This window comes from Dysgonomonas sp. 520 (genome assembly GCF_010501095.1).
Lineage (GTDB): Bacteria > Bacteroidota > Bacteroidia > Bacteroidales > Dysgonomonadaceae > QVMP01.
Genome location: NZ_QVMP01000011.1, coordinates 124,228 through 181,898, shown reverse-complemented (window position 1 = coordinate 181,898; position 57,671 = coordinate 124,228). Strand labels below are relative to the sequence as shown.

General features: G+C 41.5%; 26 protein-coding genes and 4 pseudogenes (2 of these 30 only partly in view). 3 read left to right on the top strand and 27 right to left on the bottom strand.

Annotation, left to right across the window (positions count from 1 at the left end):
• From D0T56_RS08580 to D0T56_RS08455, 27 genes and pseudogenes are all read right to left on the bottom strand, one after another.
• Positions 1-2,374, bottom strand: partial view of a glycoside hydrolase family 2 TIM barrel-domain containing protein gene (locus tag D0T56_RS08580; protein WP_163319724.1) — the 5' portion only. It extends 497 nt beyond the left edge of the window; 2,374 of the gene's 2,871 nt are visible here — the first part of the coding sequence; the start codon lies at positions 2,372-2,374; its stop codon lies off the left edge, out of view.
• 134 nt (positions 2,375-2,508) lie between these two features.
• Positions 2,509-5,760: a glycoside hydrolase family 2 TIM barrel-domain containing protein gene (locus D0T56_RS08575; protein WP_255491120.1), complete on the bottom strand. Its 3,252-nt coding sequence runs from the start codon at positions 5,758-5,760 to the stop codon at positions 2,509-2,511.
• 180 nt (positions 5,761-5,940) lie between these two features.
• The gene (locus tag D0T56_RS08570) at positions 5,941-10,407 is read right to left on the bottom strand and encodes a malectin domain-containing carbohydrate-binding protein (protein ID WP_163319722.1); all 4,467 of its coding nucleotides are present in this window, start codon (positions 10,405-10,407) and stop codon (positions 5,941-5,943) included.
• Between the two features lie 112 nt (positions 10,408-10,519).
• Complete coding sequence (locus tag D0T56_RS08565; RefSeq protein ID WP_163319721.1) at positions 10,520-13,204, bottom strand: glycoside hydrolase family 20 zincin-like fold domain-containing protein; 2,685 nt, start codon at positions 13,202-13,204, stop codon at positions 10,520-10,522.
• Between the two features lie 290 nt (positions 13,205-13,494).
• On the bottom strand, positions 13,495-16,176 hold the full coding sequence (locus D0T56_RS08560; RefSeq protein WP_163319720.1) for a chitobiase/beta-hexosaminidase C-terminal domain-containing protein: 2,682 nt from the start codon (positions 16,174-16,176) through the stop codon (positions 13,495-13,497).
• Between the two features lie 69 nt (positions 16,177-16,245).
• Positions 16,246-18,363: an alpha-L-rhamnosidase C-terminal domain-containing protein gene (locus D0T56_RS08555; RefSeq protein WP_163319719.1), complete on the bottom strand. Its 2,118-nt coding sequence runs from the start codon at positions 18,361-18,363 to the stop codon at positions 16,246-16,248.
• Between the two features lie 74 nt (positions 18,364-18,437).
• A complete protein-coding gene (locus D0T56_RS08550) occupies positions 18,438-19,805 on the bottom strand; it encodes an MFS transporter (protein WP_163319718.1) in 1,368 nt (455 codons plus the stop codon).
• Between the two features lie 230 nt (positions 19,806-20,035).
• A complete protein-coding gene (locus D0T56_RS08545) occupies positions 20,036-21,874 on the bottom strand; it encodes a right-handed parallel beta-helix repeat-containing protein (RefSeq protein ID WP_163319717.1) in 1,839 nt (612 codons plus the stop codon).
• On the bottom strand, positions 21,874-22,581 hold the full coding sequence (locus D0T56_RS08540) for a vitamin B12 dependent-methionine synthase activation domain-containing protein (protein WP_163319716.1): 708 nt from the start codon (positions 22,579-22,581) through the stop codon (positions 21,874-21,876). The genes D0T56_RS08545 and D0T56_RS08540 overlap by 1 nt, the downstream gene beginning before the upstream one ends.
• A 5-nt stretch (positions 22,582-22,586) precedes the next feature.
• Positions 22,587-23,579 carry a uroporphyrinogen decarboxylase family protein gene (locus D0T56_RS08535; protein ID WP_163319715.1) on the bottom strand — a complete coding sequence of 331 codons (993 nt, stop codon included), beginning with the start codon at positions 23,577-23,579 and terminating at the stop codon, positions 22,587-22,589.
• Between the two features lie 239 nt (positions 23,580-23,818).
• On the bottom strand, positions 23,819-24,487 hold the full coding sequence (locus D0T56_RS08530) for a B12-binding domain-containing protein (RefSeq protein WP_163319714.1): 669 nt from the start codon (positions 24,485-24,487) through the stop codon (positions 23,819-23,821).
• A gap of 48 nt (positions 24,488-24,535) precedes the next feature.
• Entirely contained in the window at positions 24,536-26,095 is a 1,560-nt protein-coding gene (locus D0T56_RS08525; protein WP_163319713.1) for a sodium/solute symporter, read from the bottom strand.
• 209 nt (positions 26,096-26,304) lie between these two features.
• A pseudogene (locus D0T56_RS08520) lies at positions 26,305-27,366 on the bottom strand (cobalamin-binding protein); the annotation flags it as partial.
• A gap of 88 nt (positions 27,367-27,454) precedes the next feature.
• A complete protein-coding gene (locus tag D0T56_RS08515) occupies positions 27,455-29,701 on the bottom strand; it encodes an alpha-xylosidase (RefSeq protein WP_163319711.1) in 2,247 nt (748 codons plus the stop codon).
• Positions 29,702-29,840: 139 nt separating this feature from the next.
• Positions 29,841-30,545, bottom strand: coding sequence for an L-rhamnose mutarotase (locus D0T56_RS08510; RefSeq protein WP_163319710.1), 705 nt, complete (start codon positions 30,543-30,545; stop codon positions 29,841-29,843).
• A gap of 67 nt (positions 30,546-30,612) precedes the next feature.
• A pseudogene (locus D0T56_RS16740) lies at positions 30,613-31,359 on the bottom strand (sugar phosphate isomerase/epimerase family protein); the annotation flags it as partial.
• Between the two features lie 147 nt (positions 31,360-31,506).
• Positions 31,507-35,256, bottom strand: a pseudogene (locus D0T56_RS08505) (family 78 glycoside hydrolase catalytic domain); the annotation flags it as partial.
• Positions 35,257-35,319: 63 nt separating this feature from the next.
• The gene (locus D0T56_RS08500; RefSeq protein ID WP_163319708.1) at positions 35,320-36,750 is read right to left on the bottom strand and encodes a glycoside hydrolase family 140 protein; all 1,431 of its coding nucleotides are present in this window, start codon (positions 36,748-36,750) and stop codon (positions 35,320-35,322) included.
• A gap of 104 nt (positions 36,751-36,854) precedes the next feature.
• Positions 36,855-38,075, bottom strand: a complete 1,221-nt coding sequence (locus D0T56_RS08495; protein ID WP_163319707.1) for a glycoside hydrolase family 105 protein — start codon at positions 38,073-38,075, stop codon at positions 36,855-36,857.
• A gap of 7 nt (positions 38,076-38,082) precedes the next feature.
• The gene (locus D0T56_RS08490; protein WP_163319706.1) at positions 38,083-40,536 is read right to left on the bottom strand and encodes a glycoside hydrolase N-terminal domain-containing protein; all 2,454 of its coding nucleotides are present in this window, start codon (positions 40,534-40,536) and stop codon (positions 38,083-38,085) included.
• 15 nt (positions 40,537-40,551) lie between these two features.
• Positions 40,552-41,955 (bottom strand): acetylxylan esterase, encoded by a 1,404-nt coding sequence (locus D0T56_RS08485; RefSeq protein ID WP_163319705.1) that lies wholly within the window; start codon positions 41,953-41,955, stop codon positions 40,552-40,554.
• A gap of 284 nt (positions 41,956-42,239) precedes the next feature.
• Positions 42,240-43,538 (bottom strand): annotated as a pseudogene (locus D0T56_RS08480) (glycoside hydrolase family 28 protein); the annotation flags it as partial.
• Positions 43,539-43,744: 206 nt separating this feature from the next.
• Positions 43,745-44,662 (bottom strand): dihydrodipicolinate synthase family protein, encoded by a 918-nt coding sequence (locus D0T56_RS08475; RefSeq protein ID WP_163319703.1) that lies wholly within the window; start codon positions 44,660-44,662, stop codon positions 43,745-43,747.
• Between the two features lie 41 nt (positions 44,663-44,703).
• Positions 44,704-45,957, bottom strand: a complete 1,254-nt coding sequence (locus D0T56_RS08470; RefSeq protein WP_255491118.1) for an MFS transporter — start codon at positions 45,955-45,957, stop codon at positions 44,704-44,706.
• A gap of 20 nt (positions 45,958-45,977) precedes the next feature.
• Positions 45,978-47,756 (bottom strand): L-fucose isomerase, encoded by a 1,779-nt coding sequence (locus D0T56_RS08465; RefSeq protein ID WP_163319702.1) that lies wholly within the window; start codon positions 47,754-47,756, stop codon positions 45,978-45,980.
• Positions 47,757-47,794: 38 nt separating this feature from the next.
• Positions 47,795-50,407: a glycoside hydrolase family 2 TIM barrel-domain containing protein gene (locus D0T56_RS08460; protein WP_163319701.1), complete on the bottom strand. Its 2,613-nt coding sequence runs from the start codon at positions 50,405-50,407 to the stop codon at positions 47,795-47,797.
• Between the two features lie 32 nt (positions 50,408-50,439).
• Complete coding sequence (locus D0T56_RS08455; protein WP_163319700.1) at positions 50,440-51,423, bottom strand: GntR family transcriptional regulator; 984 nt, start codon at positions 51,421-51,423, stop codon at positions 50,440-50,442.
• 268 nt (positions 51,424-51,691) lie between these two features.
• Between D0T56_RS08455 and D0T56_RS08450 the strand changes: the two genes are divergently transcribed.
• The 3 genes from D0T56_RS08450 to D0T56_RS08440 all read left to right on the top strand — a co-directional run.
• The gene (locus tag D0T56_RS08450; protein ID WP_163319699.1) at positions 51,692-52,786 is read left to right on the top strand and encodes a T9SS type A sorting domain-containing protein; all 1,095 of its coding nucleotides are present in this window, start codon (positions 51,692-51,694) and stop codon (positions 52,784-52,786) included.
• 46 nt (positions 52,787-52,832) lie between these two features.
• Positions 52,833-54,419, top strand: coding sequence for a hypothetical protein (locus tag D0T56_RS08445; protein WP_163319698.1), 1,587 nt, complete (start codon positions 52,833-52,835; stop codon positions 54,417-54,419).
• A gap of 72 nt (positions 54,420-54,491) precedes the next feature.
• Positions 54,492-57,671: the 5' portion of a TonB-dependent receptor gene (locus D0T56_RS08440; RefSeq protein WP_163319697.1), read on the top strand. 108 nt of this gene lie beyond the right edge of the window; only the first 3,180 of its 3,288 coding nucleotides appear in the window; its start codon is at positions 54,492-54,494; its stop codon lies beyond the right edge, outside the window.

The following is a 57,671-nucleotide window of genomic DNA, read 5'->3' as shown; positions in this document are numbered from 1 at the left end:
TACTGCCATCCGATTTGATTACCCAATGCGCCTGACGCATATTTCCGAAATAATCGGCTGTTATCGTAATGCTGTCGGAAGATGTTTGATAATCAAAGTTTGTAAGTTTATTTTCTCCCGAAACATCGAGATAAACACGCTCTTTGCTGCGTGCTTCGGCATCATCATGATTATAGAACATATCCATAGATCGGTCGCCACGACGGGCAACAATGACACGAGGTCCGTTTCCGAACGAAATGTTTTTATTATTCTCTTTTACAGTCGACAATTCCCCCGATTCTTTATTGAAAGACAGTTCCGTAGAACCTGCTTTTACGATCAGCTTATCACCATCTTCTTTGGCTGATAAAGAAGTATTTTCTTTGACAAAAGGATAGAACTCGGCTGCTTTTTTCCATTGCCAATCCCATGTCCAAAGTGCTTCGCCTGATGGGTTGTAGGCAGTGACATACAAAGCATCTGCTTTTTTCCAGTCTGCAGGAAGATTGATTTTCAGTTCGCCTGCTGCATGAGGGGCAATATCAAGTTCTTTTATCTCGCCTGTTTTTACAATGGATTCTTTTTCAAGAGAGAAATTCTTTAAAGTCCACGTAAAACGACAATCTTTCAGGTTTGTGAAATCGTAACGATTTTCTACTTGCAATGTCCCGTCAAAATTGTCAGGCAACATGGTGTCTATTATCTGCACGGGCGACCATACTTGTTTCACCGTATAGAAACTTCCTTCTCTTTCGTGGTGAGGACCTACAATTCCGTCTGCCCCGTAATTTCCAACATTATCTATCCTGTTGTTTTGATCGGTACGAACCACACCTTCATCGGCAAACATCCAGATGAAACCACCGGCACAACGAGGGTGTTTACGCATCACTTCCCAATAGTCCCAAAGTCCTGCGCCTGCTCCACCGTCGTACAATGCGTGAAGGAATTCGGTAGGCATCCAGATTTCGGGTTTACGCATATACTCCTGACTTTCGCCGTAAGAGCGGTAGTGCATGGTTTCAAATCCTCCGAAGTTTTTTTGAGGATGAAGCAATGGACGTTTTTGCGGATCGAGCGGTGCAAATTCTTTATCAATTTCGTGATTATGACCGCCTTCGTTGCCATTTGCCCACCACGTTACGGATGGATGGTTTACGTCACGGGTCACCATTTCTTTTATCAGTTTTGCACCCACATTGCTGTCGTACATTCCGTGCCAGCCTGCGAGTTCAACCATTACGTACAATCCTAACTCGTCACAAGCATCCAGAAATTCAGGGTCGGAAGGGTAGTGCGACAGACGCACGGCGTTCATATTCATTTCCTTGATTAGTTTCACATCATCATAATTTGCCTGCTTGCTTAGCGTTCTTCCCGTTTCGGGGCGGAAGCTGTGACGATTAACACCTCTGACGGTAATTTTTTGCCCGTTCACATAAATGCCGTCGCTCGGCTTAACTTCAATGGTGCGGAACCCGAATCGTTCTTTTACTGTATGAAGAACCTTATCTCCATCCATTAAAGAAAATTTAACATAATACAGGTTTGGAGTTTCGGGTGTCCAATTTTTTATATTATCAAATTTTCCTCTTATTATTGCTTTATCAGAACCTCCGAGAATAGGTGTCTCGAGAGTTTTTCCGATTGTTTTCCCGTTGATGTCGGTCAATTCCGCTACTACTTTTGAGTTTGCTCCCATCGCAACACCCATAAATACATCTGCAAAGAAACTTCCGTCTGCATCTGCATCAATTGCAGTGCGGTCGATGAATTGAGCAGGAAGTGCTTCCACAAATACAGGGCGGAAGATTCCTCCGAAATTCCAATAATCGGCACGTCTTTCGGCAAGGTTTACACTAGGGTTTGATGATTCTTTGCTAACAGTTACTTCCAACACGTTTTCTTTGTCTCCGAAAAATATACGGTCGCTCACATCATTTTTGAAACGGTAGAATGCACCTTGGTGAGGATAACCGCAACGGCGACCATTGATTTGCGCTTCGTAATCGGTCATCACGCCATCGAAAACGATGCGCACCACACGTCCTTCCCATTCTTTAGGCAGTCTGAATTTATATTTATATTTTCCCTGCTCGTTGGCTATTCCGAGAGGATTGGCTTTGCCATAGAAAGGCATTCCGTATTGATACGTTCCAAATCCTTGCAGTTCCCAGCATGAAGGTACGGGAATGGTTGTCCATTTGCCGCTATTTCGCCCGTCGGTGCAGAAAAATTCCCAATCTACGGCATCATCAGATCCTTTGCCCGAAAGGTATTGTATGCCTGTTTCAACAGAGTTTGCTTGTGATTGCTTTTTCTTTTGTGCAAAAATATTTTGCGAAGCCGTAATTCCGCAAATAAGTAAAAAAATGAGTGCGCTTTTTTTCATTCTTATATATTTTCATTTATTTTTTTGATTGTCATTGAGTCGCCTTCGCTCCTCGAACGTTGTTTCTGAGTGAAACGAAGGATCTTTTTAGATGCTTCGCTCTGCTCAGCATGACAAAATATAGTAACAAAATTTCATTCTTCATTTCCTCTCAATGGTCTGATTTCAAAAGCTAAATTATAGGCTTTTTTCTCAATGGCATATTTTTTCAATACACCCGGTCCGCAACTGCTGTTACCCAACCCGAGCATAATGGCGTTGAGCGAAAGAACGACCTCTTTGCGAGGTTTCAACTGATAGGCATGCGTGGCAACATCCAGATCGTTTGCCGTGAAGTGAAGTGCCGAGCCGGACATATTGCCTTCGTAGCGTTGAATGGAAATACCTTTACCGTCTTTGTCTGTCAACTCTATCCACTCAATGCCTTCTTTGTTACCTGTTTCCTGCGGGTGAGGGTAGGGTACGTATTGATCTGTGACTGTGCTCGAATATATGCCTATCGGGCAACTTTCTTTCCTGTCGGAATAGTTTTCATGAGGTCCGTGCCCGTTCCATTTCATGTTTTCCAGATCGCCATTCAATGCCATAACCACCCCTAAACGAGGTAGTTCGGGTAAGTCGCCTTTGGGCGTGAAAGTATTATAAACATATACATCACCGTTACCATATATTTTCCAAACGGATTCGTGAACGAAATGCCCGTTTTTTGCATGGCTTTCTGCGATAGTTTTTATTTCAATTCGGGAATCATTCTCCTCAATTATTTCGACCGATTTCACAGTTCTCTTCAAACTATCCAAACCATGATTTTTCCAGTCTTTAGCCAACCAGTTTCCGAATCCTTTGTCATTATCAACAGGCGCCCGATAGCCTTGAAATACGAGCGGCGAAACAATCATTTCCCGACCGTCATATCTCAAAGAAGTGAGGCTTCCGATTTTTTTATCGAATGTTGCAGTGAAATTTTCACCACTAAGAGATATTTTATCATCCGATTTTGTTGTTCTTACAGGATATTGTTTTGTTATTTCAGGAGCAATAAAGGTTATTCCTGCGTTTATCTTTTCAAAAGCAATTTCGTGTCCTTTTTCTGCCCACAGAGTTTTTTCTTTCAGGTGAAAACTTACACGTAAATTGAAAATTGGCTTATTGTATGGAATTATGATTTCCTTTTTTTCTCCGGCAGCTATATCAAAATCCTTGATAATGCCGCTTTCAATGGTGTCTTCTTCATTGATAATCTTCCATCGCATTTCATATTCATTCAGGTTGATGTGGTGATTGCGATTGGTTACAGAAACAACGATTTGCTTTTTATCAGCATTTATAAGTTCCACCAACACAGGCTGGTAAATTTTCTTTACTTCCCGGTATTTAGGAGTGGTTTCTCTTTCGGCAAAAACAACACCATTGAAACAGAAAGCCTTTAGGTTGGGTTTGTCGCCAAAATCGCCACCATATGCCATGAAACGGGTTCCGTCTTCTGCTGTTTTGTACAATCCCTGATCTACCCAATCCCAGATGAATCCGCCCAACATCCGTTTGTTGGAATATATTTCGTCCCAATATTCCTTGAAATTCCCCATCGCATTTCCCATTGCGTGGGCATATTCACTGGTGAGGACAGGTCGGTTATCAACAGGGTTTTGAGCAATGCTGAGCAGACGCTCCCATCGGGCATTTTCGGCACGTTCCTTGTCTTCACCTTCAGCTATATTCGGGTTCAGGTATTCGTCTTGTGTGCGGGGATAGAATCGGCTTATTACATCCACCGTTTTAGGGTCGGTTGGCGTGCCCTGTGCCCCTTCGTAATGAATGAACCGTGTAGGATCAAAGTCTTTCAGCCAAGCAGATATTGCCGCAAAATTGGGTCCGTATCCTGCCTCATTTCCCATCGACCAACAGATGATGGATGGGTGATTCTTATCTCTTTCTGCCATGCGAACCGCTCTGTCTAAGAATGCGGCATGCCATGCCGGATCGCTCGCTAACTGTCCTCTCAATCCATGCTCTTCAATATCGGCTTCGTCCATCACATACAAGCCATATTCGTTGCAAAGCTCATACCACAGAGGGTTGTTCGGATAATGAGCCGTACGCACGGCGTTGATGTTGGCCTGCTTCATCAGAACGATGTCTTGTATCATGCGCTCTTTGCTGATGGTACGCCCTGTTGCGGGGTCGTGTTCGTGACGGTTCACACCTCTCAACCGTATCGGGTTACCGTTGATAAGTACTTGTCCGTCTTTTATTTCCACACTACGGAAACCAACCTGACAGCGAACCGTCTCTATTGTTTCGTTCCTGTCGTTTTTCAGGCTCAAAACAAGAGTGTATAAATTAGGCGTTTCAGCAGTCCACTTCAACGGGTTTGAAACATTTGCCTCTAGCCATGCAAACTTAGCAGGGCCACGCTGAGGCGTGCGGTCGTTCATCACAGAGGCTTTATGGTCTGCATTGAGTACGGGAAAAGCATCCTGTGTCAAGGCATCAGCAAAGACAGGTTTTCCCTGAGCGTCATACAATTGAGCCTGTATGTTCCAGTTTTCAAGTTTATTTCCGTTATATGATTTCAGTTCGGGTTTGATCTGCAAACTAGCATCTTTATAGTCTTTGTCTAAAACGGTACGTACCGCAAAATCCGAAATGCGGACATCGCTTGTAGAGTATAAAAAGACGTCACGATGTATTCCGCTTGTGCGCCACATGTCCTGATCTTCAAGGTAACTGCCATCACACCAGCGATAAACTTCCACAGCCAGTTGATTTTTTCCTTCTTTCACGTAATTGGTTATATCAAATTCGGAAGGTTCCATACTTCCTTGGCTGTAACCTATTTTTACGCCGTTTATCCAAACATAAAATGCACTTTGCACCCCAGCAAAGTGAATGAAGACACGGCGGTTGTGCCAATTTTTAGGTAAATGGAACGAATGGCGGTATGATCCCACAGGATTACGCTCCGTAAAAGAAGTGTAGTCGGCTTTGGGTTCGCCCATCACACGGGGAGGGTCTATTTTGAACGGATAACCTGCACTCACATAAATGGGTGTTCCATATCCCTGCATCTCCCAATTGGATGGCACAGGAATTGTTTTCCAGCTATTATCATTATAGTTGGTTTGATAAAAATCTTTCGGACGCTCATCAGGGTGTTTTACCCAGTTAAATTTCCAATTACCATTCAAAAGCATGTAATACGGCGATTTTTCTTTATCGCCTTTTATTGCCTGCTCAACGGTGGCAAAAGGAATGAAATCGGCACGAGCCTCTTCCCTGTTTATTTCCAATACGGAAATATTCTCCCAATCGGGTTTTTCGTACTGAGCAAAACCCGAAAGGAAAAATACCGTGAAAAACGAAACAAATAATATCCTTTTTTTCATTTTATACTGAGTAATTTTAATATGCAAAATTCCCATATCGGGCGGAATAGAACCCCACCCCTACAATATACTCATAACTTATTACTCATAACTTATTACTCATAACTTATTACTCATAACTTATTACTCATAACTCATAACTCGTAACTCGTAACTCATAACTCGTAACTCGTAACTACATCACTGCATATCTAAAGCATCGAGCCACAAACCGTTAAGGCTATCTCCGCTGATTACCACTTTGTAATGTCCCGCATTAATGTAAGCTCCTGTTGTGGTGCTTACCATTCGCCACTTTTCGGGTGCGCTGGAGAACTGTATTTTGTCTTCACGCATCACCCTGTCGTCCGAAGATAACACTTTAATGTTTGCAATGATAGGCTCTTTGCTCACATTCATATATTTGAAACGAAGGGCGTAAACACCGGCAAGTCCCGGAGAGATAGTCCAAGAGATAGAGTGTTCCCCGTCTTTTTCTATTTTTACCCCGTCCTTTTTGCGGTGATTTTCCACTTTATTCCATCCGCTACCTGTTGTTACGGCTTCTTCTGCTTCGTAGCAGATTTCGGGGCGGAGGTTTGGTTCTTCAATCCAATTGATAACGGGAACGGCAACCACACATTTGCTTCCTTTTATGTTTACAGTTTGATTTTTAGTGTAGGAAGTTTTCACGAACCCTGTGTCTTCTTTCACATAGATATCGGCGTTATCAGTTACGATGAAACTAATCTTTTTAGCTTTTTTGTCGGGCAAGATCCATTCCGCACCATAGAGGATAGGAGGCAGTTTATTAAACTCTTTCCCCGTATCGAGCCATGTTTTCGCAGTTCCTCCTTTTACATTGCTTATCAGTGAAGGAGAAGCAGATGCACTAGTAATATTCTTGTTTGTAGATGCTATGGCAATAGCCGAAATCACGGCTTGTCCTGCTGTTGTGTTGGGAAATGATATTTCGAGCATTCCATTTTTTGCATAGCCTTTCACCGTTTTTTTCAAAAGGCGGTCGTGTCCGGCTTCTTTGAAAATGTCCAGATTCTTAATGACTGTATCGCCGCTTACGGCAACATCGAAAATACGGTATCCTTCGCAGTCCATGCTTCTGTCGGTTCCCCACCAGGGTTCGATGAAATAAAGTTCTACCAGATATTCGCCATCGGCTAACGGGAATTGATATTTCAACATGTCACGACCATAACGGAATGTCTGGAAAAGTTCCCAGTCTTTTGTGCCTGCAATCGGATCTTTTGTACGGCGTTGAGAAGCCAGGAAATTCGGAAGGTTTCCGAATTGGTCAGTCCAGGACAATGAACCCCAATAATTTCCTTCTTTTTTATGAACATCGGCAGACCAAATGTTTCCGTTTTCGTCCGTATATTCACCACTACCACAGTTTACACGATAGATGTAGTTATAGCCATTTTCGGGGGCTGTTTGGTTTTTAACATCCTGATATAGTTTGTTAAAGTTGGGTGTGGATGGTTTAGGTAAATTATCCATCACAATGTAATCTTCGGCAACGGCTTTGCCGTCAACATAACCAACTGCATACAGAACGTTATATTGAACATTTACATTATTCCAGATAAAATGTGTACCTATTCCTTTTCGTTTTTGTTTTCCTAAAGAACGGGTTTTTACATCGTTGAAAAGTTCCACTTCGTCACAATTGGAAAATACACGTATTCCGTCCTTCATCCCTGCCTCTGTCCAACGGTTATTCCATGTATGCGAAACAAGGTAAACCATCGGAGCCTCTTCTTTCGATACATAATTTGAACGGTACATATAATATACATCCAGAGGTTCTTCCCAAGGAGTTACCAAACCTTTATAGTTAAAAGGTCCGATGCGGTCTATATCACGGAAACCTTCTTCGTTCTGAATACGTCCCGGATTATCGTGCGAACTGTATATCCACTGAAACTGCCCGCAGACTTTGTCTTTAGCTTGTTCAGCCAAACGGATTTTCATCTCCATCAACAAGTTCATGCGGTCTTCGCTCCATACCCCGTTTTGCTCAAATTCTCCTTCCGTATGACTGTCGATACTTCTCCAAGCACCGTATTCCCCGTTCAGAAGTTGTTCGGGTTTACTCAGTTCTTCGGCATATTTAGATGGGTTGCCACCATAAGTGCCCGACCAGTTTTGAACCACGTTCCAGTCTGTGCCTGTTCCGCCATTGCAAGTGGTAACAAGGCGTTGCGATGGTGAAGTCGGGTCCATTTCACGAATAATTTCGGTACATTCTTTTGCAAAATCTTCGGGCAATGTGCTTTCGTTTTGCAATCCCCAAAGAACAACGGAAGGACAAGAGCGTCTTTCTTTTATCCATTCACGCAGATTGTTTTTGAAGTTTTCCCTGAATTCGGGAGTATCATACCACACATGAGCCGAAAGTTGTGTCCAGAAAAGCATTCCCAACTTATCCCACATTTGCTGATAAACAAGATTGTGAGGTTGATGGGCATCTCGGAAAGCATTGAATCCAGCCGCTTTCATCTGGCTGATGCGTGAAAGAATCTGGTCTTCGCTGAAAGCATGGCTGTTTCCCAACATGTGTTCGTATTCGCAAACCCCGTTCAGAAAAACAGGCTTGCCGTTCAGATAGAAACGCTGGTCGCCATCGTTGCGATAGATTGGCCACGAAATCCAACGGAAACCGTAATCGGTTCTTTCTTCGTCTATCACCTTGCCGTTTTCCTTAACCATCGTAATCAGCTTGTATAGGTAAGGATTTTCCGTATCCCACAAATAAGGGTCGACAATATCTTTACTTTTCTGGCTTATGATTTTTGTTTCGTTGGGTTTTAACGTAACGCTATCGGTGATGCGTTCAACCTGAATACCATCTTTATTCACAAGTTTTTGTATGACTTCGATACGGCGTTCGTGCGAAGTGTAATTCTTTACCTCCGTATTTGTGTTCAGGGTAAAGATTTTCTCATTGCCGTTTCCTTTTTTCGGCTCGTGGTTCCACGCATGAACACCGAAAGGTTCTACCCGAACGTCATTGCTAACAACCAGAGTAACAGGACGGAAAATTCCCATAGGTTGGGAACCTTCCGAGAAACCCCACTCGGATGAACAGCCGCCACACACCCAAGGCAAATCTGCAATCATGGGCGGATGATCGGCCTGAACAGCCAACGTATTGGAGCGATCAAAATTTAGAACATCTGTTACATCCAGCGTAAATGTGGTGCGTCCACCAGCATGATAACCAACCTTTTTACCGTTGACATATACCGTCGCATATGAGCCAACACCTTCGAAATATAAAAAATATCTTTTGCCTTCGCCTTGTTTCTCTACGTTGAATTCTTTTCTGTACCAAGCGTGACCGTGCTTGTTACCGTGTTTCAAACGGCGAACGCCTTCGTATTTATCCCAATTGTGAGGAACACTCACTTGTTGCCAATCTTTATCGTTATAATTTACGGCTTCAAAACCTTTGTGAGCATCTTTATCCGTGTCATTTGCAGTTGTTTTCCAACCATTGTTCAAGGATATTTCTTTGCGGAAAGTATCTTTTTCAGGCTTTGGGAAACGTATCAGGCTTTTACCCAAGTCCTTTGAAGTGGCTACTGCAATTGCTCGCTGATCGTGTTCGTTAACAGCGCAATAGAAATGATAAACAACGCCGTTCCATTTCACGACATACGATTTGTGAGCAAAAAGGTTATCGTATTTTTCAGTAGGGATAATCAAATCATCGCCATCCCAATCCGTCCAGTTTATCAAGTCGTAAGAACAGGCGAACGTATTGAAAGCCTTATACGGACGGTCGGCACGGAATGCACTGAAATAGAACATCACATACACATCGCCAATTTTCTGAATGACTCCATCGCCCGTTATTCCCTCCTCGTGGTTTACGATAGGATTGCCCTCGTAACGTTTCCAGTTCACCATATCGTCCGAAAGGGCAATGCCGATGCGTTCGGCTTTCACATTGTTGGCAGGGTTGATTCCTCCTGCATTGTAGTACATGACGAAAGGATAACCCAGCGTTTTTTTCTTATCCCAAATGACCGATGATTTATATTGTGTGATATTTTCCCACCAACCTTTATCGGGGTCGATAGGAGACAGGCGTGGTTTGTCGAATGTTTTCCATTCGTGAGGTTTGGTAATATCGCCCTCGGTGTAGGCAATACCCTCTTCAAGGCGTCCTTGCTCATATCCTTTTCCCGTTCCTCCGAAGTAAGACATCCAGTATTTGTTGTCAAACTTCTGAGCTTGGTAATTTCCTCCCCATTCATAATCAATGAGGGCGATGTAGCCTGCCCGTTGGTTTTCGTCCCATCTACCACTGCCTATTTTAGGAAAAGAGAGTATTCTCCCTAGAGTATTCCAACGGAGCAAATCGTCGCTTTCGGCAAGCCATGTTTCATATCCGCGACCATCCTTTCCCGATTTTCCATTGTATACCAAATAAGACATATACCATTTTCCGTTTTTACGAAAAATGGTAGGACAGTCTATTTTGTGGAAGTTGTCGGCAGGCGAGACTACCAAGCCATATTTGTATGGCGTTTTTACTTCCTCGTATATTTTATTCATAACATCTTTCGGCACGGTTTTCTGCGCCGAAAGAGATGTTATTGCTATGATTAGGAATGTTAATGATGATAATATCTTTTTCATGGATTATTTCATTTAAAACACAAAGATCATGAAGTTCTTGTCATGCTGAGAGTAACGAAGCATCTAAGAAACAGATCCTTCGCGTTGCTCAGGATGACAAATTTTTTTACAACTAATAAAATAGCCAGTCTATTCTACTTGAAGCGTCATCGCCTCCAAATCCTGCATTGTGAGGCTGTATTTTCTGATTTGCATCAATAAATCCGAATATCATCAATGCACCTTTTCCTAAGTTTAAGGTATGTTGCCCTACACCAAAATTGTATGTGTGAATGTTTACAGACCCTCTGTCGGGAATATCCAAAGCATTCGCAATCTTAACATCGCCCTGCCCGTAAAGATTTGCGCTGGCATCTGTTTCAAGGGTCGGTGCTTTTGCATATTCCTTGCGCTCAGTGTTCAGGTAGCCAATCAGTAGGCTTACAGGCTGTTTCGCCTCAAAAGTGAGGGTTGTGCCTTCTTCATACTGCTTGTCTTGGCTGAAACGATAAGGCTTCATTAATTTCAATTCTTCCGAAAAACCGTTAATTATGAATTGTTTATCAGAGAATACTTTTTCACCTTTTTTGATAGCGTAAGTTGGTACTGTTACGTTCTCGAATTTAATGTCAATAGGTTTCAGAATTTCCTGAGTTTGACTTGCACTACCGTGTTCTTTCAAGAATTTGATGTTTTTCTTGAAGTTTGCCAACTCGGCTTCGTAATGAGGGAGCAATTCTTCCCATGTTTTATTCTTCCCGTCATCACCACCAATCGGGATACGGCGTTGAGCGGTTTGCATGCTGTTGGCATAAAGGTATGTATCTTTTGTCTGGTTTACGAGTTCTTTATAGTATTCCAAACTTTTCTCTAAGTGAGGTACGGCTTTGTCCAGATCAGCCATATCGTTAGAGTGTGTATAGCGAAGTACCAGCATCGCAGCTTCTACCTTTTCGGCAAAACAATTGGCATAAGCCTGATAGCAATACACATCATTTTTCAGGCGGTTAAATTCTTCTTTGTTTTTAGATACTTTTCCGGCTGCTTTGTCAATTGCTTCAACAGCCGCTTTTCCGTGTGCAACAGCTTCGGCTATCAGTTGAGGAGGAGTTTCGCCCTCATGAGGTTGTTTGTTCCATTCTTTAGTCATATATTCGATAAGCATTTCGCCTTCAGGTCCGCACGATTCGTGGAATCCGGGGTAAACTTTCCATTTAGCAGGATTGGTCAACTGGCTCATAAACATGCCCAGTAGAAGCGTTTGACGGTTTCCTTCCGTGATTCCGAATTTGCGAAGAAGTTTGGGTGCAATTTCGCCCGATTGCTCGTATGCTTCAAGAATATTGCGTCCTTCGTCGCCGCAACCATACATATTGCCAAGCAGATTTGACCAATATTTTATTTCGTCGTTTTTGTCACGGTTTACATTCCAAGCATAACGTGCCCATGCCTGATACCAAATCCAATCCCTGTCCATTTCTCTTAAACGAGGATCTGTTTTATCGGCTGTGTAGGGCCAATCCCAATAAGAAGCCTGAGGGTACAAGTGGAGGGCATTAGCGCCTTGTATATTGTGCATTGCTTTTACTGCTTTCTGAATGAAATCAGGTGATCCGTAACGGAACGGTTCCAGATTGGCTAGGATATGAATATTTGCAATGTGTATAGAACCTAAGCTGCTCAAATCCTGATGGGTTTTTGTCCACGAACCTTTAGGATTAGGTTCGTATGTTGTCAATGATTCTCCATTATATTTGTTCATGGTGTACAAATTTTTGTAGAGTGGGAGAGAAGCATCCATCACCATTTTGCAATCGGTATCGTGTGCCCTTACCACCACAGGAGGTTCGTCTGTTCTGCCAAGAGCCTTCAATCCGTCTTTCACACCCGGAATGATTGTTTCGGTAAACCAAACCACATCGTCTTCGTAAGTGTCCATTGCTTCTCCCAAACAAACCAATAGTCCTACATTCGGATATTTTTCTATAAATGCAGCAACAGATTTGCGGGTGTAATCTGAAACCAGAGGAGTGATAGGGCGGCTTCTGTCTTGTGTGGCAATGCCATGATGTTCGGCAAAAGGCTTTGATACCAGTATGTTGTAGAACATCTGGATGACCCAAATACCACGCTTATCGGCTTCTTCCGTGAGGAATGCAAACATCTCTTCATTCTTTTTGAATGTTTCGTCGTCCACTTCCACTGCGTAAGGATAATCTTCCAGTTTCACCAGGGAGGCAAAAGGGTGTCCATTCCACAGATAAAGAGAGTTCATCTTGTTTTCGACAAGCATATCCAGATATTCAACCCAAAGCTCTTTGTCATAAAACCAAGGGAAAGTTTCGGGTGTATACGGATATTCGTAAACCGTTCTGCCGGGAAGATAGTAAGGCTTTTGTACGCCGACGCAAGTACCACGAAGCACCATTTCAGGTTTGTCCGTAATGTTTAAGCCTGTTGGAAGTTTTCCTTCTTCTTTCACTATTCTCACCAGCTCCATACAGCCGTACAGCGAACCCGAAGCATCGTTTCCTGTTACAGAAATCGTGTTGTTTTCTGTTTTTATTGTGTAACCCTCTTTGGCAAGAGAATCTGTTTTATTCTCGGTTACAATAATGATCGATTCGTCCTTAGCATCATCATTTGTAGTTATCTCAACAATGTATTTGGCTTCTTCCAGAGTCGATTTTAGTTTTTCTACCCCGAAAGCAAGCCTGTTTGACGGATTTTTTTCGGTGATTATTGTCACTTTTTTGTCAGAAGAGCATGATAAAAAAAGGAAGATACTAAGAATCGAAAATAAAAATTTGTACTTCATTTTATTGATATCTAGTTAGTTAATTGAAGAGAGGAAAGCATTGTTTGAAAAATCTATCCTGTCCTGTTCTGTGCTGACAAAGGTATGTATTTTAACAAAGATAAAGAAATGCTCTAAATATGCTGTACAACATATTTAGAGCATTTTCGAAAGCTATTGTCATGCTGAGTGAAACGAAGCATCTGGTATTGGTTTGCAGATAACAGTTTTCAATCAACTCAATAAATCAATGACTTATACCTTATTTAGATCCTTCCCGTTGGTCAGGATGACAAGAATTATCTATAATTCTATTTTACAAACTTACCTGAAACGATAGAATTATTATATACCATCTTGTAGATGTAAACACCTCTTGAGTAGTTGGTTAACTCAATGTGGTTTACTCCTGCAAATGCGTCGTTATTACTAATTCTTTGTACACATTTTCCTTCCGCTGAATATATTTCTATTGTAACATTTCCGTCGGATGGAAGAACATAATGAAGCATACCATTGTCATAATAGATATTTACAGCGTTCTCTTGTTCGGCAAGCATTCCGGATTGACCGCCATCTTTGAATGTTACTTCCGAGAGGGCAGACCATGTAGACCCATTTTTGGCTCTTGCTTTGATGGTTCCTTTCCCAACAACTTGTAGAGGCGAATTGTATAATAATCCGCCCGAAGAAACGTCTCCGCTATTAGCAACTCTGGGGTCTGTACCGTCTATTGTGTAGTAGATGCTACCGCTTGTTGCAGATATTGTCAGGTCGATGGGTTCTGTTATCGAGCCACCTTTAGAACTGAAAACAGGTGCGTCGATAGGCGTAGTTAATCCCAATGCTTTTAGTTGGTTGTATACTATCTCAGTTCTTGCCGGGAAATAGTCGTTACAAAGGGCGTCTTTCATCGGAATCCAGTGATCGTTGCGGGTATATGTGATGCGAACATTGTCGCGGGTAAGAACTTTTTTGCGGTAATCTCCCCAACGAGCCGATTCGAGAATGATGGGCAGGTCTATTTCATCCGCAAGTTTCAGGTAGCGTTCTGCTGTTTTTTCGGGAGTTAAAACCCCATCATTCAGAAAATGTTTTTGAACCCTGTCCATGAACAATAATTTGAACTCGGCATTCTGAGATAAGCCTCCGTTTGTAGCGTCTTTTGAGGCACCAAATAGCATTTCACGTAAAGGCCCTTCAAAGTTGAGTATTTTATTGTTGTTTACATTGCTAAGGGCATTTTCTGCGTCCCAACTGAAATATTGAAAGCCTTTGCCCGGATTCACACGGTTACGTGCAGTGTACCAGTTGTTTTTTCCCCAATCATCATTGCCGATATAAAAATTGAGCAACATATAATCTATGAAGTTCTCCATGTTCAGCAGTTTCTGAGATATCAACTCATTGTAATTCTTGCTTTTGGCTAAACTCAACATCTGATTGTATGCAGTCAATTGTCCTTCAACCAGTCCGTCATCGTCAATCACGTCGTAGTCTTCTTCTTTACCGCCCATATATTCGGACGTAAACTGATTTCTGACCCTTTCGGAGATGTCGTATAACCCCCAATACAAGCCATTGATGAATAGATGTGCAAAGCGGTCGTGAACGGCATGGTGTCCCATTTCCGATTGTGTTTTTTTGGCAAACGGGTCAACCATATACTGAGCTCTGAGCCTTTGATCTGCATTGTCTCCAGAGCCTCCCGTAATCCAACTGAAATTGTATCCGGCTCTGAAAACTAAGTGTCCGAACTTGTCGTTGGCCGTATCGTCGTCAAATAGATCGTAATGCAGGTTGCCTGCTCCGTATATTTTTTTGAAATGTACTCTGAATGAGTGTTTTCCACTGTTGTATGGTCTTCTGCTGTTTCCACCATGAAGTCTTAATCCGCAATTTATCTGGAACTGTTTTCCTGTTTTGGGTTCGAAGTATTCAATTGATGTGGGACGTTCCCATCCATCGCCTAAAGTGCCACCTCCCAGATTTTTAGGGTTGCCGGATTTTCCTGTATAGATGTATATACCACCTGTTTCGGGATCTCTCGAGTCGGAGAAAATATACCCGGGGGTTGTAACTATCGACAAGGTTGGAATGGCAAGGAAAGCATCTTCGAGCAAGTCTTTATAGGCAGCATTATTGCAAATTTCAGGGTCCATTTCATAATCGGCAGGAGCTTTTTCACCTGCGGCATAACCTCCTGTTCCATAGGCAAGATGCCCCCATTTTGCAGGATATCCTGCAGGATTTGCAGGCTGCTTTACGATATCTTTTACAAAAAAGTAGGTGTTGGTTGTCACTGCACTCGAAACACCATCTTTTACACCGATAGCACTTAGCGGCGTAGTTGTAGTAATGTTAATGGGAGCTGTGTATAATGTACTGCTTTCGGTTGGCCTTGTTCCATCTGTTGTATAGTAGATTTTTGTATCAGGGTCGCCCACACTTAAAGTAACTGAGAATGCTTCGTCGAAATATCCTCTGGTTTTGCTGAAAACAGGCGCTAAGGCTTGTCCCGTAAAGGTGTTTTCTGCACCGGGGGTTGGGGTTGCGAATATGGTATGTTGACCCATGTAGTGCCCATAAGAAATATCTGTTTGTTGAGCAGGGTAGTATGGGGCATATTCATCCGATACTATTTGTCCGGGTTCGAGGATGGCAAGATATTCACCACCTCCCGATAACTTAAAATTGGTATGTAAATTGCTTCCGCTGTTAGACTTGTCTTTTTCGGAGGCAAAAATAACCAGATACCCACCCGCATTGATCGTAACGGACGGAAATGTCCACTTATCAAGTTTTGAAGCATTGTCGGTGATGGTCCAACCTTTCAGGTTTATGGCTTCGCTGCCGGGATTGTACAGTTCTATCCAATCGGAGTTGTCGCCGTCTTCGTCTTTCATCCCATTCGAGTTTAAGGCTAAAAACTCGTTTATGAGAATCTTCTTTGTCCCTTCTGCATAACCGGAAAGTGTTACGCAGCCCATCATAAATGCCAAGAAGCATTTAAAAAAGGAAAATCGGTAATTATTAAGCATGTCTTTTTGGTATTAGTGAATTTATAATTTCATTTTCACAACATATTCACCTGCATTTGAGGTGATTCTCAGTTTATATTTATTTTCCTCCAATTTTTCAATTTGTCCCATATTCGTTTGAGGTTCCGATTTGCTATCGAAATACAAATAACCTTCGCCTTCGGTTGCCAATACTTTTATCTGTTCAGCATCCATGTATACTTTAATATCGCCGTTCGGAGTTGGTACAGTGCTTTCCATCCATTTCAGATCACCCAGAACGGGGCGTATACTAAACTCTGCGTACCCTTGTTTCTCTGGTTTCACTCCTATGTAATATTTTCCAAGAAGATAAATAGGACTTGCTCCCCATGCGTGGCAAAGGCTTTTCCCGTAAGGGCGGCCATACATAGCTAGGTGTTCCGTGTCCTTTTCATTCGGATTATATTTTTCCCAGAATGAAGTTGCTCCGAGATCAAGCATACCACCCCAGTAGTCACGTATTTCTTTCAACACATGATTGTGTTCACCCAATGCGCACAGAGCTTCGAGTTCGTAGAAACGCATGTATGGAGTCGTAATTTTCAGGGCATCGGGGTTTAAGAGGACATTGTTTTTCACCGCATCTGTTTTTTCTGTATCCAGATAATTGAACAACACGGCAAACATGTTGGTGTAAGGGGTTACCTGTTCGCTCTTCACACCGTTTTCACGATTGTGGATGAATGCACCTTTATCTTTCGACCAGAATGTCGTGAACAGTTTTCCTTTCAGATCGGAAGCTAATGCCGAATATTTCTCTTTGTTTTCCGTGTCGTTCATTATGCCGGCACAAAGCGCCATCGTTTCGAGGCTGCGGCAGAAAAGCAATTGCTCGAAGCTAACTTCTCCGTTTTTGCTCATTTCAAAATCTGCCCAATCTATAAAGACCCAATCGCCTGCAAGACCCTCCATCATGCCGTCCGTATTGCGGCGAGAAAGGCAGTAGTCTATAAGACTTTGCATACGAGGATAAAATTGCTCAACAAACTTAGTGTCGCCTGTGTATTGCAGATAGTCGTAAATACCCATGAACCAATAGAATGTATAGTCCATGATTGTGTTTGTATGGCTTGTTACAGGGTCTTTACCCCTCAGGTTGAGCATTGTGCGTGTAACCGATGGCGAATCGAAAAACAGGTAATAGTTCATCAGATAGCTTTGATAAGCATCGCCGCTCCAAATCCAACGGTCACGCTTGATTCCGTCAATAAAAAACTCACGGGATGTAAGGTGCATGGTGTATGCCGAAATATCCCAAATCTTATTGATCAGCTCGTCACTGCATCTGAAACTTCCACGATAATCTAATGGCAGATATTCGTAGAGCATAGAAACTTCGTCGTAAGACAGTCCCGAATCTTTTTCGATATAAATGTAGCGATATGCCTTAGAATCGGGTAGGGTGAAATCTTCTGCTGTCGAATTATCAATGTCGAAATAGTCTAATGTTTCGCAATATTCCGTATCTAATGCTTCTTCGCTAGATTCTCCGTAGAATATTGATAATTTGCCTTTTCCCTTCAAATTATGAAACTTCACAAAACCGAACGTCTCTTTCCCGAAATCGACCAGAACACCATTATTTTTTTGCTCTGTTTTTACGGCTTGCATAGGAGTTGTAGACAATTTGAATTTAGATGGAGGAGTGTCGGGTGAATCGAAATTCCATGCTCCGGCATCCAGATAAACAGTTCCCGATGATGTGTCGGACGCTTTGCCCGATTCGTCAATCCATTCTTTGTCTTCGAAAGTTACTTTCCATGTTTCGTCCGAACCAAATGTTTTGCCTTTTACATAAATGGAGGGAACGTTAGCCTGATTGTGAACTTTAATGTTCAGGCTGTGTTTTCCTGCCGGGATTGTCATTTTGCTGTACGCAGGAAGAATTTTCCCGTCTAGTTTTATGTTGTATCTTCCTTCTACGTATATTTCAACTTCTTCGGCGGTTGGTAAATCCAATTTTGTGGAAAATTCAACGGCAACATAGTGGCTGTCCATCTTCCAGAAAGGAGGGAAAAATCCGCCTCGTTCGGTTCTGCGGTTTTGCATTTCGTTGCCCAACCATATTTCATAATCGCCCGGATACCAGATCCATGTCGGGGAATTAGATTTTTTCATCTGTAAATATTTTTATAACATTGTTGTTTTTCGAATCATTAGCATATTGGCACATTAGTTAATTGGCTAATTTGCTAAATATCATCTCCGTATCTTTCGTCTGTTATTTGCTGCAAGGTTTTGCCACGGGTTTTAGGTGTCCATATTGTTCCTATTATCAATGCAATGAGCAACAAACCGACCATCAGGTAAGCAGCCAGAGTAAACCCTTCGCCATCAGAGCCGTAGATGTTGACGAATGCCAATCCCCACAATGCCGAAGCACCTCTTACAATGAAAAACATGACTCCCTGTGCAGCAGCACGATATTTGGCAGGGAAGAGTTCCGATGCCCAAAGCGCGTAAAACGCCTGCACGCTCATTCCGCCCTGAATACCCCAAAGAATTGTGAAAACCCACAAAGCAAAATGATCTTTTATTCCCACAAAAATGAGAATCAACCATGCCACTATACCTATTCCCGTACCAAAGAAATAGAGCCAACGCTGATTAACTTTATCAACCAGCATAGAGAAGCCGAAGTAGGTTACGGCAACAATGATCAACCATTGTATGGCAGACAACATGTTGGCTTGCCCGTTCGACAGACCGCCTGCCGTTTCGTAAATATGAGGCTGGAAGAATCCCATCACGCTAGCCACGAAGTTCCATGTCAGGTAAATGCCGGCAAGGAAAATCATTGTGCGAACATTCACCTTGTTGGTAAACAGTTTTCCGAAAGAAGCGAAAACACTTGGCTGCTTTTCTTTACTTTCTGCCAGTTTAGCAGCCTCCCAGTCTTTCGATTCGTCAAGTTTGCGTTGAAATAGCCATGCAACAAATGCCACGATGAACAGCGAGCCGAAAATAATACGGCTACTGAATACATTGACTGCTGCAACGCTTGCATTGTCGCCCAAAAATATTGCTGCTATTTTTTCAACAAATCCGAACAACACTCCAGCCGATTCGCCATCTTTGCCGGGGGCAAGTAACATTCCAAGAATCAGAATGATGGCGGGGCCAACTCCCCATGCAAATTGCGAGATTCCGATGTTACGACCACGATTGCCAACTTCCGAATTTTCGGAAATATAAGTCCACGAGGCAGGAACACCCGCACCTACCGAAATACCTGTGATCAGGAATCCGAGCAACAACATCGGGAAACTCACCGTAAACATAATTATTGCCACACCTAGCATATACACAAGCATGTTGTAGGTATAGATAGTTTTCCGACCGTATTTGTCGGCCAAAAAACCGCCAATGATTGCTCCGATAGCCGCCCCGAAACAATTGGCACTGATGGCATTGAGCCAGCCAAGATTTCCTGCGGTAAGTCCCAGATAATTTTGCCAAAGCGTTAACCCGCTGGCTCCGGCTACAATTGCACCGGCATCCAGATAATTGGTGAGCGATACGATGATCGTACTTTTTAAACTTCCTTTTTTATGTTCCATGTATTTTATTTTTTTTTTGAGTTACGAGTTATAAGTTACGAGTTACTTCGTCCTTCGGACAGTTACAAGTTACGAGTTACAAGTTACGAGTAAACGAGTGGCTTGCGCATAAAAGAACTTATAACTCGTCTACTTATAACTTATGACTTATAACTTATAACTTATGACTTATAACTTATGACTTATAACTTATGACTTATAACTTATAACTTATAACTCGTAACTCGTAACTATCTTAATATCCACTTATAATTTTCGTTTATTCCTGCATTATTCTTGATCGAATCCGAAACCATAGGTCCATTGTTCAACCACTCGTTGCCCGGACCATTCGCATTTTGAAGGAACTTTTCTTCCGGACACCAATTGTCTTTCACGGTGAAAAATGAACTTCCTTCGTCCGTATACAGATAAAACCAATGGTGAGGATCGTGAACGTAAGACGGACTATATATATGATCTACAACGTTTTCCGTAATGGATGATTTAGACTGAACCGAAAGTGTATAAACCCCTGCCACATCATACATGTGTTTGGCATAGTGATGGATATAGTTTGCATGTACACGGTTGTTACGCATACAGTTAACTGTTTTTGTCCATCCCCAACCGAGACTGATACCTGAGTAAGATATTTCGCTGATTTCGTTATGTTCTATATTGATATCTTTTACAAATCCCGCACAAATGGCTACGCATCCCCAATCGTCGTTGGTCACGTCTGTGATGTAGTTGTTCGAAATAGTTTGATGAGAACATATTTCACGTTCGTCCGATGGATCGTAGGGTAGGTGGGTTTCCATCGCTATATCCGACATTTTGCCTATTTGCATTCCGTTTCCTGCAATATCACGGAATACGCAAGCGTTAACCGTATCATATCGTGTACCATACAGGAAATCTAATCCACATGAGCCTAAGTGTTCGAAACGACATTCTTCAAACTTCGTGAATTGTGCAGCCTGAACCATCACCGCCGCAGGAGGACGACCAATCCAGCCCTGATTTTCAATGCCTTTGTTGAAGTTTCCCGGTACGCCCGGAGGACGGAGCTTGTAGCCGTCAACAAGATACATCCCTGCTTGAAGCGGAACATGCCCTTTTTCGGACGGACGAGTCCATGTCGTATAATTGAAGCCAATACCTTTAAACTGAATATGTTTCACAGGGCGGTCAAGAGTTCCTGTTATTTCCACAAGAGTTTCCAATACAGGCACAATGGCTTCGGCTGTTTTCATATCTTCATCGTTGCGAGGCAGATAATATAATTTATTTGTTTTCGTGTCGTGATACCATTCACCCGGTTGGTCGAGCAATTCTATGGCATTTGTGAAATAGAAAGCCGAATTAAGTCCCTCTTTCACCATCGGCTGAGGCCAAGGGTGTTCAAATTGTATACGTGCTTCGGGATTGTGAAACTTAATGCCTGCCGAATCTCCCTGAACTATTATAGACTTGACCCTCAGATTGGCAATTGCCCACATCTGATGAATTACCAGTTCAAGGTTTTCGGCTTTGGTTAATCCTTTCACGGCAGAAGCAGGAATCCAGAGTATTTCGTTTTTCTTGTCGTTGCTTCTTATCCTGTCCATTTTTTCAAAATCGGATACATTTCTCGCTCTGACGGCTTTCTTTCCGTTTATCCACAATTGGCGGAAAATAATCCTGTTTCCATTGAATGATGGAACATCGGCAGTCCAGAATTTGCCTTCCTTTTTCCAACCCGAAATTTGCATGCCTCCACTCAAAACAGGTCTTTCTCCCTTAACGGCTTCTATTATGGTAGGACTTGTTTCTGTTCCCGAATCTTCGGGGCGAATGAATACAGGTTCGTACAAATTGTAGACCCCTCCTTGCATGAGGATGCGGATAGGCTCGTCTTTTTCCACTTTCAGCAATCTGCGAAGTTCACGAGCTTCTCTTACGGCAGAGTGCAATGTTGCTTTAGGTTCCGATTTTGTACCCGAATTAGAATCATTGCCCTTTGGCGAAACGTATATTTCTGCCGAAAAGGAAAATGGAGCAAGGCTCAATATTAATGCTAATAAGTTAAGTCTTAATTTTCTCATTATCTTTTAGTTAATATTTTTCTGTAAATACATTCCGAATTGTTACAGATAACACAGCCATAGGCTTTTTTCTTAATATCCTCTCCAATGCCTATAATTCCGCTCACCGATTTGATGGGGTTCATCAGGCACGAATCTGTCAGGCATATATTTATCGGATTTTCTCCGATCAGGCTGAACAGCCTTCTTTGTCCCGATAATTCCCAATTGCAGTAACCGGGGCTGTAACGGTTGCTTATTCTTAAATTATTTATTTCGGATAAGATGGCTAAATCTTCCTGAATATTGTCCATTGCTTTTTCGACGGTCAATGAGCCGATGGCGTCAACCACAAAGGCCTCCAAATAGTCGCCATTGGCATTGTATCCGGTGGTGATTTTTGTGAAAATATCTCCTGCCGTACAAACAAAAAGTGCCAGGTGCGATGCTTTTTTCAGGTATCCGCAAATTTGTTTGCCTACTATTAAGTCTTTATTTTCAACTTTTATTATACCATCTTTCAACATCAGGGAATCAATGGGTTTGATGATATATCCTCCCGAAATATCTTGATAAGATTGTAGTTCGCAGAGTGTTTTTTTTATAATTATCCTGACAGGGTGATCCTCCTCACAACCCGATGATTGGAGAAATTCCAGGATACTGTCCACCGAAGGAGCAATATCTTGAAACGAGAATTTATATGTCAGAAAATGGTAAGGATACATATTTCCTATTGATTGTTAAATGCTTTTACTGTATCGAAAAATGCGTCGATGTTTTCTGTCGATACGTGAGGCGGCAAGTCGCAACCGCTTGATATGACAAAATTTTTATACCCTTTCGATATGTTCAGAAGTTCGTTGGTTGCCTTTGCTACTTCCTCTTTATCGGCTTGTTTGAAAATTCCGACAGGATCGAGATTGCCTGATACGACAATGTTTTCGGGACATACTCTCAATACTTCAGCCATATCTATTTTGTTGCCGAAATGCAGCGCATTAGCACCGCTTTGTATCATTGCGTCATTGCATTGACCTGTGTTTCCGCAATTGTGAAGAATGACAGCGAAAGTCTCATCCTGAACGGCATCAACTATCTGCTTTACATATTTGGTTGAGTATTCCATACAGTCTTCGTTCGACAGCAAGCCTGCTGCCGGTTCTGCCATGATGACTCCGGCCGTACCCGTTTGCTTCAATGCCTTGCAGTAGGAGATAAGAAAATCGGTACATTTCTGTAACAGGATGTTTATTGTATCGGGATCAATGTAAATTGCTACCATAATTTCCGACATGTCATACAATCGTCCTGCAAGCGAATAAGGACCAATACACCCCGAAAGGATGGGTTTGTTTTTTATGTTTTCAGCAGCCAGCTTGTTGGCTTTTATGTATTCGGGAATACGTCCTGCCGATAGGTTGGGTACGGCTAGAGCCTCTACCGACTCAAGGTCGGAAACCAATCTGCCAATCACGCTGGGAACCTCTTCGTCGGGCATATTTATCTTTGTGCCAAAGGCTTCTGCTTCCACGGTCAAATCCATGATTGCAGTTCCGGCAAAAGTGTCATACTTATCTACCAGATATTTGATGGCTTCGTAATGAATTTCACCGCTGCAAACGGCTTCCTTTACGATTTTGCCCAGAGCTTCAATACCGGGGTGAGTCATGATGGGAATTGCCAATCGTTTTTCAGACTCAAGTATTTCTTTAATAAAGTTCATTTCTAGTAATTTGTAGGGGTGCAAAATCTTGCACCCGAATGTCAATTATTATTGGGCGAAAGATTTTTCGCCCCTACTTTTTTATCTAATTAAAATAGAAACCGTCTAGACTTTTTCGTTTTATTCAATTTTGTCATCCTGAGAGTATCGAAGGATCTGTTTTTTAGATGTTTCACTACGTTCAACATGACAAAAACTCAAAAATTAAGTATAATTTAAAAAGTCTAGATGACTTCATATTAAGCAACAACCGAATCTAACCATTGAATACTCGCTTGCGGGTCTTTCCCGTATCCGTCTGCTCCGATTGAAGAAGCAAACTCTTGAGACAGCGGAGCACCGCCCACAATAACTTTTGTGGCAGGAGACATTTCTTTTATCGCCTTAATCACGGGTTCCATATTCACCATTGTGGTGGTCAGCAATGCCGAGATACCTACAATGGCATTCGGGTGTTGTTGCAGGGTTTCAACAAATTTCTCGGTTTTCACATCAATGCCAAGGTCTATCACCTCCCAGCCTGCGCCTTCAACCATCATGCCCACAAGGTTTTTGCCTATATCGTGCAAGTCTCCGAAAACAGTTCCAAGTATGAATGTGCCTTTACGTTTCACTTCTCCGCTTTTGAAAAAGGGTTTCAAGTGTTCCATTGCTGCATTCATTGCTTTTGCGGAAAGTAGCATCTGTGGTACAAATATTTTATTTTCCGTAAATTTCTGACCTACCTTGTTCATTGCAGGGATAAGTGCTTCATTCATAATGTCGGATGGTGTAATGCCACTGTCCAGAGCTTCTTTCGTGTATTCGTCTGCTCCGGGTTGCCCTTTCATTTGTGGAGGGAAATTGGCTGCCAGATTAATTTTTCCGAATTCGACACATTCGAATATTTTTTCTAAAATAGGATTCATATCTAATGGGTTTTAAGTTCTAAGTTACGAGTTACAAGTTATGAGTTTTCAATTTCCATTAAAAAATATGTACATGCCAATCATTACTACTACAAGTGCCGACCATGCTATTTTTACATTATTATTTATCTTGATAGGTTTATAATCGAGAGTTGAGGCTGATTCTGTTTTATCGAAAGATGAAAAAATGTAGATAAAGAGGGCAAGGGCAACAAATATGAAGAACGAAAGGTATAGGAAATGTAATCCTTTAAATATAAGTCCGGTATAGTAAAGTATGCCTGTGCCGATACTGAAAATAGTTCCTAAAGTCAATACCAGATTTATTGCTTTTGTTGATGTTTTTTTCCAGAATACGGCAAACAAGAAAGCTGCCGACATTGGCGGAGCAATGAAACTCAATACCGATTGAAATATATTGAAAAAGCTGAGTCCTTGAATAAAGGTAATGCTGATGGCTAAAAATACGGATACGATTGCCCCTATAAGAACAACGACCCTGCCGATGGTACGAATTTCACTTTTATCGGCTTTCGGCCTGAAATTTTTTACGTAAATATCCATCGTGAACACCGTGCTGAGTGAGTTCAGGGCAGATGCAATGGTGCTTATCAGGGCGGCAATCATTACTACAACAACCAAACCTATCAGTCCCGGAGGAAAAACATGTGTTACAAGTTGAAGATACGAGTCGGTAGAATTGCTTATGTTTGGTAACAAGATGAAACATAGTATACCCGGTAGAATGAACAGGGGAATATCAATGAGTTTCAGCCATCCGCAAAAGTTAGCTCCTAACTGCCCTTGTCTGAGGCTTTTCGCCCCCAATACCGATTGAACCATAGATTGGTCGGTACACCAAAACCATACACCCATAATAGGGTATCCGATCAAGATTGCAAGCCAGGGAAAATCTTTATTGTCAAGTGGTTGAAAAAGGTTCCAATAACTGGAGGGTGTTTCGGATATAATTTTTTCTATTCCTCCGATTTTATATATGGCCAGAATCACCAACAGCACTGAAACGCCAATCAGCAGAAGCATTTGATATACATTGGTATAGGCAATCGCTTTCAGTCCTCCCGCAATGGTGAAAGCGGCAGATACCGTCACTAAGATTGTAATGCACGCCCATAGTGGCAGATCGAGAATTTGCTCCATAAAAACACCTCCGGAAAAGAGTGTTAGTCCGAGCCAGGATATGAGTATGGTAAGTATTGTGTACCAGGCTATGTATTTGCGGGTGTTTTCGCCAAAACGCTTGCCCATATATTCGGGCAATGTCATCACTTTTGCACCCAGATAGCGAGGTGCAAAAACAAATGCCAACAAACAGATGAAAGGAAATGCGTACCAAGAAAAGTTACCTGCAACTATTCCGTTTTCGAATCCGCTGCTGGCATTGGCTATCAGCATGGAAGGACCTACGTTTGTCCCCCACATTGTTAGTCCGATAGCAAACCAGCCAAGAGATTTGTTTGCAAGAAAGAGGTCTTCGCCCTTTTTTTTATTGCTATGGCTTGCCCACCATGCCACTCCAATCAGAATGGCGATGTAGGATATTATTATTCCTAAATCTAAATTAGTAAGTTCTATAAGGTTTTTCATGGTGTATGTCTGAGTTACGAGTTACAAGTTACAAGTTACGAGTTACAAGTTATGAGTTACAAGTTATGAGTTACAAGTTACGAGTTACAAGTTATGAGTTACAAGTTACGAGTTACAAGTTACGAGTTACAAGTTACAAGTTATGAGTTCTAAGTTCTAAGTTTTAAGTTCTAAGTTTTAAGTTGTTGACTGCTAACTGCGAATCATCTGTATGATTCTATTATTTTTAAGGCTTCGTCAATTTCGTGTTCCGATTTAAAATCCATTTGTATGTTCAACCCCTGATTACCAACATTGTCGAGAAGAGGTTTCAATTCGTCCAGAGTTACCCAATTTGCCATAATGGATTTTCCTCCTGCAAGAATTTTTTTGTAAAGGTCATACCATTGAGGGTCACCTCCTTGCGGCTGTCCTACACCCGGAGTCCATTGCACGGCATTCAGCTTTTCAAGTTCTAGTATAGCATCCAAGTGGCGTATAGCGTCTACACCATCGAGGTGATAAAGCGTATAATCTATCTTTTCGGTTTGCTCTCGCAGAAATGGTTGAGCAAATGTTCTGAAATCATCTTCTGAAATCATAATGGAGATATCGCATTGCAACTTAGAAACCTTACCCGGTCCCCAGATAGAGAAGTAACAGAAAGCCATTTCTCCGTCCACATTGATAATGTCGTATATCTGGTCGAATGCTTTAAAGTAAGCATCGTTTACAGCTTGCAATTGTTGCAGTGTGGTTTCGGGGTCTATCATTGTATCTATCAATACCGAATCGGAACCTTTGAGGCTTGCAAGAGTATCCAGTCCTTCAATCAGATCGGGGCAACCTATCAGATAGTTGCCTTGTGCTTTTTCTTTGCACTTGCGGAGCAAATCGAGATGAAGTTGCCACCACTTATTGTTTTCGTCGAAAACTATATTTCCATCAAAATTTTCCGGTTCTCTAATCCAGATGGTATCCTTGTCACGACCTTCCAACTCTGCCCCCAAGATTGCGCCTAACGAACCCGGACCAAGTTGTGTATTGGCAACCGGAAGAATGTCGGCCTTGTACGAATAGCGAGACATCTTATAGTTCAGATAATCGGAACGCCAATCGGGGTCGAACCAAAACTGACTAATATCTTTTGCCTGTGGTGGTTCTGGTATGTCTGTGTAAGGCTCACCTTCTTTGTCGAGGTGTTCCCACATTGTCAGTACGATGCCTTTCCCATTCCACCAATCTATGTAATGTTTCTTCGATTCTCCGAAATTATATTTCCATGTTTTCATTTATATTGCTGTTATTCAGGTGTTTGTGTGTTTTTATTAACGGTTTTTAACCAAGATGTCTGTTTTTATTACCATTTTGATTTTTCCTTTAATATTTTTTAATCTTATCGAAAGAATAATCTTGATCAAAAGTTACTCTTACTACTTTCTCCATATCCATATCGTCCGTACTATCCACATTGAAAGGATATACAGGAATCTCAGCACCGTATTTTACAAACACAGGCATTTCTTCCAAAGGAACTACAACGTCTTTCAGCCATTGGTTTCCTTCAAAAACTTCTCCTGTGAAGAAGTTTATCCATTTGCCTTCGGGCAGATAGATATCCCGTCTGTTCTCCGGGTTCATAACAGGAGCCACAAGCATATCAGACCCAAAATAGTATTGGTCGTCAATATGACGGACAGTCTTATCTTGGGTGTGGTGCATCCACATTGCTCGGAGCACAGGATAGCCTGTATGAGTGGCTTTTTCGCTTTGCTCCAAGATGTATGGTATAAGCCGGTAGCGAAGATTCCACCAGTCTTTGATGACGCTAGCAATCTGAGGATAGTGCCAAGGTTCACGTTTGTGCGAACCATGATAGCGGATATGAGATGAGAATACCCCGAACTGAGTCCAGCGTACATAAATGTCGTCGGGAATGATGGAGTTCATAAAGTTAGGGACACTGTGGAATCCCGGAACATCGTGACTCCAGAATCCAAACCCTGAAAGTCCGAAATGCAACCCGCCTTTCAACGATCCTGCCAATCCATCCCACGAACAAGCCGAATCGCCACCCCAATGCAAGGGATAGCGTTGTGCTCCTGCCCATGCCGAGCGTGCCCAGATAATGCCGTCGCCCGTCACCTCTTTGGTTATTTCGTATGCGGCTTTCTGATAGAGCAGGGGATAGATGTTGTGCAGTTTATCAGGACTCATAGAGTGATACTCTGCATCGAGGTGAATGTCCTCGCCAAAATCGGCTTTGATGCAGACAACACCCATATCCAACAGGTTTTTCAGCAGTCCTTTATACCACTCGGTTGCCTTGTCGTAAGTGAAATCTATTGTGCCTGCATAATCCTGCACACTGAAATTGGATGCCCCTTGTATTTTCTTTTCACTTTTGCTGATGTAGTTATTTTCTGAGGCTTCCTTGTATTGTTCGGCTGTGTAGGCGATGTAAGGCAATTGCCACAGGCTGACTTTGTAACCGTTGTCCCTCAAATTACGGATGAATTTTTCGGGATCGGGGAAACGCTCCTTGTTGAATTTCCATTCGCAGAGCCAATCGGTCTCGAACCAACCTGTATCGAGATGAATTACATCGCAGGGATACTTTTCTTTTCTCATGCGATCGCAGATTTCATTCACCTCGTCTGCCGAGAAGTAGGTCATGCGGCTCATCCATACACCGAAGCTCCACAATGGAGGCATGGACGGAAAACCTGTCAATTGCCGATAACCGAAAAGTATTTCTTCGGGAGTATCACCACCAATCAGGAATGTGTCCAGAACAGTATCTTCTACCATCACTTGCGCCGAGCGTGTAGAGTGGTCGGCAAGTGAAAATTTGGCAAAAGATGTGGTATGCAAAAACAGTCCGTACATTTCGGTTGAAATATAGAACGGTATATTTTTATATGTGCGGCGATTGTTTACACCTTGTCCGTCCTGATTGCGCATTTGAAGGGTTTTACCCGATAAGTCCATTTTAGCGAAGCGTTCGCCTGTTCCCATAAAACACTCGTCAGGATTGGCATGAACGGAAAATGTAGCCCTGTTTGCTTTTCCGTCTTTTTCAACATAAGCCAGTGCAAAAGCATCGTGGCGTGCCGGAGAAAACATATCGTAAGCCGAGAGCCTTACTTCTTTTTTGCCGTCAGCATAGAAACGGATATCAATTGTTTCTTGTGGTGCAGGTTGCAAATCGCTCCACCAGTCGGTTTCAGGTTGACGGAAGTCTACAACGGCTTTTTTGTTGCCTTGGCTGTCTTTTATCAGCCACTCGTTTTCTGTTTTTTCGAAAGTCAAAGGAGTTACCTTCAACGATTCTGCCATTTCAAGCATTTCGGACGTTTCGCTGATCTGCCCGTCGAAAACAACAGAAACCCTGAGTATCTTTTCTCCGTAGGCTCTTAGCCTTAATTGATAACTCTTTCGAGGGGCGGAATTGTCAGGAGTTATTTCGTTCGAGTTGTTTTGTTTCTGAAAAGGAATGGTGATGAAAATATCACCGCTCTTTTCTTCTATATGAGTAGGGGGGCAAGCTCTCCAAAGCCTGTCTCCACCGTTTAAATCTGTATCGAAATCAAGAAAATCAAATAACTGATAATTTGTTTGTCTCATTAATGTCTATTCTAAGTTTTATGTTTTGTCATTGAGTCGCCTTCGCTCCTCGAACGTTGTTTCTGAGTGTAACGAAGGATCTGTTTGTCGAATAAAAGATTCTTCACTTTGTTCAGAATGACAACTATTTAAAGTTTGTTTATTTTATGTTATCAAAAACCACCCATGTGTTTCCGTCCGAACCTTCTATGCCTTCCTGATATTTTGCCATGATGGCATTCCATTCGTCTACACGGGGATTATCCTCTGTGGTTTTCGGGTTCAGGTCGTCCAGATTTTCCCCTTTCGGAATGCTTATGATTAACATCAGTTGCCTGCTGTTTCTGAACATCAAAAGCTGTTGAAAATCGGCTTTGCAAAATCCGTTGGCCACTTCCGGAAATTTCTCGGATTGGGTTGCATGGTAATCCATATATTCTTTCTGCATTGTTGTGTCGCTTACCAGATTGGCAGTCATGATAGTATGGCTCCATTCCGATGCAGTTTCTTTATTGTCGCAGTTTGCACGGTCGAAAATATAATAAGGACTATCATAATATTTGATCTCGGCATCGGGATAAGCCTCAGAAACTTGCTTTTGCAGATTCTTATTATCCTCCGTTTTGCTATATATTATCAAGTGATTTTTCCATTGATAAATGGAAGTTGTATCTATCCCGTTGGCTATACAAACCTCTTTCAGCTTTACGGAAGAAAGCGTATCCGTACCGGCAATAATTTCCAGAATGGAAGGATATTCGGTATTCGCTTCATCTTGTGTTGCGGTCTGTTTTACAGGATTTGAACAGGTTGCAAAAAACAAGACGGATATTACAGATAAAATATATAAGTTATTGATTTTCATGATTTAGTTTTTAATATAATTATTTTCCTAGGCAGGACAGAGCCCAGTCCCTACAATTTTGGTTATTTTACTTACCAAAGTCATAAAAAGGTCTGTGACCTTGGAATACTGACTTTAAATATTTTACATTAGCACCATAATTTTTTTTCACGTTATGAACATCTTTCACATCGCGAGAACGTTCAACCACAAGCCAACCGCTCCAACCCATTTTGTCGAGGGTTTTCTTTACTTCAGTCATATTGATAGCAGGATCGTTTTCGAGCCAAAAACCGTCCGTATTACTTGCATGAATCTGTATGATGCGGTCTTTACCCAAGGTTTTCAAGGCTTTCACTACATCCTCATTCCGTTTGATAACGGATGAAAAGTTCACATAACTTTTTATGGAGGGTGAGTTTATCTTGTCTATCAATTTCGCTTCTTCTTTGGTTGGCAGATTGGTTTCTATACCAATCACAACCCCTGCGGCTTCTGCTTTTTTAGCCACAACTTTCAGTCTTTCAAGCACTATCGGATAAAGTTCGGGTTCTTTTACCAAATCGCTTTGGTTACCCATCGGCAAGAAAGCAACTTTTACGCCTAAGGCTTTCATCGTGGCGATACATTCGTCAATCAGTTGTTCGTAATTATCACGTTTTGCGAAAGACTGCCCGTAGAAAGCCGACATCGCAATAGAACTAAACTCTATGCCCAAGCGGTTACATTCAGAAATGAATAATTCTTGGAAATGTTTTTCTGTAAATTTATTGTCAAAAGAAACTCGTTTGCCTAGTCCACCCATATCAAGTTCCAAACCATCTGCACTAAGTTCTTTGGCTAGTTCCATTGCGCCTACTTTCTGGCGTTTCAGCATCATCCAATCGCAAGCCGAAACTTTGTAGCGTTGGTTGTTAACGACCTGAATTTCTTTCGTTTCCATCAACGAAGGCCATTGCATATTTTCTATCTTAGATAATATCAGTTTGTTCGGGTCAATTACAGCATGTTTAATCCCTTTTCTGCGCCAAGTGTAAACAATATGCACCAATCCGTCTTTACTCTGAATAACAGACGGGTAGGAGTATTGGCTGATAGGAGAATCTTCAATAATTGTGGCTGCGTACCAAGTTTTTCCATCATCCGATATGGCTACGTTTAAAGGAGTGCGGAAACCTTTGCCGTTTTTCAAACTATCGTTGGGTAATACGTGGTTATAAACCAACAATTGACGACCATCCTGCAGCGTTACGGCATCCGTACCCGAATTGGTACTAGGCAGAGACGATTTTGTCATGGGCGACCACGTTTTACCATTGTCTGACGACCACGATTCGGCTAATGCACGTTCTTTGGTGCGGCATAATATCTGCAGTTTGCCATCTTTATGGAAAAGAACGGATGGTTGTATCGTGTGCAGCTCCTTGCCTTCGTTGATAGGACCTGTTTTCTTCCAGCTTTTGCCAAAATCTTTTGTTGTTTCGAAGTGTACTTTCCATCCGTCACCTTCGGTACTTGAAGGGCAAAGCAATGTGCCGTCTTTCAACAGAACAGGTTTGTTTTTGACAGGACCTAAGAAGTTTTCGGGCAGGTCACGAGGCTCAGACCATGTAACGCCACCGTCGTTCGATGTTATCATTTTTCCCACCCATCCGGCTACGTTCGGACCTACTTTGTAGTATAGTTGCAATTCGCCGTTCGGAACCTGATAAAGTACAGGATTCCATGTCGCATAGCGGAGTGTGTCGTTTACAATGCCGTTTGCTACGTTTTGTCCTGCCGTCCATTTTCCGTCTATGAAGCGGCTCACCCAGATGCAAACATCAGGATTACGTTCCTTTGTTCCTCCAAACCAAGAGGCAACAAGATGACCTTCTTTAGATTCAACGATTGTGGATGCGTGGCTTTCGGGGTATGAAGCGTTTTTGTTGATAAATTTATCGGAAATAATTCCTTCTTTCCAACGGTTAGCTGCTTCTCCGTATTTGCACATAAAAGTATATTCGCCTGAACCGATCTCAAGGTTTACACGTCCTTCTTCTTTGCGTACATATTTCAATCCTTCCACCTGATTTACAGGCTTTCCGTTTTCGGTAATGTCTTCTGCATTTTCGGCAGGAAGCAATATATTCGCTCTCGTGTTGGCAGGGATAGTTATTTTCCAAGTGAAAGTGTTATTGTCGGTGTCTAGTTTCCAGTCACTCTTTACCCATCCGTATGGAGTTTTATGAGTAGCTTTTGCAAAGGTCAAATCTTCCGTCGGATTTGCTTTCATCCACAACCGTTTGAATCCCGGATAGGTTTTGTGGCTCTTGATTCCGGTAAGGTCTTCATACATCCACGAAACCAAGTCGCCCAAAAGCATCACATGATTATGCGAATTCATTTTCGGACTGGCAGTGTCTCCGTTCCATAGTTCCCAAATGGTAGTCGCACCCTGCTCAATCATATATCCCCAACCGGGATAATCTTTCTGTGTGGCAATGGTGTATGCCACATCGGCACGACCTCTTCTTGTAAGTTCGCGCATCAGCCATTGAGTACCGATAACCCCTGTGCTGATATGCAGTTTTTCGTTGCGTACAATGCGGTCTATCATATTCCGGAAAACACGTTCGTCATTTTCCCTGTCCACCATGTTGAAAGCTAAAGGCAACAAGTTTGCCGTAACCGTATGATTGCTATATTGTCCCGTTTCGGCATTATAGAATTTCTTATTAAAGCCTTTGCGTATATTTTCGGCTAAAGCGGCGTACTCTTCCACATCTTCTTTATGCCCGGCTATTACAGCAAATTTTTGAAGCATTTGTAACAATCGGTAACTGTATGCAGTGGCTATTAGTTCCCCGTCTGTTTTTCGGTTGGGGTCTTGCGAGTGTATCATTTCTTTTTCTTCGGGTGGAACGCACCAATCGCCGTATTTATCCTTTGTCATGATATAATCGGAGGTCATATAATTGTCCTTCATGTGGAAGAACCATTTTTTCATGTACGGATAATGCTTGATGATAGGCTCTGTGTTTCCGTATTGCTGCAGCAACATTTCGGCAACAAACAAATAAGTTCCCGGCCATGTCATATTATCACTGTAATAGATCATATAATAGGGTGGAACAATATCCGAAATCTTCCCTTCTTCGGTTTGAGAATCCCTCATGTCGTCCATCCATTTGGCATAAAGCCTTTCGTTGTCGTACACGAAACTTTCGCCGAAACAGCCTATTGTATGGTCGCCCAACCAAGGTTGCCTTTCGTCACGTTGCGGGCAATCGAGAGGAATACCTTTATAATTTCCCTGAATGCCCCAATAGGCATTTTTGTGTATCTGGTTTAGTAAAGCGTTGGAAGTTTCGAAAGTGCTTGTAGTTTCAATTCCGTCATACACCACCTTACCTGTAAAATCGTTGATAGTAGGCGTTCCGGGATAACCCGTTACTTCCATATAACGGAATCCGTGCGTAACGAAGCGAGGCTCCCACGTTTCGGTTCCTTCGCCTTTCATCGTGTAAATATCGGTTTGTTTTGCACTGCGAAGGTTGATAGTCCGCAAATGTCCGTCTTTTTCCAGCGTTTCGGCAAAACGTAAAGTAATTTTATCTCCTTTTTTGCCTTTAGCAGTCAGTTGCACCCAACCTGTCATATTCTGCCCCATATCTACAATGAAAGTATCAGGTGTCAAGGCTGTTATTTTTATAGGCTTGACGGTGTTCATCACTTTCATATTGTCGTTCATCTGGGCAGACATTTTGCCCTTAGGTGCTTCCACCAATTCGGCTTTCATCCATTTGCGGTCGTTATAACCTGTGATATTCCACTGTCCCAGTTCTTTGGTGGCATCGTATTCTTCACCGTCAAAGTCGTTATTGGAACGGATCGGACCGTCTGTTGTGACTTTCCAAGTGTTGTCACTTATGATAGTTTGCGTTGTTCCGTCGGTATATTCGATTTCCAATTGAAACCGCATTTTCGGATAACCGAATGTCTTTATTTTATGTGGCTTAAAGTTCTGACGCATATTGTAGAAACGCCCGTTGCCAAGAATTGTCCCGATAGCATTTTTACCCGATTGAATATGCGATGTTACATCAAAAGTATTGTATCTGAACGATTCATTGTAATCGGTTGGGGTGGGGGCAAGAACCTGATCTCCTATCTTTTGCCCATTTATGTACAATTCATATAATCCCAGTCCTGATATATAAACTTTGGCTGACTTGACCGTCTTTCTGTTATCAAACTCTTTACGTAAATAACGAGCCGAGAGCCTTGCATGCTGTGTTTCGCTATCCCACGGGAAAACTTTATCCAATCCGATCCATTTTGCCGACCAATCGGAATTGCTTAATAATCCCACGCCGAACTTTGCAACAGGGCTCCATATCGTTTCACCTTTATTCGTGGTTACTTTTACTTTCCAATAAACCTGGCTTCTGCTTTGCAACGAGGTTCCGGCATAACGTATATAGACCGATTGACTGCTTTTTATTTCGCCCGAATCCCACAAGTCGGCGTTGTTTTTGTCTAGCTTCTCCTGGGTTGAAGCAGCCAGAATTTGATACGATTTTTGCTCAACATTGCGCTCTGTCGAATTGATTATCCAGCTTAATCGTGGAGTGGTTGTATCTATACCTTCAGGGTTTATCAGCATTTCGCAGCGGAGGCCTGTTACTTCTGCCGAAAATAAGGAGAAAGTAACAACTAAAGCTATGAATAACGATATGGCTTTTTTCATGATTGATGTTTTATGCTAAATTACTCAGGATGACAATACTTGTAACTCGTAACTCGTAACTGTTTAAAGATTATCTTCTACATACGAAACTTTAGAATCGGTGATGATAAGCACCCAATCATTTCCCGAGCCATAGCCCGAGTCGTGAATGAATGTGTGCTTGCCATTGTCAAATTCGCCTATGTAAGTTGTCTCTCCATTTGCAGGACTGTACCACCATGCTTTCTTCTTTGCGCCCGATATTTTAGTCATATCTATTTCCGTCAGGCGGTTGGTATAATTATACACAAGAATGTAGTCGTTGCCTCTGGTGGCAATTACACGTTCATACTGAACTCCGTTCGTATTTGAGATAACCGATTGGTCGGGAATCCTTTCAAAAAAGGGAAAAGCCAGCATCAGCTTTTTCACGTATTTCATTTGTTGGCAACCTTCGTCATGTATTGCGTCCCACCAGGGTTGTTTACCTGCAAATGAAGCCTGATAGCCCGGACGCAACATCTGCATAGTTGAATTATGCCCGTATGTGTGTCCGAACGAACCTGCAAAAACAGACCAATAGGCATAGCGACGCACATCAGCCGCCTGCCAACGGCGTTCGTCAGCATCGTGCAGTCCGTGCGGGATATCTTCGTAAGACGGCTCACCGTCCAGAATCGGTTTCAGGGGCGAAGCTGCAAGTCCACGCTCTACGAAACGCCAGTTGTCTTCTTCCGTGTTTTCTTCGATAGGATAGTCCCCGTCACCTTTACGCTGTCCGTAACGGCGGTGTCCCGATTGGAACATATTGAAATCTAACCAATCCTCGTTATTGAACCAAGTAACGGAACTTGTCCGTCCTCGTGGGTGGAAAGTCATTAAATGGTCAGAATCTATACCTCTGATTGTCTTTGCCAAGGTTTGCCAGACGTCCGTTTCCACATCTCCACGAATGTCTCCGCCGATGAGCCAAATAATGTTCGGGTATTTTTTGTAGCGTTCGGCTAAGAATTTTCCGTATTTTCTGGCATCTTCTACCGACATCTGTTTCTGCTGCACCGGAGTACCCCAAACACAAACAATGCCTATATAGATTCCTCTGCGTTGTGCCCTTTCTACAATATAATCGACATGTTGCCAGTAGTTATATACTCCTGCTTTGTCAATGTTTTTGAAATCGAAACCATTTGGCAGTGCCCAACTTCCATAAACATTCATTGAGGGAATGTTGTGCAATACAGATATCTGAAGCACGTTGTATCCGTTCTTTCCGGTTTCTGCCATAAAGTAATCCACCTCGTCACGATTGGAACGGGAAGGCAAAAGCCAAGCGGTTTCGCCCAGCCAAAAGAATGGTTTTCCGTTTTCGTGTTGAAGGAAGCGTTTGTTATCGCTGACTTTCAGTTTGCCATTGTCCCAAGGCATTTCATTTTTCTTGGATGCGCCTTGAGCATTTAACGTGTTTGATATCAAACATAGAGTGAGTAATAAAAAACTCAGTTTAAGGGTCTTCATATTTATTATAGTTACGAGTTATGAGTAAACACCCCCTCCTAACCACCCCCAAAAGGAGGAGGAATTTTGAGAATGTAATATTCTTAACTTTTAATTTTTCGTTTTTAATTATTTTCGTTTTTTTCGTGTCCTATTGCTGCCCAAATCATCGGAGCAACCGATTTCGGATCGTTTACGATTACAGGTTCGCTGATATAATATTCGAAAGAACCGTCACGGTAACGAGGCGATCCGCCTAATCCTGCAACAGCGCAACATTTGGTAATGGTGTAAGTACCGTTCTCTTCCAACTGAGTAAATTCTTTGATCAATCCTTCAAAGCCTTTATCGGCAGGAGATTTGAATTCTTCGGCATTGATATATCCTTTATTCATGGCATTGTATAAGAACGCAACGAACATTGCCGAACCTGACGATTCCAAGTAGTTACCTTCTTTATCGCCCATGTTGGTAACTTGATACCATACGCTCGATTTTTCGTCTTGCCATTTTACAATTCCTTTTGCAATTTTGTCTATGATATTGATGATATCTTGTCTTCCACTATGATTTTCGGGTAGATAGTCAAGCACGTCAACAAGTGCCATGGCATACCAGCCGATGCTTCTCGACCAGAAGTTAGGTGACAGTCCTGTTTGGGGATCAGCCCATTTTTGCTCACGACTTTCGTCCCAACCATGATAGAATAATCCTGCTTCGGGGTTGTACGTGTATTTGTCTATCAGTTTGATTTGGTTTACCACATCGTCAAACATTTCAGGCTTGTTGAACTCTTTTGCATACTGAGCCAAGAACGGAGATGCCATGTAGATGCCATCCAACCACATCTGATGAGGATATATCTTTTTGTGCCAGAAGCCGCCTTCCTGGGTGCGTGGGTGTATTGCCATTTGTGCAATTAGCGTATCTATTGCAATTTTATATCGTTCATCTTTTGTGTCGTCATACAGGCGGAAAAGTATCTTACCCGGATTGATATTGTCGATATTAAACTTGTCCATATTATAAGTCTTAATCTGCCCTTCGTGTGTGATAAGGCTATCGGCATAACCTTTGGCATAGTTGTAATATACACTGTCTTGTGTGTGGTCGAACATATCTTGCATGGCTTTTGCCACACATCCATGAGTGTATCCCCAACGGGGCGATTTTGCTTTCTCAATCATCCATGCCTCAGGAAATCGGGTCATTTCAGATTGAGCGAATTTTACAGACCAATTGTCTTCTCCGGTTGGATTTTGCTTTAGTTTTGGGTCGCAAGAACTCATAAATAACAGAGCTGACAGACAACCAAGTATTGATATTTTGATGAAATTCTTTTTCATTTTTTCCTTATTTAATATTGAAACTGTATGATTTTCCTTTTACTGTGTTCAAATCGTATAAATGTGTAGTCTTATCTAAACCTGAATCCGCAACTTTTATAGTTGCTTTGTCCGAAACCAATGGCGTTTTGATTTGAGGGATGGCAAAAAGCGGATTCGGATTTTCTCCTTTAGCTTTTTTTATGCCATTGTCTTTTAATGCTGTTGCTGTTCTGATTCGGCAATTGCCTCCATTCAAGGAAGTAACAGTCAGTTTAGAGAGTTTGCCATCTTTCCATTCTATGTCAAAAACAAATCCGCCACGCGAAACGAGTCCTTTTATGCTGCCGTTTTTCCAAACAGATGGTAGAGCAGGCAAAACATATACAAATCCGTCATGACTTTGCAAAAACATTTCGGCTATACCTGTCGTACAACCAAAGTTACCGTCAATCTGAAATGGTGGATGAGCATCGAACATATTGCTGTATGTTCCGCCTTTTTTCTTTTCGTTGGTCACCAAATCCAGTTGATTGGTCAGGAGTTTGTAGGCGTGATCTCCATCCAGAAGCCTTGCCCACAGGCAAACTTTCCAACCCATCGACCAGCCTGTTGAGGGGTCGCCTCTGTAAATCAGCGAGTTTTTCGCAGCTTCGCACAATTCGGGTGTGCGGAATGGCGATATTTGGTTGCTCGGAAATAGACCATATAGGTGTGATACATGGCGGTGTTTATCTTCGGGAGAATCCCAGTCGTGGAGCCATTCTTGCAATTGATTATGTTGTCCTATCTGCATGGGAGGCAGTTTCTCTCTTTTTGTGCGGAGGGTGTCGCAAAATTCCTTATCGATGCCTAATACTTCGGATGCCGTGATCACATTAGAGAATAAGTCGAATACCAATTGGTTATCAATTGTTGTGCCTGCTGTTATGGTTGCTTTATTACCACTTCCGGCATGCGTATTTTCCGGAGAATTGGAAGGGGAAACGACCAGCCATTTATGAGTAGGTTCTTCGATCAGAAAATCGTTGAAAAACATTGCAGCATCACGAATTACAGGATAGATAGATTTCAAATATTCTTTATCTCCTGTTTGCAGATATCTGTACCAAAGATGCTGGCTTACCCATGCTCCGCCTGTGGGCCACATTCCCGAAGCGGCTCTGTCTACAGGTCCTGTAATGCGCCAGATATCCGTATTGTGATGCAAAACCCATCCACGGCAGTTATACATCAGTTGAGCTGTATGTGTGCCTGTTTCCGCAACTTCTCGAACCATTTGAAACATAGGTTCGTGCATCTCGCTCAGATTTGTTATTTCGGCAGGCCAATAGTTCATTTCTACATTGATGTTGCATGTATATTTACTGTCCCACGACGGCAAATAGCGGTCGTTCCAAATGCCTTGAAGATTGGCGGGTTGTGTGTTTGGCTGCGAACTGCAAATGAGCAAATAACGCCCGAATTGAAAATACATGGCAGCCAATTCGGGGTCGTATGATGTTGCAAATTCTTTGATCCGTGTGTCTGTCGGTTTGTCGGATGCTTCTGTTTTACCCAAGTCGATAGACATTCTGTCCATATATTGACGGAAAAATGCGATATGCTCTTTTCTTGCCGTATCATAATCTTTCCCGAAAGCCTTGTTCATGTATGCTTTGCATTTGGCAGTCTTATCTCCCGAAATATCCTTATAATTGACAAAATTGGTGGCAATGGCTATATATAAAATAGCTTCGTCGGCATTCTCAATTGAAATGATATCATCTGATACAGTGTATGTTCCTCCCGTTACTTTCGGTTTTACCCGTGTTTCCAGCTGAACTTTTCCGCTTTGTTTCTCGTGTGCGGGAGTGATAGCTGTAAACACCAACTCTTCGTCTTCGATATATCGTGACGGCTTTTCCTGTGGAGAAGTAAGGAACACATTACAAGTTATACTTTTAGGTTTATCGGCTGTTAATCTCACAATTATAGCCTGATCGGTGAATGATGTGAACACTTCACGCTTGTATGTCACACCATCTACTTTGTAGCTTACACTTGCCGTTGCGTTACTGATATCCAGATCACGATAATATTCAGAATATTTGTTATGGTTGGGAAACGAAATAAACAAATCGCCCATAGTCTGATAAGGCATACCATGATTTTTAGGCGACATTATTTTTGCAGTGGCAAGGTTTTCTGCTTCTACGTATTTCCCTTCAAAAACCAATTGGCGTACTTTCTCAAGCACACCATCTTCCAACTTATGGGCATTGCTATTGGGCGAGCCTGCCCAGATGGTTTCTTCATTCAGTTGAAGGTGTTCCACGGCAGGAGTCCCAAACACCATTGCCCCCAGACGTCCGTTGCCTAACGGTAAGGCCTGATTCCAATCGAGGGCGGGTTTGTCATACCACAACTTCATGTTGTTTTGCGCTGTCAATTGCAAAGCAAAACAAAACAATGAAATAAATAGTAGTGTCTTTTTTGTCATGGTTATATATCTGTTTTATTCCATTATTCCTACATCTTTCAGCACTTTCAATAGTGCCTCTTTGCCTTTTATGGCATTAGCCGGCAGATTCTCTCCATTTTTGCCAAAAGCATACATTTGATATTCTTCTTCAACGGTTACTTTCGATTCATCAAATTCTCCGTTCTTGTCAAGAAGATTGCTTGTGTTCAGATCGAAATGCTTTGCTACAAACTTATACATTGCCTTACGCTTCGAAAAGTTGTAGTCGTGTCCTTCCGTCGGAAAATGTACATTCTCAATCTGATCTTGTGCATTATAGAATCCGTATGTCCTTTTCAGGAAAGGAAATTCCAATTTAGGAACGGCACTTGTCCAATCTTTTCCGTCGGACAAAACCAATTGAGGCTTAGGCGCAAACATAGCTGTTATCTCCGTATTGTTTGTTCTGTTTCCGCAAAGGTGTGCCGTCATGCCGCTTTCGCACGGACATCCGCCCACAAAATAAGAGGACAACATCACAACGGGTATACTCAACGTGATGCGGTCGTCTATTGCCGAGATCATCATAGTCATGCTGCCACCGCCCGAACCGCCTGTTATCCCTACACGGGTTGCATCTGCTTCTTTCAGTGATAGCAGATAATCAAGAATGCGTAAAGTATTCAACGACTGAATGGTATTTGCTGCACTCAGGCGATGCAATGTGCCGTCAAATTGCAGGAGGCTTTCTCCCCAAGCAAAAATGTCCCAACTTGCCGATACGATTCCCATGCGGGCTTGCATGGCACAACGTTTTTGCTGGTCTTCACGATAACGCCCTTGCCCGAAGTGCCCGTTCGGATTCAGCATAACGGGGCATTTTCCTTTTATTTTTGCAGGTTTGTATATTGATCCTGCCACATAAATGCCCGGAAGGGTTTCTATGGCAAAGTTTTCGACCGTATAGCCGTCGTATTTTCTTTTCGGGGTAAGGATTATTTTAGAATCCGGCTTGGCAGGGAGTGGAGAAAGTTTTAATGCTTTTGGCAAACATTCTTTTATTTCGGCTTTACGCTTCTCCCAGCTTGTTTTGTCTGAATAAAGTGTTTCCAGATAATCGAGGAATTTTTTGCCTTCCTGTTCGTTTGTTCGGGCATACTCAAACTCCTTTATTTTATATTTGCCATTATCCATCACAAATTTGTAATCGAATGGGGCAAGTACGGCGTTCAATGATTCTTCTGCACTCCACGGCTTAATGCGCCAATCGGCATATTTGAGCATTTTTCCGTCAATCAGTTTCTTGTCGTATTTGATTTTTATACCAAACTGCTGTTCAATTTTCATCAAAACATCAATCAACGGGCGAACATACGCGCTGTCTGCCGTTTGTGTATTTTGTGCATATCCAAACACAAATACACAACAGAACGCAATGGAGAGAAGTATCTTTTTCATTTTTCTATAATTTTTGCCGATTTGTTCAAGTTACTGCCTTTTTCGATAGAAGTGGATAATCTTCCGAAATAATTATTTGTCAAGATGATATTATCAGTTTTTTGTCCATCCAGTTTAATGAAAGATTGGCTTCCTTTTTCGGGGAAACATCCTTGAACGAACATGTTGTTTACATCTGAAACCTCCAGTACGGGTTTGTTAGCCAGTGGTTTAGAGATGTACACATTGTTGATGCGAATATTTTCCGACTCACTGATTTTGTATGCCGCTCCAATTTCTGTGCTGACACGCACATTTTCCAGAGTTATGTCTTTAGCTTTGTTGATTTCAAAACCTGTTTTAGCTTCAATATTTATGTCAGAGAACGAAATGTTTGAAATGGGAGCTTCTTCGATGCCTAAAACCGTACAAGCTATATTTACGTCCGAACCTGTCAGTCCTGAGATATGAATATTCCTGAAAACAGGAGTGCGTTCCGAAAAATCTTCGGCGGGAACATTGGAGTAGAATAAGTTGAGGGTAATGGCTTCCTTCGGAATGTTTTTCATTACAATATTGCTCACCCTGATTTCTTCGACAATACCTCCCCGTCCTCGTGTCGATTTCAGGCGTATTCCTCTGTCCGTTCCATCAAACACACAGTTCGAAATGGTTACTTTGCGAACATCTCCCGACATTTCGCTGCCGATAACCACACCGCCGTGTCCGGCTTGCATCACGCAATTTGTAATCGTTATGTTTTCGCAAGGCGTTGCATATTCACGGCCTTGCAGGTCACGACCTGATTTCAATGTAATGCAATCATCGCCAACGGTTATATTGCAGTCGGAAATGATTACATTTTTACACGACGAAGGGTTGATTCCATCCGTATTTGGGGCATCGGGATTGTTGATTGTTACACCGATGACACTGACATTTTCGCAAAATTCGGGGTTTATAGTCCAGAAAGGAGAATTGACGACCGTAACGCCTTCTATTCTGAAATTTTTACATTTGTATGGCTGCATCAATGGCGGGCGAAAAAATCTTTTTCCTAGTGTACGCTTCCAATCCGATTGTTCTTCTATTCTAAAACCGGAGTTTTCTTTCGACCACATTTCCTGATATCCCTGAAGTTCTTTCCTGAAGTTTTCATCTTTATGAGCTCCTTCGATAGTGAAAGTTCCATACCACCACTTTTTGCCGTTTCCGTCAATGGTTCCTTCTCCCTTTATGGTGATATTTTCTTGCTCATAAGCATAAATCATCGGGCAAAAACTTTTCATAACAACACCCTCGTAACGCATTTCTACGAAAGGAGTGTATTCGGAAAGGTCGTCCGAAAACTTGATTGTAGCTCCTGCTTCCAAGTCAAGAGTAATATTGCTTTTCAATACGATAGGGCCTGTCAGATAAATGCCTGCCGGAAAAAAGAGAGTTCCGCCACCATCGGTTGAAAGTTTTTCTATCGCATTTTTTATAATGGCAGTGTTTGAGGTTTTTCCGTCCGGATTTCCTCCAACAGATTTCAGGTTAATTACCTCGGCAAAAGCAAATAAACCATGACAAAGAAGAATGCTTAATAGAAGATATTTTTTCATCAAATGTTTAGAGTTTATATTGAATAAGTAATTGTTTTTTAGTATTATACAAATCATACACGTAGGGGTGAAAAATCTTTCACCCAGATATTCGGGCGTAAGATTTTACGCTCCTACTTTCGGGCAGACCAGAGGCCTGCCCCTACAAACCACCCCCAAAAGGTGGAGTTTATTCCCTCTCTTTTGGAGAGGGTTAGGGAGAGGTGTTACTTTAAAAATTTATCTAAATGTTCAACAACAGCTTTTACTTTTTCCTTTTCAGGATTTTTAAATAAATTGAATGGTTGAGCAAGATGGTCGCTGCAAATACCTTTCAACGAAAGTGCTGTTTTTATTCCTTTGATGTAGCTTGATCCGAATTTTCCGATTCCGAACAATTCGTTACTGATGCAAATCATTTTGTTTTGCAGTTCAATTGTTTTATCAACATCCTTATTTGCCGCCGCATTGTAAAGGTCTACAAATATTCTGGGATAAACGTTTGCACCACCCGAAACGCCACCGTGAGCACCAAGTAAAGCAACAGAAGACATCATTTCTTCCGGACCAACATATAACCCGAATTCAGGTTGGTCTTTAAACATATTCAGCAACTTGCAAAAATATACTCCATTTGCCGAGCTGTCTTTAAGTCCCACAATGTTAGGGTGTTTTGCTAAAACTTCTACCGTTCCCAATTCTATCATCGTTTTGGTATGCGATGGCATGTTATATAAATAGAGTGGGAGAGGGCTTTCATTAGCCAGAAACTCGTAATATTCAATTAGTTCGGGTTGACCCAAAGCAAAATAGTAAGGAGGAGCGCAAACAACTGCACTAGCACCATGTTCTGCTGCAATTTTTGCCAGCTTAATGCTTTCATAGACAGACGTATCTGTAATTCCCACCAACACAGGAACACGACCCTTGGCACAAGCACAGGTTTTGACAACAAGTTCTGTCTTTATTTTCATGCTCAAGTGTTGAGCCTCTCCCGTTGTTCCGAGAACGAAAATTCCACTTACACCACCTTCAATCAGGTGTTCTACAAGGTTTTCTACACCTTTTTCGTCAAGAGTATCGGTGTCAAGAAGAGGCGTAATCATTGGAGGAATAATTCCTCTGGGTGTTTTATATGTGTTCATATTTTTATATTATTTGTTTGATTTAGTTATGCGTTAAAGGTTTAGTTATCATCTGTTTTGTCAATTACTTTTGGTTTTAGAACAACCAGGTTAAGCACAATGGCAATGGCTACCACAATGGTCAGCATAGCAAAGTCTTGCCCCAAGTTTCCTGCATCTATCGATTTTCCGAGGAAACTGGTTATTACTGCTCCGGCAGATATTCCGGCAAGGTTCATTAATCCGTATCCTGTTGCACGATAGCGAGGCGAAACGAATTGACACAAGATAGGCATGCTGTTTACATCAAACATTCCGAATCCCAAACCAAAGCATAATGCCCCTGAGACTATCATCGGCAGATTGTTTCCGAATCCGAGCAGAAATAGGGCAGGAATGGTTAATCCCAAGCCGATGACTCCCGTAAAAATTCGTCCCCGAAGGTTTTTCTGAACCCATTTGTCTGACATAACTCCTCCGATAAGCACCCCAACAAGCGATGCCATAGCTATGGTTATGGTTGCCATTGGTCCGGCGTGTTCCATGTCTATGCCTAAACTGTTCGAGAACAGGGTAGGTAGCCAGTTTTTCGTTGCCCAACCCGGAAGGCTCGGCGCAGAAAAATAGAACAAAATGACCCAGAACGAAATGTTTGTGAACAATACGGTCAAGGCTTTTCCCATCGACGAAAGTTCCATTTTGAAGGACTTCTTCTCACTTTTGTCAATAACATAGGTTTTCTTTTCACGTAAGAACAGGATTAAGACTACGCAATACACTATACCAATCAAACCGAAAGTATGGAAGGTTGCCTGCCAAGTGAATGCTCCGGCAACAACTGCCCCAAAACCACCAAAAGCCTGACCCAGATAAACACCTGTGGTATGAAACCCGACAGCCAGAGAACGTGTCTTACCTTGATGATAATCTGCAATTAATGACAACCCGGCAGGGATATAAAATGCTTCGCTGATCCCCATCACGGCACGTAGTGCATATAGTTCGTTGAACGAGTCGGCATATCCCATGAGCATTGTTACGGCAGACCATGTGAATAAACTTCCTACAATTAGCCATTTTCTGTTCAATCTGTCTGCTATTAATCCCGATATAGGACTCATAAGTGCATATATCCAGAGGAAAATAGCCATTAATCGACCGAAATTTGCAGCAGATACCAACTCCGATACATCTTCCATCATGAAAGGTCGCATCGTGGATAGCATTTGGCGATCCATGTAGTTGAGCAATGCTACAAACCATAGCATTGCCACTACCAACCAAGGATAAGATTTCTTTTCGCTTAAGGTGCTCATAGTAAATTGTTTACTCGTAACTATTTATATAATGGCCCGTATGTTGCGCATGCACGATAGTCAGAACCTTCAATATCCGATCCATAAGCAGCCCAAGCCGACGGACGGAATATCTTATCTTCGTCCACATTGTGCATACATACAGGTATTGAAAGCATTGAAGCCAGAGAAATAAGGTCTGCGCCGATGTGCCCGAAACTTATAGCACCATGATTTGCTCCCCAATAATTCATTACTGAGTATACATCTTTAAAGTGTCCCTTTCCTGTGAGGCGAGGCACAAAGAATGTGCTAGGCCATGTTTTATCGGTGCGTTGATCTATTGCGTTGAAAACTTCTTCGGGGAATGTAGCTGTCACACCCTCTGCTATTTGAAGAACTGGTCCAAGACCTTTCACCAGATTCAGGCGGCACATTGTAACGGGCATTCCTGCTTTCGACAAGAACTTGGAGGAATAGCCTCCTCCCCTGAAATATTCTAATGACGCAGGGCACCATTTAGTTGCTCCCAGCATTTTTTCTACTTCTTGCTCTGTAATATCCCAGAAAGGCTTCATCACCGGATTGCCGTCTTTGTCGGATTGTTGACCTGTTCCATCCAGAGTGCAAGCTCCCGAATTGATTAGGTGTATCGCTCCTTGTGAGAGTATGCCGTCAGGTTTCCAGCCTGTGACACGTTCAATGGACTCAGGACTCCAATATGTTCTAACGTCTGCAAATATCTGAGATCTGTTTGTCAATAATTTGCTGAATAGCATGCTGATACCATTCAAATGGTCGTCTTCTGTGGCAAAGGTGAAAGGCTCACGTATCCCGTTCCAGTCGAACGATGAGTTCAGAATAGCTTCAGAGAAGTCTCCGTTTGGCATGAAGTCGGTCCATTGTCTTTGTCCTTGAAATCCTCCGGCAATAGCATTGTGCCCCATTGCCTCTTCCTTCCAGTCCATACCATCCAATACGGGATTTCCGATCATCAGGTCACGCATGATAAGAGTCATTTTCACCACAAACTCCCAGTCTTTATCCTTTTGCTCACGCGATTTTACTAAGTGTGCAGGATTATGATCTTGAGCTTCGTTAACGGCACAATTTTTCTTCGTCCATTCCAAAGCCTTTTTATATTCTTCTTTGTCGTAAATCTCTAATTGAATACGGCGCAATATTTCAGAGCAATCAACAAATTCGGCACGCATACCCAGATATTCCTGTAAAAATTCGGGGTTGACAATTGAACCAGCAATACCCATCGAAACACTGCCGATTGCCAGATAAGACTTTCCTCTCATTATGGCAACAGCCAATCCGGCTTTAGCAAAACGAAGAAGTTTTTCCTGAACATCTTCGGGGATGCTCATGTCGCCAAGGTCTTGTACGTCACGACCATATATGCCAAATGTAGGCAGTCCTTTTTGAGTATGTGCAGCCAGGGCAGCAGCCAGATAAACAGCTCCCGGACGTTCCGTTCCGTTGAATCCCCAAATAGCTTTCGGGATGAGCGGGTCCATATCAATGGTTTCGGAGCCGTAGCACCAACATGGAGTAACGGACAAGGTTAGTCCGACGTTGTTATTCTTGAATTTTTCGACGCAATTTGCAGCTTCCTTCACACCTCCGATACAAGTGTCGGCGATGATACATTCTACCGGTTCACCATTCGGGTAACGAAGATTTTCGGAATAGAATTTGGCTACATTTTTTGCCATATTCATAGTTGTTTCTTCCAGAGATTCCCTGATTCCCTTTCTCCGTCCGTCAATAATAGGGCGGATTCCTATTTTGGGATATTCATTCTTTTTCATAAGCGTGTGTGTTATATTTTTATAAAAGGTCTGTGACCTTATTTTTTATCAGTGTTTTTTTCTCCGAATTCGGTTTGTTGAAGTTCAACTTCGTTCAGCATTTTTTGCTTTTCTTCCTCTGTCATTTGTCTTTGATAGGAACTGCCAAAAGCAACTGTTTGATTTATTTGTGGTTTTTCCAAATACACTAAAGGATATTTTGACGATGTGCTTTCAAACTCGATAGATGCCGGTGTTGGGGCATGTTCTCCTTCAAACAAAACTCTGGCATTGACCTTTATTTTGCCTGCTTTTAAGGTAGATCTGACCAAAACAGGAGCAGACCCGAACTCTACGGCACGGGGATTTGCGCCTATCCGGTCATTCCCTATTATTTCGCCCTCACCCTCAATCGAGAAAAGGATGTTCTCCTTTGCATATCTTCTTACATTTCCCTCGTCGTCGGTAACTTCACATATCACAGGGATAAAGTCGGAGCCGTTTGCCTCTAACTTCTGACCTGCATTATCAATAGATAATCTCAACTTTGTTGATCTTCTTGAAGGCATTTTCTTTGTGCTACATACAACTTTGCCATCAATCAGTCCTTCGGCAACGAAAGAAACTTTTTGCCATTGCTTCTCCACATACGGATATTTGCGCATATCGTTGAAGTAGTATACATTATTGAAAGTTACAGGAGGATTAGGCATGCCATATTTTTCTCGTGGCACTTTCTGGATAAGTGTATCGGTTTCGTATGCAATCAGGCGAACTTCATCGCAATTGGTGAAAACCGTAACATCAGGACCGGAGAATGGAGATATCTCGTGAGCAATGAATACCATAGGCCCTGTTTCAGCCAATGGATGTTTCAGCTTTGCATCAACCTGACTTTTAAACATATAGTAAGAATATTTCGGCTGACGGAAAGCATCCATCACTCCACCCCAATAAGGGTCTGGGTGATAACCTCTTTGATGATCGAACGGATGCCATTGCGCTCCGCCGATGAATTGACGGCTTTCCGGATACATTTCGTCGTATGCTTTTGCCAGTTGCAGTGCTTGAACAAGGAGAGGCACTTCGCCCCAACTTCTTGAAGCACGGTTGTTTGTGTTGTGTGCATACCAATCGTCTACATTCTCCGCAAATTCACGGGTGAAGATACATTGTTTGAAGTTGCCCACATCTTTTGGCCATCCGTAAACTACTTCGAAGTTTTCGGCTACACCTGCCGAATGGTGGTCTGCAACACAAAATGATCCGGGATATTCTTCATGAGTAATTTGTTGCGCTTTGAGAGTAAAATCGAGCGGAAAACGGGTTTCGTTCAAAATCGGTTCCCACATCAGAACAGAAGGGTGATTCCTATCCCGACGAATCATATTGCGAATATCATCGTACACATATTCTGCAAATTGAGGGTCTTTGTTCCAATATTGCCATCCCGGAGTTGCTACTATGACAAACATCCCAAGTTCGTCGCAAGCATCCATAAACGAAGGATCTTGCGGATAATGAGCTACACGGATGATGCGATAACCTCCATCACGCAACTTCTTTGCGTCTTTCCAGTGCTGACTGTTAGGCATGGCATTGCCCACATACGCAAAGTCTTGGTGGCGATTCCCTCCAATCAATTTGTCGGCAGGTTCTCCGTTCAGCCAGAAACCGTCAACACCTCTGAACTCCGTTTTTCTTATTCCTATGCGAGTAATACCTCCATCCAGCGGCGCTCCATTTTTTGAAACAACTTTTGTTTCTACTTTATACAAATGAGGAGCGTCAGGATACCAGAGGTTAGGGTTATCTAAGGTCGTTTTTTGAATAATTTGTTTCGACTCATTAACTTTCAATTGAACGTTGTTTTTTAAAGTCTTTATAGTCTTACCTGTTTGGTCGGTTATCTTGTTCTCTATCGTGATAGATTGTGTTGTGTTAGACGAATTCTTAACATCTGTCGAAATGCTTAAATCAGCTTTCTTTTTATTGATTTCGCCATATTGCACAAAGATTCCACCTCCGGCAGTTTTATTTTCTTTATTCGGGTCTGTCAAGTGAATTTTTGAAGTTGCGATCATCCACACATCACGATAGATGCCGCCGTGATAGGTGAAGTCGAGCGTAGCTTGCTTTTTTCCGGGAGGAAAGTCCCTGTTGTCCGAATTATCTACCAATACGGCAATCAGGCATTTGTCTCCGGCTTTCACTCCATGTTGAGTCAACTCTATGCTGAAAGGGAGGTAACCCCCGAGATGTTCCGCGACTTTTTCTCCATTCAGGTAGACAACAGATTTGCCCATTGCCGCTTCGAAATAGATGTTGATAAGTTTATCTTTAAGCGATTCATCCACAACAAAATGCTTCCGATACCATGCCGGTCCTTGGTAGTTTCGTCCGCCGCTAGCTTCGGCAGGCACTAGCTGAACAGTATGAGGTGTGGATACAACATCCCATCTTGAGTCGTCAAAATCCAATTTTTCAGCACCTTTTATATCACCTTTCATGAAACGCCAACCCACATTGAAATTGTATACTGTGCGGCCTGAGTTTTCTAAATTATAAAATCCGGCTACAGAGAATTCCGGTTGATAATTCGTGGCATTTATACAGTTATTGATAAAAAGAAAAAAAAATATTGATAGTATGTAAGTAAATAAACGTATCATATTATGATCCTATTTAAATAATGTATATATGTTTATAGTGAACCTCTACAAATTAATTTTGTAGGTATATAAGTTTGAATTTTATTTCTTGTTTTAATGTATTCGGCAGCCAGTTTACCCATTTGACGGAAATCGGTCGAAATCACGGTAATACCGTTTTCTATTACTTCCAACATTGGAGCATCGTTAAAAGTTATCAAGCCAACGTCTTCGCCCAACTTGTAGTTTAACGATCGGCAAAGTTTTACCATCTTTATCATATCGTTATGATTTGCAGTCAGGTAAACCGTTCCGGGAGTTATGTCCGAATATCCGAAGTCGGATTCGATGAACTTATATCTGAAGCCGTTGTCTTCACAAAACTGTATGAAATAGGGTATCGAACTGCTGGGATGTTCCGAGTCGGGTTTTATGATGAAATCTATTTCTTTATATTTTTTCAATTTGCTTAATCCCGAAGTAAGGCAGTCGTACAAAGTTGTATCAAAACCCTGGCAGACATACGAGAATTTGTCTTTCTTGAATTTCCCCAAGTCGACCAATAAAACCTTGCTATTGTCCAATCTGTCCAGAACATCGGAGTAGATGTCATTTGTCAGGTTTGTAATCAGATACAAATCGTAACGTCCGATGCTGTCCAATATCATGTGATTGAACGATCTTTTGTTGTAGTGATGAAAATACAGGTCGAGCTTGTAGTTCAAAGGAAGATTTGCAGTCAACTCCTTGTAAAAGTTATCTTTATACGGGCTGAATATATCGAGTAGGACGAATATATTGTTCACAGTGTTAGACACAAAATATCCTTTTGTGGGAGCAGATTCTATAATTCCTTTTTCCTTTAAATCCTGAAAAGCTTTATATACAGTATCCCGAGCCAACCCATGCTCAGAGCTGATTTTATTGATAGACGGGAGGGCGTCACCTTCCTTATATTCTCCACTCGAAATTGCTGTGCGAATAGCATCGGCCAATTGTCGAACTTTGCTTTTATTGGGGTCGAATTCTAATACCATAGTATTCTTAATAATAGTTATTTTATGTTTCAAGATATTACTTTTGTTGTACTGTCCTGTTCTATCCTGAAAGTACAAAGGAAGTTATTTTTTTTCTAAAAATGGTTTTTTTTAAAACATGTTCTTAAACATTTGATAAAGTTTTTTTGATTAAGTGTTTTTTTGATACTTTTGTTTTGTCAGGACAGCACAGGATAGTGTAGATTCAATTGTAAATCTTTCGTCCTTGCTTGTAGACACTAAAAGTTTAACCATAAAAACATAAATTATGAAAAGAAAATTTACTCAAATTTCTTCCTTTGTTGTTTTTCTGCTTGCTGTTTCAACTAGCGTAAATGCACAGTATCATGGTAACAGTGATTGGTCTGAAAAGCCTGATCATGCGTTGATTTATAGCACAAATTTTCAAGATTGGTATTATGAAGGAGCAACCAGATCGGCATCTGCGGATTGTGGCTCTGGTAGAATAGACAGAGACAATTACGATACTTTTGAAATGAAAGGAAATGTTGATGCTCAGCAAAACATGCCTAATGCTAAAATTACATTTTTTGCAGATTATTGTCAAATTCAGCCAACATGTGATACTCAAAGTGGTCAGCTTTATACTTCTAATCCTGGAGGTGTAGGTTCAGGCGATAACTTGGGTGCCTCTTGGAATAATGTTTCTGTGGGTTGTATGGCAATTTATGATAATTATGATGGAGACCGTCCTAATGAGGCTGGCGTTTCTGGAAATGGAGCAGGTAGTTTTGTTACATCAAAAATAGCAAAACTGGGAGCTATCCAGTATACAACATCTTCTTATGGAAAGTCTAGAGGTTTTCATTTAGAGATAGGTTATTTGCAAGAAGACAATAGTGTTAGATGGGATACTATAAGATACACGCCTAAAGGAGCTGCTTTAAGATATCCGGAAGATATGCAAACTGAAAATATGAACGAGTCGGGTAGAGGTATGGTTTGGCAAGAGAATTTCACTCCAGCTAGAACAAAAAATGTTTTTATCCGCATCAGACCAGTAACACACGAAAGACAAATTGTGAGATTGCATGATTTGAAAATTTATGGTGAGGCAGAAAATTCAGATGGCTCAGATGCTGTGAATCCTAATACGTTGCCTGTTTATAATGAAGGTAGTGGTATTGGAAATTCTTTAGCAGAAGGTGTGAAAATTATAGGAGGAAATGGCTTTTTTACAATTACAGAAGAAGCAGATGTGAATGTATATAATATGTCAGGAAACTCAGTGAAAACAATTACAGCTACAACAGATATAGATCTTTCAGATTTGGCGAACGGCGCTTATATTATAAAAGCGATTACAAAAAGTGGTGTTGTGACAAAACAAGTAATCAAATAAATATTTTAAAGAAAACTAAACATCTAAATACAAAAACACAACTATTATGAAAAAAACTTTATTAGCGTTTACCGCATTATTTGGTATCGCAGTTCTTGCTAATGCTCAGTTCAGGTTTTCAGATGGCGATGCCACAAAATTAGAAAGAGGAGTATCATTGACAACAGACCCGGTTACAGGAGATGTAACAGCTCTTGTTCATTTTAATACAAATAAAACATCAACAGTTGCATCTGGCTCAAGTAAGCAGACTATAAATGGTACCAGAGGTCAGTTGATTAATGTTTATAATGAAAATAGTGCTGTTACATGGCCAAAAGGAAATGAATCAAGATTGAACAATATCAATCAGAACAACAATGTGATAATGGCAGATAGCTTAGGCTGTTTTCTTGATTATTATACAGCTGTAGATAAGCCGGCAATGTCTGCTGACCATGGATTTTGGTATCCGGCAAATGTTTACTTCTTAAAAGATAAGACTTTAGCTGCAGGAGTAACCGATCGGACTACTTTAGCTGAGGCAGACAGGGTATTTGCAATATATCCGGGTATGTATAAGAAATATGGAGCAATGTTTGCTTTTGATCTTAGTGGATTGAGCCCAACTTCAGATATTGAGTTTGAAATGTATACATACGATGATGGCAATACTGGAAAAACGGCAACATACGATTTGTGGATTGGTATTGGAAATAATGCCGGTATTACGAGCAACAATATTGATACAACAAAGATGACAGTGGTGCGGAATGTATATACATCAGGAGAAGCTATGAAAACGGTAAAACTAGCAGAGGCTTTTGGCAAAAATATATCTGAACTTTCAAAGAACAAAGTATATTTTGCAATAACTACTAGTGGAACAGGAGAAGCTATGAATCCAATGAAATACGATCCTATAATTGCTTTTGATAATTTTAAAGTTACTTATTCTGCTCCAACTTGGCTAAATCCGGCTTCTACACTTTGGAATGAAAGAAGTGAATACAGAAATACAGATCCAATAGAAAATGTAGCTGTAAGTGCTGGTGAAAAAGCTGTATTCTATGTAGAGTTGGAAATGAAAAATCGTGTTGTAGATTTAACTGTTGATTTGGATAAATTAGAAGGTGCTAGTCCTGAAACAGCTATGCTTAGAGCTGTAGGAGCTCAAGCATGGGTAGATAATGCATGGGTAGATATTGCAGGTGTTAATGTTACACCGGCCACTCAGTCGGCTACAGATGGAACATGGAGTAAAGAAAGACTTACTATTCCAGCATCTACTAATGTACAAGAGAAGATCAGATTGGTATTGAACCATGAAGTAAAAGCTGCGGATATCAATGGAGCAACATTCGAAAACAGGTTTGAATTGAATAATGGAGTGCGCTTCTACTATGATGTGAATGCTAAACTAAATTTGGCCAGTTCTTCTTTAGTGAGCGAATCGGTAGAAAATATATCAATATATTCGGCTGAAAGTAAAATTTTTGTAAAAAATGCTGCTAACAATGTTACTGTGTATTCTACAGACGGAAAAGCTGTGAGATCGGTATCTAAAGCAGCGGCTGCAAAAGGAATCTCTGTTGAATCTGGAGCATATATTGTATCAACGGGCAAAATGACCGAGAAAGTGATTGTGAAATAATTTAAAATGAACAATAAATCCTCTTACACAGTCTGGTGAGAGGATTTGTTGTTTTACAAACCAAAGAATACTATGAATAAAAAAATTCTTAAGTTTTTATCAGAAAGTATGAACGGATATAAAAAAATGTTTCTGGTTTGTACTTTTTCTGTTTTTTCTGTGAGCTCGTTGGTTGCAGAAACAACTGAAATGGCAACTACTGATATAATGACTCAGCAACAAGCAACAGTAGATATATCGGGAAGTGTTGTAGACAATAAAGGAGAAGCTATAATTGGTGCAACAATTGTTGTGAAAGGAAATGCAAAGATTGGTACTATAACAGACTTTGATGGAAACTTTTCGTTGGGTAATGTGCCATCAAATGCTGTTATCGTTGTTTCATATATTGGTTTCAACACTCAAGAAATAAATGTAAACGGTAAAACCAATTTCGATATTAGATTGAAAGAAAATTCTCAATTGTTAGATGAAGTAGTTATTGGTTATGGTGCCGTAAAAAGAGAAAATCTTTTAGGTGCTGTAAGTAATATAAAAGCTCAAGAAATTGAAGATATTCCGACAGTAAATTTATCCACAGCTCTTGAGGGTAAACTTGCCGGGGTAACAATTGGACAGGCTTCAGGTTCGCCATTGGCTTCTACATCTGTACGGATACGTATACCGGGAACATTTAATGGAACAGAATTTCCTCTCTTTGTAATTGATGGAGTTATATATGAAGATCAAAGCCAGTTTGATTTATTGGATCCTTCTGAAATAGAAAGTATTTCGGTGCTGAAAGACGGACAGGCGGCTGTTTATGGAGTGCGTTCGGCCGGTGGTGTTTTTGTTGTAAAAACAAAACGAGGAGAAAAGGGTAAATTAAAAGTAAACTATGCTGGTTCGTTTGGTGTATCTTCGGCTAAATCTATGCCTAAGATGATGAGTGGTTATCAACATGCTACTACATATAATGATTATATTTTGTCGAAATACAAATATAATAAGGAGGCATATTTAACACAAAAAGATGATAGAATATATTCTGACAGTGAACTGGAACTTATCAAAAGTCGAGATTACAATTGGTTGGACGAAGCATGGAAGACATCAATGCAAACTCGTCACTCTTTGAATTTGAGTGGAGGTTCGGACAGGGCAAGATACTTTGTTGGTGGATCTTATACCTGGCAAGATGGTAACTTTAAAAATTTAAGTGTAAACCAGTATTCAATACGTTCGAATGTTGAAATAGATATAAAGAAAAATTGGAAGTTGAATATGGGACTTTCTGCAAATGGAAAATCGACGAGTATACCATATAATAGGGGAGATAAAGAGCCTGAAAAGATGTCTCAAACATTTGCAACATTATTGCGTACTCCCAGATGGATGCCCTGGTCTATAAATGGTCTTCCTGTTGGACAAAATACGGTAGCCGTCAATCCTATATATTTGTTTAATGAAGCCGGATCTTATAAAAAAGGCAAGTCTGGAAATATTTCGGCTACAGTTGGTACAACATGGGATGTACCTTGGGTAAAAGGTTTGTCGTTGAATGCCAATGCAAACTATAATAGATCTAATGGATATGGTGTCACTTATGATAGAAAATATGAATTGTATACATTTAAATCAGATTCAGGTTCTTCATCTATAATTGGTGATAATCCGGTTGTAGACCCAGACAAGACTGCAGAAGTGACAAAGGGCAGTTATTCCAGCAATTCGTCATGGAGTGAATCATGGCAGGTAAATGCCAGTGCTAATTATGCAAGAAAATTTGGAGAGCATGATTTGAAAGCTATGCTTGTGTATGAAATAGCAGGAAACACAGGTCTGAATATATCTGGAAATATAGACGGGTATTCTTTAGCAATAGAAAGTACAGACGGTTTTAATATGGATGGAAGTTCTCATCCAACTTATTCATCTAAGCCTTCAACACCCGGACGTCGTATGTCTTATATTGGTCGTCTGAATTATGGATTTATGGATAAATATTTGCTAGAAGCTACTTTTCGTTATGAGGCTTCTACAAAATTTGCAAAAAAAGACAGATGGGGTTTCTTCCCATCCATTGGGGTGGGATGGCGTATTTCGGAAGAGCCGTTCTTTGCGAAGAATGTAAACCCGGATGTATTTGATAATCTGAAGATGAGATTCAATTGGGCAACGCTAGGTAATGATTATGGATCACCTCTATCATGGGTAACAACCTATGCAGCTTCTGGTACCAGTAGTCCGTATTTAGGAGGGTCTAATATTCTTGGGACAGTGGTTCCTAATAATCAGGGTTTACCCTATGCGGGTATTACTTGGGAAACGACATCGGCTTACAACGGAGGATTTGATATGCGTTTTCTGAAAAAACTGACAGTTTCTATAGATGGTTTCTATAGACACACAACAGATATCCTTCAAGTAAGAGGAAATTCATTATCTTATGTAACCGGAGTTAACAAAACATCAGGAGCTTCAACTAGTATGCCTAAAGAAAATTATGGTATTCAAAACTCATGGGGTGGTGAAATAGAGGTTGGATATAGTGGTGATATAAATAAAGATATGGGATATTCTGTAAAAGGAAATTTTGGATGGGCTACATCTAAAGTAATCCGTAAATATCAGAATCCCGAACTTAAAGGAACTTGGAAAGATGATGAAGGACGAATTGGAGGAGGAGAATCGGGGTATGTTTGTACAGGCATTTTGACCCAAGAAGATGTAGATCGTATTCTTGCCGAAAATCCTAATTATACGATTTTTGAAAAGGTTCCTGAAGCTGGTATGTTAAATTTTAAAGATGTAGGAGGTGAAAATTATTCTAATACACCGGATGGAAAAATTTCAACAGATGATGAGCGTATTATATCTAAATATGATACACCTCCGTTCCATTATGGATTTTCATTAGGCTTTAAATGGAAAGATCTAAGTGTTGATGGTACATTTAGCGGTTCATTCGGAAATGATGTATTCTATGATAAAGCTGTTTATGCAGAAGGTTCGGGTAGTCGTTCAGGATTTAAGTGGATTGACGAGAAAACCAGTCAATTAGCAATGTGGAAAAACTATTGGACTCCTGAAAATACGAATGCAAAATATGCCAGACTTTATAATGGTCATATGGATAAGAGGTCGACATTCTGGATGAAAGACGGTCATACGTTGAGAATGACAGCTTTGAATATCACATATAATATGCCGGCTAGTCTTTGTGCTAAAATAGGTGTGCCTGCATTACGTGTATATTTTTCAGGAACCAAC

Bases quoted from the DNA above. Each gene is read 5' to 3' on its own strand.
- D0T56_RS08510 (WP_163319710.1), bottom strand. From the start codon at position 30,545: ATGAAAATCAATAACTTATATATTTTATCTGTAATATCCGTCTTGTTT.
- D0T56_RS08535 (WP_163319715.1), bottom strand. From the start codon at position 23,579: ATGAACTTTATTAAAGAAATACTTGAGTCTGAAAAACGATTGGCAATT.
- D0T56_RS08470 (WP_255491118.1), bottom strand. From the start codon at position 45,957: ATGAGCACCTTAAGCGAAAAGAAATCTTATCCTTGGTTGGTAGTGGCA.
- D0T56_RS08450 (WP_163319699.1), top strand. From the start codon at position 51,692: ATGAAAAGAAAATTTACTCAAATTTCTTCCTTTGTTGTTTTTCTGCTT.
- D0T56_RS08555 (WP_163319719.1), bottom strand. From the start codon at position 18,363: ATGAAAAAATCTAATTCCCCGACATGGATCTGGTATCCGGGCGATTAT.
- D0T56_RS08550 (WP_163319718.1), bottom strand. From the start codon at position 19,805: ATGGAACATAAAAAAGGAAGTTTAAAAAGTACGATCATCGTATCGCTC.
- D0T56_RS08500 (WP_163319708.1), bottom strand. From the start codon at position 36,750: ATGAAGACCCTTAAACTGAGTTTTTTATTACTCACTCTATGTTTGATA.
- D0T56_RS08490 (WP_163319706.1), bottom strand. From the start codon at position 40,536: ATGACAAAAAAGACACTACTATTTATTTCATTGTTTTGTTTTGCTTTG.
- D0T56_RS08560 (WP_163319720.1), bottom strand. From the start codon at position 16,176: ATGATGGGCTGCGTAACACTTTCCGGTTATGCAGAAGGGACAAAGAAG.
- D0T56_RS08460 (WP_163319701.1), bottom strand. From the start codon at position 50,407: ATGATACGTTTATTTACTTACATACTATCAATATTTTTTTTTCTTTTT.
- D0T56_RS08565 (WP_163319721.1), bottom strand. From the start codon at position 13,204: ATGAAGTACAAATTTTTATTTTCGATTCTTAGTATCTTCCTTTTTTTA.
- D0T56_RS08540 (WP_163319716.1), bottom strand. From the start codon at position 22,581: ATGTATCCTTACCATTTTCTGACATATAAATTCTCGTTTCAAGATATT.
- D0T56_RS08475 (WP_163319703.1), bottom strand. From the start codon at position 44,662: ATGAACACATATAAAACACCCAGAGGAATTATTCCTCCAATGATTACG.
- D0T56_RS08570 (WP_163319722.1), bottom strand. From the start codon at position 10,407: ATGAAAAAGATATTATCATCATTAACATTCCTAATCATAGCAATAACA.
- D0T56_RS08485 (WP_163319705.1), bottom strand. From the start codon at position 41,955: ATGAAAAAGATACTTCTCTCCATTGCGTTCTGTTGTGTATTTGTGTTT.
- D0T56_RS08455 (WP_163319700.1), bottom strand. From the start codon at position 51,423: ATGGTATTAGAATTCGACCCCAATAAAAGCAAAGTTCGACAATTGGCC.
- D0T56_RS08465 (WP_163319702.1), bottom strand. From the start codon at position 47,756: ATGAAAAAGAATGAATATCCCAAAATAGGAATCCGCCCTATTATTGAC.
- D0T56_RS08445 (WP_163319698.1), top strand. From the start codon at position 52,833: ATGAAAAAAACTTTATTAGCGTTTACCGCATTATTTGGTATCGCAGTT.
- D0T56_RS08525 (WP_163319713.1), bottom strand. From the start codon at position 26,095: ATGAAAAACCTTATAGAACTTACTAATTTAGATTTAGGAATAATAATA.
- D0T56_RS08530 (WP_163319714.1), bottom strand. From the start codon at position 24,487: ATGAATCCTATTTTAGAAAAAATATTCGAATGTGTCGAATTCGGAAAA.
- D0T56_RS08515 (WP_163319711.1), bottom strand. From the start codon at position 29,701: ATGAGACAAACAAATTATCAGTTATTTGATTTTCTTGATTTCGATACA.
- D0T56_RS08495 (WP_163319707.1), bottom strand. From the start codon at position 38,075: ATGAAAAAGAATTTCATCAAAATATCAATACTTGGTTGTCTGTCAGCT.
- D0T56_RS08575 (WP_255491120.1), bottom strand. From the start codon at position 5,760: ATGAAAAAAAGGATATTATTTGTTTCGTTTTTCACGGTATTTTTCCTT.
- D0T56_RS08545 (WP_163319717.1), bottom strand. From the start codon at position 21,874: ATGAGAAAATTAAGACTTAACTTATTAGCATTAATATTGAGCCTTGCT.